Annotated in this window: 52 protein-coding genes; 14 read left to right on the top strand and 38 right to left on the bottom strand. The window is 51.2% G+C overall.

The features are described from left to right. Nucleotides 1-376: 376 nt before the first annotated feature. Nucleotides 377-1,525, bottom strand: coding sequence for a DUF3900 domain-containing protein (locus E2980_RS19875; RefSeq protein ID WP_135154020.1), 1,149 nt, complete (start codon nt 1,523-1,525; stop codon nt 377-379). A gap of 136 nt (nt 1,526-1,661) precedes the next feature. Between E2980_RS19875 and E2980_RS19880 the strand changes: the two genes are divergently transcribed. From E2980_RS19880 to E2980_RS24350, 5 genes are all read left to right on the top strand, one after another. After that, nucleotides 1,662-3,593 carry a dihydroorotate dehydrogenase gene (locus E2980_RS19880; RefSeq protein ID WP_135153975.1) on the top strand — a complete coding sequence of 644 codons (1,932 nt, stop codon included), beginning with the start codon at nt 1,662-1,664 and terminating at the stop codon, nt 3,591-3,593. Between the two features lie 31 nt (nt 3,594-3,624). Beyond that, a complete protein-coding gene (locus E2980_RS19885; RefSeq protein ID WP_135153976.1) occupies nt 3,625-4,431 on the top strand; it encodes a hypothetical protein in 807 nt (268 codons plus the stop codon). A 74-nt stretch (nt 4,432-4,505) separates the two neighbouring features. Then, the gene (locus E2980_RS19890) at nt 4,506-4,649 is read left to right on the top strand and encodes a DUF4023 family protein (protein ID WP_135153977.1); all 144 of its coding nucleotides are present in this window, start codon (nt 4,506-4,508) and stop codon (nt 4,647-4,649) included. A gap of 157 nt (nt 4,650-4,806) precedes the next feature. Beyond that, nucleotides 4,807-4,983, top strand: coding sequence for a hypothetical protein (locus tag E2980_RS24345; RefSeq protein WP_167747194.1), 177 nt, complete (start codon nt 4,807-4,809; stop codon nt 4,981-4,983). Nucleotides 4,984-5,023: 40 nt separating this feature from the next. Further along, entirely contained in the window at nt 5,024-5,179 is a 156-nt protein-coding gene (locus E2980_RS24350; RefSeq protein WP_167747195.1) for a hypothetical protein, read from the top strand. A 101-nt stretch (nt 5,180-5,280) separates the two neighbouring features. Here the strand turns inward: E2980_RS24350 and E2980_RS19895 are convergent, their stop codons facing one another. Continuing rightward, nucleotides 5,281-5,631 carry a DUF3243 domain-containing protein gene (locus E2980_RS19895; RefSeq protein ID WP_135153978.1) on the bottom strand — a complete coding sequence of 117 codons (351 nt, stop codon included), beginning with the start codon at nt 5,629-5,631 and terminating at the stop codon, nt 5,281-5,283. Between the two features lie 103 nt (nt 5,632-5,734). Continuing rightward, entirely contained in the window at nt 5,735-6,253 is a 519-nt protein-coding gene (def, locus tag E2980_RS19900; RefSeq protein ID WP_135153979.1) for a peptide deformylase, read from the bottom strand. Nucleotides 6,254-6,432: 179 nt separating this feature from the next. On the opposite strand from def, the gene E2980_RS19905 reads away from it, so the two are divergent. Next, nucleotides 6,433-6,639 carry a hypothetical protein gene (locus E2980_RS19905; protein ID WP_135153980.1) on the top strand — a complete coding sequence of 69 codons (207 nt, stop codon included), beginning with the start codon at nt 6,433-6,435 and terminating at the stop codon, nt 6,637-6,639. A 336-nt stretch (nt 6,640-6,975) separates the two neighbouring features. On the opposite strand, the gene E2980_RS19910 is transcribed toward E2980_RS19905, so the two are convergent. The 7 genes from E2980_RS19910 to E2980_RS19940 all read right to left on the bottom strand — a co-directional run bounded on the left by E2980_RS19910 (nt 6,976) and on the right by E2980_RS19940 (nt 15,641). Continuing rightward, nucleotides 6,976-9,252, bottom strand: coding sequence for an ATP-dependent DNA helicase (locus E2980_RS19910; protein ID WP_135153981.1), 2,277 nt, complete (start codon nt 9,250-9,252; stop codon nt 6,976-6,978). A 157-nt stretch (nt 9,253-9,409) separates the two neighbouring features. Then, nucleotides 9,410-10,717, bottom strand: coding sequence for a 6-phospho-beta-glucosidase (locus E2980_RS19915; RefSeq protein WP_135153982.1), 1,308 nt, complete (start codon nt 10,715-10,717; stop codon nt 9,410-9,412). Nucleotides 10,718-10,761: 44 nt separating this feature from the next. Beyond that, on the bottom strand, nt 10,762-11,736 hold the full coding sequence (locus tag E2980_RS19920) for an N-acetylglucosamine kinase (RefSeq protein ID WP_135153983.1): 975 nt from the start codon (nt 11,734-11,736) through the stop codon (nt 10,762-10,764). A 25-nt stretch (nt 11,737-11,761) separates the two neighbouring features. Continuing rightward, nucleotides 11,762-12,754, bottom strand: coding sequence for a LacI family DNA-binding transcriptional regulator (locus E2980_RS19925; protein WP_135153984.1), 993 nt, complete (start codon nt 12,752-12,754; stop codon nt 11,762-11,764). A 662-nt stretch (nt 12,755-13,416) separates the two neighbouring features. Beyond that, nucleotides 13,417-14,298 carry a protease HtpX gene (gene htpX / locus E2980_RS19930; RefSeq protein WP_135153985.1) on the bottom strand — a complete coding sequence of 294 codons (882 nt, stop codon included), beginning with the start codon at nt 14,296-14,298 and terminating at the stop codon, nt 13,417-13,419. A gap of 163 nt (nt 14,299-14,461) precedes the next feature. Beyond that, nucleotides 14,462-14,917 carry a hypothetical protein gene (locus E2980_RS19935; protein ID WP_135153986.1) on the bottom strand — a complete coding sequence of 152 codons (456 nt, stop codon included), beginning with the start codon at nt 14,915-14,917 and terminating at the stop codon, nt 14,462-14,464. A 76-nt stretch (nt 14,918-14,993) separates the two neighbouring features. Further along, complete coding sequence (locus E2980_RS19940) at nt 14,994-15,641, bottom strand: TVP38/TMEM64 family protein (RefSeq protein WP_135153987.1); 648 nt, start codon at nt 15,639-15,641, stop codon at nt 14,994-14,996. A gap of 141 nt (nt 15,642-15,782) precedes the next feature. Here E2980_RS19940 and E2980_RS19945 point away from each other — a divergent pair, with 141 nt between their 5' ends. Beyond that, a complete protein-coding gene (locus tag E2980_RS19945; RefSeq protein ID WP_135153988.1) occupies nt 15,783-16,664 on the top strand; it encodes a hypothetical protein in 882 nt (293 codons plus the stop codon). Nucleotides 16,665-16,671: 7 nt separating this feature from the next. On the opposite strand, the gene E2980_RS19950 is transcribed toward E2980_RS19945, so the two are convergent. The 5 genes from E2980_RS19950 to E2980_RS19970 are packed head-to-tail and all read right to left on the bottom strand — an operon-like array spanning nt 16,672 to nt 22,326. Next, a complete protein-coding gene (locus E2980_RS19950) occupies nt 16,672-16,914 on the bottom strand; it encodes a hypothetical protein (protein ID WP_135153989.1) in 243 nt (80 codons plus the stop codon). After that, nucleotides 16,914-18,341 (bottom strand): dihydropyrimidinase, encoded by a 1,428-nt coding sequence (hydA, locus tag E2980_RS19955; protein ID WP_135153990.1) that lies wholly within the window; start codon nt 18,339-18,341, stop codon nt 16,914-16,916. The genes E2980_RS19950 and hydA overlap by 1 nt, the downstream gene beginning before the upstream one ends. A 3-nt stretch (nt 18,342-18,344) precedes the next feature. Beyond that, on the bottom strand, nt 18,345-19,634 hold the full coding sequence (gene preA / locus E2980_RS19960) for an NAD-dependent dihydropyrimidine dehydrogenase subunit PreA (RefSeq protein WP_135153991.1): 1,290 nt from the start codon (nt 19,632-19,634) through the stop codon (nt 18,345-18,347). 24 nt (nt 19,635-19,658) lie between these two features. After that, nucleotides 19,659-21,053: an NAD(P)-dependent oxidoreductase gene (locus E2980_RS19965; protein ID WP_135153992.1), complete on the bottom strand. Its 1,395-nt coding sequence runs from the start codon at nt 21,051-21,053 to the stop codon at nt 19,659-19,661. A 28-nt stretch (nt 21,054-21,081) separates the two neighbouring features. Further along, nucleotides 21,082-22,326, bottom strand: a complete 1,245-nt coding sequence (locus E2980_RS19970) for a M20 family metallo-hydrolase (protein ID WP_135153993.1) — start codon at nt 22,324-22,326, stop codon at nt 21,082-21,084. Nucleotides 22,327-23,306: 980 nt separating this feature from the next. Between E2980_RS19970 and E2980_RS19975 the strand changes: the two genes are divergently transcribed. Then, on the top strand, nt 23,307-24,983 hold the full coding sequence (locus E2980_RS19975) for a PucR family transcriptional regulator (RefSeq protein WP_276322364.1): 1,677 nt from the start codon (nt 23,307-23,309) through the stop codon (nt 24,981-24,983). Between the two features lie 37 nt (nt 24,984-25,020). On the opposite strand, the gene E2980_RS19980 is transcribed toward E2980_RS19975, so the two are convergent. From E2980_RS19980 to E2980_RS20025, 11 genes are all read right to left on the bottom strand, one after another. Then, on the bottom strand, nt 25,021-26,400 hold the full coding sequence (locus tag E2980_RS19980; protein WP_276322363.1) for an aspartate aminotransferase family protein: 1,380 nt from the start codon (nt 26,398-26,400) through the stop codon (nt 25,021-25,023). Between the two features lie 41 nt (nt 26,401-26,441). Then, complete coding sequence (locus E2980_RS19985) at nt 26,442-27,323, bottom strand: nitrilase-related carbon-nitrogen hydrolase (protein WP_135153995.1); 882 nt, start codon at nt 27,321-27,323, stop codon at nt 26,442-26,444. Nucleotides 27,324-27,404: 81 nt separating this feature from the next. Beyond that, nucleotides 27,405-28,532 carry an ABC transporter substrate-binding protein gene (locus E2980_RS19990; protein ID WP_135153996.1) on the bottom strand — a complete coding sequence of 376 codons (1,128 nt, stop codon included), beginning with the start codon at nt 28,530-28,532 and terminating at the stop codon, nt 27,405-27,407. 147 nt (nt 28,533-28,679) lie between these two features. Next, on the bottom strand, nt 28,680-29,540 hold the full coding sequence (locus tag E2980_RS19995; protein WP_135153997.1) for an ABC transporter permease: 861 nt from the start codon (nt 29,538-29,540) through the stop codon (nt 28,680-28,682). Next, nucleotides 29,537-30,352, bottom strand: a complete 816-nt coding sequence (locus tag E2980_RS20000; protein ID WP_135153998.1) for an ABC transporter permease — start codon at nt 30,350-30,352, stop codon at nt 29,537-29,539. The genes E2980_RS19995 and E2980_RS20000 overlap by 4 nt, the downstream gene beginning before the upstream one ends. Nucleotides 30,353-30,355: 3 nt before the next feature. Next, nucleotides 30,356-31,135: an ABC transporter ATP-binding protein gene (locus tag E2980_RS20005; RefSeq protein WP_135154022.1), complete on the bottom strand. Its 780-nt coding sequence runs from the start codon at nt 31,133-31,135 to the stop codon at nt 30,356-30,358. 350 nt (nt 31,136-31,485) lie between these two features. Further along, nucleotides 31,486-31,680 (bottom strand): hypothetical protein, encoded by a 195-nt coding sequence (locus tag E2980_RS20010; RefSeq protein ID WP_135153999.1) that lies wholly within the window; start codon nt 31,678-31,680, stop codon nt 31,486-31,488. Between the two features lie 38 nt (nt 31,681-31,718). After that, on the bottom strand, nt 31,719-31,886 hold the full coding sequence (locus tag E2980_RS24355) for a hypothetical protein (protein ID WP_167747196.1): 168 nt from the start codon (nt 31,884-31,886) through the stop codon (nt 31,719-31,721). 95 nt (nt 31,887-31,981) lie between these two features. Further along, nucleotides 31,982-32,893: an arginase gene (gene rocF / locus E2980_RS20015; protein ID WP_135154000.1), complete on the bottom strand. Its 912-nt coding sequence runs from the start codon at nt 32,891-32,893 to the stop codon at nt 31,982-31,984. A 92-nt stretch (nt 32,894-32,985) separates the two neighbouring features. Next, complete coding sequence (gene pruA / locus E2980_RS20020) at nt 32,986-34,557, bottom strand: L-glutamate gamma-semialdehyde dehydrogenase (protein ID WP_135154001.1); 1,572 nt, start codon at nt 34,555-34,557, stop codon at nt 32,986-32,988. A gap of 25 nt (nt 34,558-34,582) precedes the next feature. Next, nucleotides 34,583-35,497: a proline dehydrogenase family protein gene (locus tag E2980_RS20025; protein ID WP_135154002.1), complete on the bottom strand. Its 915-nt coding sequence runs from the start codon at nt 35,495-35,497 to the stop codon at nt 34,583-34,585. Between the two features lie 196 nt (nt 35,498-35,693). On the opposite strand from E2980_RS20025, the gene E2980_RS20035 reads away from it, so the two are divergent. Beyond that, nucleotides 35,694-36,278, top strand: coding sequence for a hypothetical protein (locus E2980_RS20035; protein ID WP_135154003.1), 585 nt, complete (start codon nt 35,694-35,696; stop codon nt 36,276-36,278). Here the strand turns inward: E2980_RS20035 and E2980_RS20040 are convergent. The 3 genes from E2980_RS20040 to E2980_RS20050 form a co-directional block, all read right to left on the bottom strand. Continuing rightward, on the bottom strand, nt 36,218-37,048 hold the full coding sequence (locus tag E2980_RS20040) for a carbohydrate ABC transporter permease (RefSeq protein WP_135154004.1): 831 nt from the start codon (nt 37,046-37,048) through the stop codon (nt 36,218-36,220). The genes E2980_RS20035 and E2980_RS20040 overlap by 61 nt on opposite strands. Next, complete coding sequence (locus E2980_RS20045) at nt 37,048-37,920, bottom strand: carbohydrate ABC transporter permease (RefSeq protein ID WP_135154005.1); 873 nt, start codon at nt 37,918-37,920, stop codon at nt 37,048-37,050. Before E2980_RS20045 ends, E2980_RS20040 begins: the two co-directional genes overlap by 1 nt. Before the next feature lie 88 nt (nt 37,921-38,008). Continuing rightward, nucleotides 38,009-39,334, bottom strand: a complete 1,326-nt coding sequence (locus tag E2980_RS20050; protein WP_240703115.1) for an ABC transporter substrate-binding protein — start codon at nt 39,332-39,334, stop codon at nt 38,009-38,011. Nucleotides 39,335-39,529: 195 nt separating this feature from the next. On the opposite strand from E2980_RS20050, the gene E2980_RS20055 reads away from it, so the two are divergent. Together E2980_RS20055 and E2980_RS20060 are read left to right on the top strand one after the other, a co-directional pair. After that, entirely contained in the window at nt 39,530-41,308 is a 1,779-nt protein-coding gene (locus tag E2980_RS20055; protein ID WP_135154007.1) for a cache domain-containing sensor histidine kinase, read from the top strand. 18 nt (nt 41,309-41,326) lie between these two features. After that, nucleotides 41,327-42,835 (top strand): response regulator transcription factor, encoded by a 1,509-nt coding sequence (locus E2980_RS20060; RefSeq protein WP_135154008.1) that lies wholly within the window; start codon nt 41,327-41,329, stop codon nt 42,833-42,835. Here E2980_RS20060 and E2980_RS20065 read toward each other — a convergent pair. The 4 genes from E2980_RS20065 to E2980_RS20080 all read right to left on the bottom strand — a co-directional run bounded on the left by E2980_RS20065 (nt 42,825) and on the right by E2980_RS20080 (nt 46,926). Further along, on the bottom strand, nt 42,825-44,525 hold the full coding sequence (locus E2980_RS20065) for a sigma-54 interaction domain-containing protein (protein WP_135154009.1): 1,701 nt from the start codon (nt 44,523-44,525) through the stop codon (nt 42,825-42,827). The two genes, E2980_RS20060 and E2980_RS20065, sit on opposite strands and share 11 nt — an antisense overlap. Nucleotides 44,526-44,625: 100 nt before the next feature. Further along, nucleotides 44,626-45,831 carry an ornithine--oxo-acid transaminase gene (locus E2980_RS20070; protein WP_135154010.1) on the bottom strand — a complete coding sequence of 402 codons (1,206 nt, stop codon included), beginning with the start codon at nt 45,829-45,831 and terminating at the stop codon, nt 44,626-44,628. Between the two features lie 81 nt (nt 45,832-45,912). After that, the gene (gene tatC, locus E2980_RS20075; protein WP_135154011.1) at nt 45,913-46,671 is read right to left on the bottom strand and encodes a twin-arginine translocase subunit TatC; all 759 of its coding nucleotides are present in this window, start codon (nt 46,669-46,671) and stop codon (nt 45,913-45,915) included. Nucleotides 46,672-46,677: 6 nt separating this feature from the next. Further along, nucleotides 46,678-46,926, bottom strand: coding sequence for a MerR family transcriptional regulator (locus E2980_RS20080; protein WP_135154012.1), 249 nt, complete (start codon nt 46,924-46,926; stop codon nt 46,678-46,680). A 332-nt stretch (nt 46,927-47,258) separates the two neighbouring features. Here E2980_RS20080 and E2980_RS20085 point away from each other — a divergent pair, with 332 nt between their 5' ends. Genes E2980_RS20085 through E2980_RS20095 form a run of 3 tightly spaced genes read left to right on the top strand, consistent with a single transcriptional unit; the run spans nt 47,259 to nt 49,653 of the window. Continuing rightward, complete coding sequence (locus tag E2980_RS20085) at nt 47,259-48,863, top strand: flavin monoamine oxidase family protein (RefSeq protein ID WP_135154013.1); 1,605 nt, start codon at nt 47,259-47,261, stop codon at nt 48,861-48,863. A gap of 33 nt (nt 48,864-48,896) precedes the next feature. Then, a complete protein-coding gene (locus E2980_RS20090; protein WP_135154014.1) occupies nt 48,897-49,424 on the top strand; it encodes a RidA family protein in 528 nt (175 codons plus the stop codon). A 46-nt stretch (nt 49,425-49,470) separates the two neighbouring features. Beyond that, on the top strand, nt 49,471-49,653 hold the full coding sequence (locus tag E2980_RS20095) for a twin-arginine translocase TatA/TatE family subunit (protein ID WP_135154015.1): 183 nt from the start codon (nt 49,471-49,473) through the stop codon (nt 49,651-49,653). Between the two features lie 167 nt (nt 49,654-49,820). Here E2980_RS20095 and E2980_RS25195 read toward each other — a convergent pair whose 3' ends face one another. The 5 genes from E2980_RS25195 to E2980_RS24365 form a co-directional block, all read right to left on the bottom strand. Beyond that, nucleotides 49,821-50,255, bottom strand: a complete 435-nt coding sequence (locus tag E2980_RS25195) for a DUF2569 family protein (RefSeq protein ID WP_135154016.1) — start codon at nt 50,253-50,255, stop codon at nt 49,821-49,823. Then, on the bottom strand, nt 50,255-50,962 hold the full coding sequence (locus E2980_RS20105) for a hypothetical protein (protein ID WP_135154017.1): 708 nt from the start codon (nt 50,960-50,962) through the stop codon (nt 50,255-50,257). Before E2980_RS20105 ends, E2980_RS25195 begins: the two co-directional genes overlap by 1 nt. A 462-nt stretch (nt 50,963-51,424) precedes the next feature. Next, nucleotides 51,425-51,997: a hypothetical protein gene (locus tag E2980_RS20110; RefSeq protein ID WP_135154018.1), complete on the bottom strand. Its 573-nt coding sequence runs from the start codon at nt 51,995-51,997 to the stop codon at nt 51,425-51,427. A 110-nt stretch (nt 51,998-52,107) separates the two neighbouring features. Then, on the bottom strand, nt 52,108-52,284 hold the full coding sequence (locus E2980_RS24360; RefSeq protein ID WP_167747197.1) for a hypothetical protein: 177 nt from the start codon (nt 52,282-52,284) through the stop codon (nt 52,108-52,110). Nucleotides 52,285-52,411: 127 nt separating this feature from the next. Continuing rightward, nucleotides 52,412-52,585 (bottom strand): hypothetical protein, encoded by a 174-nt coding sequence (locus E2980_RS24365; RefSeq protein ID WP_167747198.1) that lies wholly within the window; start codon nt 52,583-52,585, stop codon nt 52,412-52,414. Between the last annotated feature and the right edge of the window lie 139 nt (nt 52,586-52,724).

Genomic DNA, 52,724 nt, shown 5'->3' on the forward strand with positions numbered 1-52,724 from the left:
CAAATCCTGCCGCTACGCGGTCCTTACCTCGCCACTTGCGCGGGCTTAACGGCAAATCCTGCCGCTACGCGGTCCTTACCTCGCCACTTGCGCGGGCTTAACGGCAAATCCTGCCGCTACGCGGTCCCTACCTCGCCACTTGCGCGGGCTTAACGGCAAATCCTGCCGCTACGCGGTCCTTACCTCGCCACTTGCGCGGGCTTAACGGCAAATCCTGCCGCTACGCGGTCCTTACCTCGCCACTTGCGCGGGCTTAACGGCAAATCCTGCCGCTACGCGGTCCTTACCTCGCCACTTGCGCGGCAAAACCAGCACCGCATAGCGCTATGCTCAACAGAGGCACTTCAGCCAGAGGCAACCCGCCTCCGGCTGTAACTCAATCCAAAGCCGGAGCTTCGCCCGGGGCTACCCGGCGAACGCCGTTGCCTACGCGCCGCAGCACCTCGTTCATCTCCTCCGGATGGAGCAGCTCGATAGGCGATACGCCTTTGTCGAACTGGAAGGAGTCCCCTTCGATCAGAACGACGTACCGTCCGTTCATCCGGGCGATATGGATGTTGTTGCCGTAGTCGTCCATGTGCCCCTTGATCAACACATCGTCCAGCCGGAACTTCAGCTCGAGATCAGGCTGCATCTCCACTATCTGTTTGGTCGCTTCGACGACATGCTCGTGGGTCCATTTCTCCTGCAGCTCGCGTTTCTCGCCCGCGGCCCATACGTCGAATTGCTGCTTTTCTTGCCGCATCGCGACCGTTTCTTCCGTCTCCGCAGCTTCTGCCGCATCCTCCGCGTGATACGGGATATCCGCGCCTTGCCACTTGGTTTCCATATACTGATGAACCAATTCCATTACCTGGTCGGCCACGATCTCGGGCTTCGACTTCTCGTAGCTGACATACTTAAGGAAATCCTCGAAATACCTGGCATGGGAAGCTTGATGAATCTTCAGCTCCCACTCCTCCAGCATCCCTTCCTCCGGCATATGCGGATATTGAATGGACTTGATATTTTTCGCGTTAATCGCCATCTCCACTTGGGAGATCAAGCTTTTCTCATCCGACACCCTCGCGATCTTCGATTCAAAATCGCATTTGAACAGGAACAGGAAAGGATCATTATACAGCTCGTTCAGCTTGGCCGTAGCCAGCACGAACGCTCCACCCCTCGCCGATTGAGTATCCATATAGATGCGAAGCAAGTCATCGCCGCAATTGTGAAACTCCGCTTTGTCCGCAGCTGTTCTTAGACGTTGAAACAAATTATAGTTAGGATTGCTCGTCAAATCATGTCCGGGCTCCACGACGAATCGTCCGATCTTCGTCGGCACCTGTTCGGATACCGCGTTAATCTCCGCTTTCCGTTTGGCGATTCGCTTGAACTCCCCGTCGAGGAACAATTTCAGTTCGCTATCCTGGTACTCTTCGTGCGTTAACGTTTGATAATGCTTGTACTTCTTAGGCCCATCCGGATCGGATCCCTCATTCTGAATGACGAAAAAAGATAAATATTGAACGGCGAATTTCATGTCTGGCTCCCCGCTTGCTCCGATGAATTTCGTAAAACCTAACCGAATCTTATCAGGTTCGCTCGTCCGCGACAACCCAATCGCCCCTCCAGGATGTGATATACTCTTTTTGAAAATATTGCTGGGAGTTGAGCTCGTGCCGGATTGGTCTTACCAAACCTTGTTTCGTCCGCTATTGTTTCGGTTGCCTTCCCGGGCCGCGCGCGGCTTAACGCTGAACGCGATGAGAAGGATAAGCCGCCTCCCTGGGGGCACCTTGCTGATTAAGACGTTAGGACACATGGAGCCTCCCCCCCTATTGCAGGGGCGAATTGCCGGAATCCCGGTTCCTACACCCGTTGGGTTATCGGGTATCGTGGACCCTCAGGGCACCGCGCACCGAGCCATCTCTCAATTCGGATTCGGTTTTATAGAGATCGGCCCCGTCACCCTTCATCCGATCGCTAGCCCCGAGCCCATCCTTAACGATTGGCGACAGGAGAGAATCGTCTATCCTTGCGAGTATGAGAATGAGGGACTTCCCCGGATGAAGCGGATGATCAAGAACCCGAGCCATCCCTTGCCGCAATTCGTTCGGATCGCGCCGATGCCGGGAAGCTCCTCCGAACAAGTCACTGCTGAGCTGAAATCCCTGCTTCACTCTTTAACTTCCGAGACAGTCGCAGGATTCTACCTAGATTTCTTGTCATGCGAAAGAGATCAAGAAGCCAATCTCAACCTACTGGAACAAGTCATCGCGATGACACGGCAACGGCACCCCTACTTAAACGGAAAGCCATTGTTCCTGCACGTTCCCTTGGACTATCCGGAATCTTGGCTGGAACAAGCCATCGCCCGAACCGATTCCACCATATGGTCTGGATACGTCATCGGCAATTCCCTTAGGGAAAGCCGCGGAGTAGAAGTAAGCCGTAGGGGTAAAGAGCTCATCCTATCCAAAATAAAACTACTAAGAGCCGCCATTTCCAAGGATAGCGTTATTAAAGCAAGCGCCGCGGTACATGAACCTCAGGACGCTCTGGATATGCTCCAAGCCGGAGCCGACAACGTGCTGCTAAACAGCGGTCTCGTATTCTCCGGCCCGGGATTCCCCAAACGGGTTAACGAAGCCATCATCTACGATAAAATAAGATCATCCCCTCTGCCGGAACAACCTTCCTTCTGGAAGCATTGGGGCTGGATGTGTCTGCTCGGCATCGGCATGATCGTCGGGGGCATGATCGCTTGGCTAATCGCGGCATCTTCAGTCGTGCTCCCTTATGATGAAGATTTCCTAGAAATGACGCGCGAGGAGCTCCAGCAGATCAATCAGCATCTGCTGCACTTCATGTCACACGATAGAATCACGTTAGCCGGCACGATGATATCCATTGGCATCCTCTACTACCAATTGGCGAAGAACGGCTTGAGATTCGGTCTGCACTGGGCGAGAACAGCTCTAATGACTTCGGGAGTCGTCGGTTTCCCTAGCTTTTTCTTGTATTTGGGATACGGTTTCTTCGATCCCTTCCATGCAGCCGCGGCAGCCGTACTCTTCCCCATGTTCCTGCTTGCCATGCGAAGAAATCCCGATCAGCCCTTCCGCAAGCCGGTGAACCTGCGCAATAGCCGACAATGGCGTCTCGCCATGTGGGGGCAGCTATGCTTCGTAGCTTTGGGCATCGCATTGAGCGTAGGAGGTGTCGTCATCGCGAGCGTCGGAGTCACCCATGTATTCGTCCCTCAGGATTTAGCATTCATGGGCGTAAGCCGAGAACAATTGGAGCTGGCTAACCCACGGTTAATTCCGCTCATCGCCCATGACCGGGCAGGTTTCGGGGGAGCCCTCTTCTCCGACGCCGTCATGCTTCTCATTCTCGCGCTGTGGGGACTGCAGCAGGGCGAGCGTTGGTTGTGGTGGACTTTGCTAGCGGGCGGAGCCCCAGCGTTCATCGCCGGTCTGAGCGTTCATTACCATATCGATTACACCGATTTCTTGCACCTTCTGCCCGCTTATGTCGCCGTGGCGCTTTACGTGGCCGGACTGATCCTGCTCTACCCTTATTTGATGCGCAAAGCCAACATATGACAACAACAACTCCCGACGACGTGACTGTAATATGACTAAAACGATGACGCCGGTAACTTATGCGGTTACGTATCGATGGAATATAATGACTCTCGTGGAACGGAAAGAGGATTTCGCAGTGCACGGCGAAGCTTCTCCAACGAACAATTTCCAAGGAGACATTATCGATATGAAAAAGACGCTTCGATTACTCACGACAACCGCGCTCGTATGCGCCCTAATGGTTCCAACTCTTGCTTACGCGGCCGAAAGCAGCCAAGAGCCAGCACCACCGGCTCCCCTTGCTCCCGTTAACGCATCGCTTCAAACAGACGGGGCATTCGCCGCCCTTCAAGTCGGCAAGCAAGTATACGTTTATAACAATGACGGCCAACTATACCAAACGAAGGGCAAGGAACGCATCGGCGATCTGAAGGATCTGTTCGTCATTCCTTACGGGCCGATGCAGGTTCAGATGATCTTGATCAAGAACGACAAAAACGGCTATATGGTATTCAGCGACCTGTGGCCGAAATTTGCCCCATGCAAAGAGAACGACTCTATCGACGCTTATTTCAGCGGCCGCGTTCATGCCGCTCCCCGCGACAAAATCGTCACCAGAACCGGCCATCACTATTCGGAGCAAATCGGCGATGAAGTCGTCACTTATACCGCGAACGATTTCGATGACATCGGCAAAGGATTCCATGAATCCATCCGCGTCAAAGGCAAATTGAGAGGCTTGATTCTGTTCGATTGCTGCGCGTACGTTGTCTTGGACGACGGCAAAGAAACGCTCTCCGTCTATCACGCCGGCGAGAGCGGTGCGGAACTGGCCAGCTCCATCGCATTCAAGTGAACGATGCATGTAGAATCCTTCATTTTGGGAATAGTATGTAGGTGATCTCAATTTTAGGAGGGACCTTCTTTCCAATGGACGATACGCATCAGTTTGTAGAGAAATTACACGATACGCAGAAGAAGGATAAACGGAACAGACGTCGCCCAAGCGCGGGAGACTCCAGCGAGAAACCCGGCCTAAAGCTTCCTGGAAAGCAGCACAGCACCAATAAATAATTTACGACGCGCATACGATGGCCCCTTCTCTCTCTTAGGAAGGGGTTTTTGATTACTATCCATAGCGGAAATTCGCTTCGGTTTAATCAAATGCCGCGACAGCATGAAGAATTCGCTCATACGATGTGGAGGAATACATGGACAAGGGGGTTCAACCGTGACCCGTACCCGAGTGAAATCCTTCCGCCGCCGCATTGGCAAGAACCATTATCTCGTCATTCAAATTTATCAGCTCGCTAACGCCCACGCCGATTCCGGCAACGCTCTAGCAAGCAATGCGCTTAACATCAAGTTCACTAAGCAACGCAAAGGCAAAGGCAAAGGTCGCCTTTAAAAGTTACTCGCCCTACTCCCATGGAAGGGGGTGGTAAACGATGCCACGCAAATCCTCGTCTAACGTCAAGAAATGGAAAAACGGCAAAACGAACGTCAATGTCGGCCAAAAAGCGAATGCTTCCATTAATCAAGGCGGAAACGCCATTTCCATTAACGCAGTCGATATCGGAGTCGTCCGCATTCGCCCTCAGTAAATTCATCGGATAGGATCCGAAAGAGATCGCCCGTCGGGCGGTCTCTTTGCTTAGTCGTTGATGCAAAAGAGGATGCCCCTAATCGGACATCCCTCTACCCGTTAATGTTGACGTTGCGAATGTGCCAGCTTCACGAGCATGTGCGCCAGCTTGTGGCGTTCTTCTTCCGTACCGACTTTCCATAGCTCCTGTAGAAGCTTCTCTTCGCTATTGCGGGCATCCTCATGGCTTGCCAAGTAATCCGCCACCTTCTGGGCGATTACGGCCATTTGCTCCTCGCCTAGGCCAATGCTTTCCGCCATCTTAATGCGTTTGCCTAGATAACCTTTAAATTCATCGAAATCCCTGAGGATTCGGTCCTTCTCGTCGGCATCGATACTGGAGATCGCGCGATCCACCTTGCTCGGATCGATGTCTCCGTCCTTGTCCACGACATGGTTGTACTCGGACATTTGGATTCCTCCTCGCACGATTTATTTATGCTTTAACATTTTAACCCTTTATCAAGGAATTGAACCTCTGCCCGAGTATAAAAAAAGACACCCGCAAGGTGTCCTACAATCCCTTATTCGTCAGCTTCACGACTTCCAGAACGCCGATCTTGCGCTGGGTCTGGTCCTCATAGATCCAAGGGTCCCGAACATGGTCGACGAATAAGATTCCGTTAAGATGGTCGATCTCATGCTGCATGCAGCGAGCCAGGAAGCCTTCGCCTTCAAGGTCGACTTTCTCTCCTTGCCGGTTAAGCGTCGTAATCTTCACGTACTGGGCTCTCTTCACGTAGCCATGGTAGCCTGGAAAGGACAAGCAAGCCTCGGCACCCTCTTGCTCCCCGCTTGCCTCTATTATCTCCGGATTGATAAGTTCGATGAGTCCCTCGCCACAGTCCATGACGATGATTCGTCTAAGGATTCCTACCTGAGGCGCCGCTAAGCCAGCCCGGCCTTCCGACGCATAGAGCGTTTCGGCCATATCGTCCAGCAGCTTGAGCATTTTCGGCGTTAGCCCCTCTACGGGCCTGGCTTTCTTGCGAAGAATCGATTCTCCGAATAGCACGATATTTAACACGGACATCTACGTTCATGCCCCTTTCATAATCTATGTTTCACCGTTCGACATTTCCGCCGCCTACTATATCATATTGCTTACCCGCTAACAACATTATCATAATTCTAATGTTTCGCTTCCCGTAGCCATGGGGTATTAATCTCTCAGTACCGCAAAAATTCGATCTGCAGAGAGGGGACTTCCACATGGAATCCAAAACAAACAATAGGAAATGGATCACAATCCTTCTAACCGCCACGATGAGCGTCGCTTTGCTGTTCGGCGCTACCGCATGCAACGATAACGGCAACAACGGCGGCACGGACGTAGTCGTCGAAGATAACACGCCGGACGCAAGCGTTCCGGCAGAGTCGGGTGCCGTAGAAAGCCCATCCGCGAGCGCCGCGGAATAAACCGTTTACGAAGAAAACCCGCGACATTCGCGCTTCGGCGCGGATTTCGCGGGTTTTACATTATCTTTTAGTAGATCCATTTGAAACGCTCTCGAACGTTGCTGTAGCCATACTTTTTATAGTTACAGCCCTTCCGATTCGCTTCCCACGTGCTCTAGCCATACTTTTTATAGTTACAGCCCTTCCGATTCACTTCCCACGTGCTCTAGCCATACTTTTTATAGTTACAGCCCTTCCGATCCACTTCCCACGTGCTCTAGCCATACTTTTTATAGTTACAGCCCTTCCGATCCACTTCCCACGTGCTCTAGCCATACTTTCTAAGGACATAATCCATCATCTCCGCCACTCCTCCGGCAGCAGACGGGAATATTGCGGCTTCAGGTACCTGTCGTCGATGAGCGCGAGCACGCCGCGGTCCCGCTCGGAACGGATGAGCCTGCCCCCCGCCTGCAGCACTTTATTGATTCCAGGGTACACGTAGGCATAATTAAATCCGTTGCGCCCTTCATCGTCGAAGTAACTCTTGATTAAATTCCGTTCCAACCCGAGCTGAGGCATGCCTACCCCGACGACTGCCACTCCCTGCAGCCGGTCGCCAACCAGATCGATGCCTTCCGAGAAAATGCCTCCCATAACCGCGAATCCCACCAAACTCTGAGCGTTCTCCGCGTCGAACGCAGCGAGAAAACTTTCCCGTTCCTCCTCCGCCATATCCGGCGTCTGCAGCAAAGTCCGCACGCGCTCATGATCGTTCTCCGCCATGAATACCTCGTAAACCCCGTTCATATACGCATAGGACGGGAAGAAGTACAAATAATTCCCGGGCCTTTTCTCCACTAGCCCGCGAAGCAAATGGACTAAAGGCGCTTTCGTCTCTTCCCGGTCCGCGTACCTCGTGGAGATCGGGGCAATGGACACTTCCCATTGTTCCTTGGCGAAAGGAGATCCGAGCGTAACCGAATAATCCTCTTCGTCCGCGCCCAGCATGTCCATGAAATAAATGAGCGGGGATAACGTCGCCGAGAAGAAGACGTGCGAGCGGAAGCCTTTGCCCATCTGCCGCAATAGCTGGGACGGATTCATGCAGAACATTTTCAGCCGGACATCGTTTCGGTTGACTTCGGAGTACGTAATGTAGCTCTCGTCGTATAGCTTGCCAATCCTAATAAAACTTAGTGCCTCAAAATAAACCTCCAGAAGTCTCGTGCTTACGGCGCCCGCCGCCAACTCCCGCTCCGCCTGCGCTACGAAAACCTCAACCAATTCCAGCAGCTCTCTCGGGGCCTCTTTGGTTATTGCAGCCTCACCGTCCGATCTCTTCCTGACCTCGATGAACCGCTTATTAATCGCCTTGGCCGCCGAATGAATATCCGCGCGAACCCCCTTGAACTCCCGCTCCAGCTCGAGGAAATCCTTCTTGTCCAATGCCGCCGAGTACATCTCCCGGGCGCGGTCGATCAGGTTATGCGCCTCATCCACCAGCAGGACGGTTTCGTGTTTTCGTTCGCCGGTCAAGCGTTTCAATGAGACGCGAGGATCGAATAAGTAGTTGTAATCGCAGATAACGGCATCCGCGCCATATGCGGCGTCGAGCGACATCTCGAAGGGACAAACCATATGCTTGCGCGCATATTTCTCGATAACATCCCGCCGAATCAACGTCTCGTTTTCCAACAGGTCAAGAATAGCTCCGTTTATGCGATCATAGTACCCCTCCGCGTAGGGGCACTTCTCCTTCCGGCAATCCACTTCCTCTTGAAAGCAGATCTTGTCCTTTGCGGTGACCGTCACCGCACGCAGAATAAGCCCCTGCGACTTCATCAGAGACAACGCATCCTCCGCTGCCGTCCTCGTAATCGTCCTGGCCGTTAAGTAGAATAGATGCTGAATTTTGCCCAACCCGATCGCCTTAATCGCCGGATACAAGGTCGATATCGTCTTCCCGATTCCCGTCGGAGCCTTGGCGAACAGCTTGCGTCCCTCGTCGATCGCCTTGTAGACGGAGCTAACGAGCTTCCTTTGCCCTTCCCGATAAGCGGCGAACGGAAAGTCCAACCCTTCGATGCTCTCATCTCTCAACCGCTCATTGCGCTGCAGCATTCGGGCATAGGGCGCATAACTTTCCACGATCTGCGCAATGTAAGGCACCAGCTCTTCCAAGGCGACTTCCCGCTCGAATCGCTTCTGCTCCTCCGTGTCGACTTGAACATAGGTCAGGCGAACGCGCATCCTCTGCACTCCGCTATTCAAGGCATACATGTACGCGTAAAAATTAGCCTGCGCCCAATGCACCGGATAAGAATCCTCTTCCGTCATCGCGCCGATATCCATCGAAGTCGACTTGATCTCGTCGATCGTGATCCCGCCGTCCTCGCCGACCAGCAGCCCATCGCATCGCCCGTCTACGACAAATAGGAGATCCCCGTAAGGGATCTCCGCGCTTAGATGCACTTCTTTTTGGTCCTGCTCGCCGTATTGCTTCTGTATTCTCTGATGGGCTTTCGTACCCTCTGCCAGCGTGGTCATCGTACGAAACCCCGAATCGATGCTCCCGCTTAAGAACACGTACTCGACAAGGCCTCTAACTGAAAGGGCTACCGTATGCGGCATGGGATGGATTCTCCTAATAAAAGAACATTTGTTCCTCTATTTTAACGGTAAACCCGAGTCCTGTTCAACTATTGGATTTTACCCCATGAACAGAAAAGCCGGAAACGCGAATTGAGCAGTACGGCCAGAATCGCCATTACCCGAAATAAATCCACCGCTATTTGGTAAACACCGGAAGATAAGGCTTGTTCTTCTCCAGCATCTCGTCCAGCATCGCTTTGGCCACGTTCACAGAAGGGACTAACGGGTGGCTCGCCATTGCTTGAAGCGCTATACCCCTGTCCCCGGTAATCGCGGCTTCGATAGTCAGCCGTTCATAATTCTTGACCGCCGCGATCAAGCCTTTCGCTTGCTCGGGTACGACCGATACCGGAAGCACGATCGGGCCTTTGCCCGTCACGACGCAATTGACCTCGATCGAAGCATCCGCAGGCAGAAATTCCAGCGTTCTGCCGTTCGCGACGTTCAAGGTTTGAATATCCCTCTTATCGTTGTAAAGCGAGTCCATCAGGTTTACCGCCGCTTCGGAATAGTAGGCGCCGCCGCGTTTCTCGAGCTGCTTCGGCTTTTCCTTCAGGTCCGGGTTCTTGTACAGCTCGAACAGCTCGTCTTCCACGCGTTTGACGACCTCTGCACGCGTACCGTTCGCTTTCAAGGATTCCAACTGCTCGTCGAGCATTACGTCCGTCATGTAGAAGTACTTTAAGTAATAGGACGGAAATCCGCCTAGCCCGCGCAAGAAATCCAAATCCCATTCCGACGCGGGAACGTTTTTCCCCGAATATTCTTCGCGTTTATCCAGTAATTCCGTTAGTTTGTCTTCGCCGTCGACTTCGATCCGAGTCACCCAGTGGAGATGATTAAGCCCGACAAACTCGGTATAGATGCGGTCCGTCGCCGTCTCGTATTTCTTGCTCAGCCATTTGTGCAATCCGATAGGAGCGTTGCAGAGCCCGATGCTCTTCACCTTCGAATAGCGAGTAATCGCCTCGGTAACCATCCCGGCCGGGTTCGTGAAATTCAGCAACCACGCATTAGGAGCCAGCTCCTCGATATCCTTGCAGATATCCAGCAATACCGGAATCGTTCGCAGCGCCTTCATCATCCCGCCCGGCCCCGTCGTTTCTTGCCCGATGACCCCGTATTTATTCGGGATATGTTCATCCCATTTGCGAGCTTCAAGCAGTCCTACCCGCATTTGCGTCGAGACGAAATCCGCTCCTTCAATTGCCTTGCGACGGTCTAGAGTCAAATGCACTTCTATAGGAAGCCCTGATCGGGCTACCATCCTTTTCGCCAGCTCGCCTACGATCTCAAGCTTATGCATGCCTGCCTCGATATCGACAAGCCATAGCTCTCTGACCGGCAACTGCTCGTATCTCTGAATAAATCCTTCCACGATCTCCGGCGTGTACGAGGAACCTCCGCCGATGACCGCGATTTTCAAACCGTTTCCTTTTGCCATCTATCGTCCATCTCCCTTGTCGGCCATCTCTATCATCATGTCGTTCAAATCAAGCTAAAGTCGGATATAGAGCGCAATCGACGATTGATCTTTTCCGGCAAGCCAATTCCGCTAGATTCGGCCGCAAGCCATACCGCTCCGACAACCGGCTCCACTTTAAGCTTTACGATAGTCGCACGCGGGGCTGCTTCCTTGACGGCATGTTCAATGTAAGCATGAACGAAGTCCCCTTCTCCGCGGGTCACGACGCTTCCTGCCAGCACAACGTCAAAGCACTCGCTTCCCATATCAAGATGCTTGATGACGGCTTTGGCTGACTTGCCCAGCTCCACGCCTTGGTTCCGCAGGATTTCCCTGGATACCGCATCCCCCTGATTCGCCGCCTGGAACAGCAGCTTCGTCAATTTGAGCGGAGGAACCTCGTTATGATCCAGATAATCGTCGAACATCTCTTGCACGCTGGCGTACCTAAGCTCGTCTAAGACGAGCTGCGTCAACAAGGTAGGGCGTTCGCGGCCATCCCATGCTCGAATGACCGCCCGGAATGCCTCGACGCACAACGAACCGCCGCCGCCGAAGTCCCCGAATTGATAGGAGAATCCGCCGCATTGGTAGAACCGTCCTTCCCGGTTCACTCCTGCGCTATTCGTTCCGGTTCCGCAGATCAGCACGACCCCATACGGGCGATTCGTACCCGCCCGAAGGGCGATCATCGTATCGCAATTGATCTCATGCCTTGGAAACCCAAGCTCTGCGATCATGGGACGCAGAATCTTGTAATCCGCCTCCCTGTCCGCGCCCGCCAAGCCAAAATAGGCGAATTCGATATTTTCCCGCTTTAGCCTTGCATGCTCCAATGCCATCTCGACGGATTTACGAATATTGCGTCTCGCTTCATCGTAACCTACCTGGTGATTCCCGTTGCCGCTGCTCCCTTTGCCTACGATCTTTCCTTGCTCATCGACAATCAGCGTATACGTTTTGCTTCCGCCGCCATCGACGCCTAAATAATATTTCAACGCGCTCACTCCTGCCTATGCCAACCTATGTTTTACGTGCCGTTGATTCCCTGATGATCAGTTCCGGTTCGATTTGAATCGTTACGTTTCGTTTTGACGGATCGTTAATGGCTCCAAGAAGCAGATCAACGCTTGCCGCGCCGATTTTGTCAGCCGGCTGCCGGATCGTGGTAAGCAACGGCCGAAGCTCGGAAGCGAATATTTGATCGTCGAAACCGATAATCGATAGATCTTGAGGGATTCGTACGCCCTCGACCATGCATGCGTTGATGACGCCGAGCGCCATATAGTCATCCGAGGCGAAAATCGCCGACGGCAGATTCCCTGAATCGATCCACCGCTTGGCGATTCCGTACCCCGAAGAGATTTCAAATGTGCCGCGTTCAATGCCGTAAGGCTTTAATCCCGCTTCTTCAAGCGCCAACAAATACCCCTGTTCCCGTTCTCTGCTGCTGAGAAAAGGGTCCGGTCCGCCGATATGGGCAATCTCGGTATGACCGAGGTCGATAAGGTGTCTCGTCGCATCGTATCCTCCCTTAAAGTTATCCACGATAACGGAAGCAACGGAGGAACTCCTGCGGGAATTATCGATCATGATAAAAGGGATTTTCTTCTTCTTAAGCTCCATGACATACTCGTCCTCATCGACCGGGGAGAGCAAAATAACCCCGTCAACGCGGTCTTCCTGAAATAAGGAACGATGAAACGCATCTTCGTAACCGGTCGAAATCGAAAGCGCCAGAAAATAGCCCTGCTCGGCAAGCCTGTCGTTAACCTCTTTGACGACGGCATCCAAGAACGAGTCATCCAACGTTGTCAAAGTCAATCCGATAATGCCCGTTTTCCCTCGAGCCAGACTGCGTGCGGAAGCATTCGGATGATAGTCGAGCTCCTTCATCGCCTGCAGCACTTTTTCTCTATTATTATGGCGTACCGAAGAGGAGTTGTTGAGCACTCTCGATACCGTAACCACGGACAAACCGGACTTCTTGGCAACATCAAAGATACTGACCTTCATCGTTATAACGCTCCTGTATGAAAAAATGAATGATTGTCATTAAAGTACCACAGTTGGAGCAAAGAGCAATTCGCGCATGCGGATGGCAGGGAGGAATGCCTTCATCCCTCCCTCATTGATCTGCGATAAAGAAGTAGAATAATCCACACCAAAAATTTAAGCGATTAAACTTTTGTCATAGGCACGCTTCAACGCAGGGTGTGATGAACTTTTCATAGTCCAGACGGTCAAAATGACCGCTTCAAGAGCGATATTGACTGAGTGTACGCTTGAGGTGGTCAAAATGACCGTTTCAGCATACAAATCAAAACATCGATGCCTAGTTGTCGTGTCAAGACGGTCAAAGTGACCGTCTCAAATGCGAAGTTAGTCCAGTGTGCGTGTGAGGTGGTCAAAATGGCCGTGTCAGTTAAGTGAGTGAAATCACTAAATCACATTTCTAATCGGATAGCCAGAAAAAAACGTCTAACTTAGCCTGTAACCAATAGATTTTGCATCGATTACAACGAGCTTTTATAAGTTAAAGCGATTAAACTTTATACGAATTATATTATGTACTTTTGTCACTGACAAGAACATTTTCGAGTATCTGCCCCAATTTAACCACAAAAAAAACGAGATACTCGATTAATTCGAGTATCTCGCTCCGAACAACAACAGGATTAGCTTGCCTGCAAACGGCGGATCCGATCTTCCAGGTCCGGATGCGTGGAGAATAAAGCGCTGCGTTTCTTGCCGCTGATCTGCAAAGTCGAGATAGCGGTCTGTTGGCTATCCCTCATGCGGTCCGTATGGCGTTGAAGTCCGCGAAGGGCATGAATCATCTTGTCTTTACCGGCCAGGTGGGCGCCGCCCGCGTCCGCGTGGAATTCGCGGTATCTGGAGAACGCGAGTACGACCATGCTGCCGAGAATGGAGAACGCGATCTGGAAGACGATGACCGCGATCAAATGAACGATCCACGCGAGTTCTTCTTTCACCAGGCGGGCTACCGCCCAAGCCGCGAGGCGGGACAGGAACACGACAAAGGTATTCACGACGCCTTGCAGCAACGTCATCGTCACCATGTCGCCGTTCACGATATGGGCGACCTCATGGGCGACGATGCCTTCAACCGCATCGGCGTCCATCTCTTGCAGCAGTCCCGTCGATACCGCGACGAGCGATCTTTTCTTGGACGGCCCCGTCGCGAAGGCGTTCACTTCATGCGATTCGTAGATACCGACCTGAGGCATATGCATTAATCCCGCGGAACGGGACAATCGATGTACCATCTCGACGAGCTGCCGCTCACCGTGCGATAAGTTGGCTTCCGGCTTCAGAACGCGAACCCTCATCATCCATTTAGCCATAATGCGGGACATCGCGAGCGAGATAAACGCTCCAGTAAACCCGACAATCGCGCTAAAGATAAGCAAAGACATCAAGTTCACGCTGCCCGATTCGTTCAGATAAGAGCCGACTCCGAATACCGACAAGATAATGCCGATGGTCAGCATGACGAGTAAGTTGGTCAAGATAAACAGCAATATACGTTTCATAATTCCTCTTTCCTCCCGAGAAAGAATAGATTGGGGATGCTTTGTCTTACTTATATATTAAATGTATACGTAAATAATCCTTCAATAGATTCAACTAGGATAAAAAAAAGGACGACCCGCTTACGGGTTGTCCCTTCAACTCGCTCATTTCGTTGTCCGGTTACGGCTAAACCCGGTTAAAGGCTTCTTCCCTCAAGTAATCCCTGGCTTCTTCGTACGTCTCGAAAGCCATCTCGAGATTCAAGCCCGAGAAGATGTACCACATGTCATCCTCGAATTTCAGCACCAGCAAGTTGCGGTCCGAGTCGAACCACTTCTCCTCTTGCCCTTCCTCCCATGACGCGTCTCCCGTCAAGGACTGGATGGACTGCTCGACGATGGAGCGAAGCTTCTCCTCGGTATAATCGCGAACGTTAACGAAGCCTTTCTCATCCGTCTCGTAACCTTCAATCTCCCCGGCGAAAATATAGCCGTTGCCATTCGGGTGGAAATGAAAACCGACGTTTTTCTTCTCGATGACGCTCTTCTCATAATGGAAATTCACGCGTCCTAGGGATACGTCCCTGCGCTCTAATTGGGGGAACGATTCGAGAATGGCGAGCTTTTGTTGAAAGCTTAACATAGGATCATCCGCCTTACGGTTTATTGTTGGTAGTGATTATAACATATATGGTACCGGTTTGAAGAACGGCTGCCCGTCAGCGGGTAGCTTCTTTGTTATCGTTGATCCCTGAGAGCGGTGTCGGGTTCTCCGCGTCGCCGGAAAACCGCGACTCGATTTTCTTGCTGATCCACAGCGATGCGCCGATGAAAAGGAAGACGTAGATCAGTTCAAGCGGACGCTCGATGAACCTTCCGAAGTCATGTCCGATGATCGATACCGACATGACCATGATCGCCTTTCCGAATACGATCGCGATTAAGAAAGAACGAAAGCGCATCTGCGCGACAGCCGCGGCGATATTGATGACAACGAAAGGACCGACGGGGAAAAGACTAAGAAGGAACACGTAACTGAACGCGTTACGGCGAACCCAGATCAAGCTCTTCTGTACCTTCGGTTTCCGAGCCCAACGTACGAAGTAAGGATGTCCGGCTATTCTGCGTACAATCAGGAAGGTGATAAGGCATCCACTTACAATACCTAACCAAGAATAGAGAAATCCCAGCCACAGCCCATAGACGGCCGCATTCACCCCGACGATGAGGATTGTAGGCAGAGGCGGGATGAACGATTTCATGAACGTCAAGGCAATGCCGGGAAAAGGGCCGAAAGCCCGATATTGTTCCAATAGATCCTTTAGGTTCTCTTCCGTCACGTTCGACAGTATATCCGATATATTCATGCTTGCTTATGCACCTATTTCCGGTTTTCAGAGATAAGGGTATTATACCAACTCCTTGCGGAAAACAAAAAGCCAGCCCCCTGGGAGGATTTCTCAAATCGATGCATAATCTTTTATAATAGCTGATTAGGGGGGTATGTTATGAAAATTGCTGTTGGATTCGTGCACGGTAATGGACAACAACATCCTGACTTCTATCAAGGAATGGTTGCTGCTTTAGAAGGACGATTAGCGGAGATTTGCCCTGAAGTCGAGCTTGTGCCTGAGGGGATTTACTGGGCCGATATAACCGATAATCTCGAAAAAAAGCTACAAGATAAGCTCGTACCTTACAATCTTAGATGGGATAAAATGATTGATGCACGGGGTTTCATGATTAATTTCGTAGGCGATGCTATCGCTTATCAGCCTCTTCCCATAAAAAATGACCAAGCTGCAAATAATTACATTTATGCCGACATTCATGAACGTTTTGCACTAAAACTTCAGTCGTTGGCCCGCAAAGCAGGCCCGGATGCCCCGCTTTGTCTGATTTGTCATAGTCTTGGAACGATCATTACAAGCAACTATTTATATGATCTGCAATGCGGCAAAATATCGCCTCGCATTCGCGAAATTATCGATATGAACAATACTCCATTAGAAAGAGGGGAAACGCTCACCCATCTTTATATGATGGGGAGCCCCATTGCGCTGTGGACTTTGCGATATCATGATTTCGGCAAACCCGTTACTGTTCCGGCACCGAACCTTCGCGGTCAAGAAATCGGGGAATGGGTTAATTTTTACGATAAAGACGATGTCATTGCTTATCCAATCAAGAACCTGAGCGAACAATATGCCGAAGTCGTCAAGGATGATATCGAGGTACGAAATCCTGGTTTGTTAAGCGGGACGCCGCTAGGATCACATGGAGGCTACTATCAATCAGATGAAGTGATTGAGCGTATCGTTCAATCGCTCGCCGAGATGAGCAACAAAATCACCGCTCAACAAGATATCGCCGCCGCTAAAGCGACATGAAGATTTTCTAAGCCTGCTTCTTCTGTTGCTCAGAGAAAATAAGATTGGATACGTATTTGCGTGCGTCGGCGGTTAACAAGAGCAGCTTGGCGTAGACCGGCTCCGGGGATTCCGTAGACCCCGCGAGCCTCTTCCTGAACCGCAGCTCCATTCCCTCGAGCTCTTCACTAGTTCCCACGATTACGAACCCATCCTGCAGCAAAGCATCGACGGCCCGCTTCTCCCTCGCAAACTCTTCATAAGCCGACATTAGTAAGCCCCTCCGATCGGAAGCTTCTTAACCGCCGGTTTGTCAGCCTCGCCGAACCGTCCGCGATGCAAGTATTGGCCGTATCCGGGTTTGCCGACGAACTCCCTGTCGCGAATAACGAACTCCCCGCGGCTCAGAACCGATATCGGCTCCCCCGTCACTTGCATCCCTTCGAATGCGTTATAATCCACCTTCATATGATGGGTTGCCGCCGATATCGTACGCTCGACCGACGGGTCGAAAATAACGATGTCCGCGTCGCTGCCGATCGCGATCGTCCCCTTTTGCGGGAACAGTCCGAACAGCTTCGCGCTGGCAGTGGAGATCACGTCTACGAACTTGTTAATGGAAAGCCGGCCTTTGTGCACGCCTTCCGAATACAGAATGCTGAAGCGATCCTCGATCATCGGTCCTCCGTTCGGGATTTTCGAGAAATCGCCTAAGCCCAATTCCTTCTGTCCTTTGAAGTTGAAGGAGCATTGATCCGAGCCGACCGTCTGAAGCTGCCCGTTGCGCAAGGAATCCCATAACACGTCCTGATTCCATTGCTCCCTTAGAGGCGGCGACCATACGTATTTCGCCCCTTCGAAATCCGGTTTCTCCAGAGAGGATTGGTCGAGCATAAGGTATTGCGGGCATGTTTCCCCGAAAACGCGAAGCCCTTTGTTGCGCGCCTCCGCGATTTTCCAAACCGCTTCCGCGCACGTAACGTGAACGACGTACAGCTGGGAGTCGGCCAATTCCGTCAAATCCGCGGCCCTTCCCGTTGCTTCGCCTTCCAATATAGCCGGTCTCGTTAACGCATGGTAGATCGGATCCGTATTGCCTTCCTCCAACGCCTTGCGCACCAAGAAGTCGATCACGTCGCCATTTTCCGCATGTACCATGACTAAAGCACCTTGCTCCTTGGCCATCAGCAACGTTTTGTACAAGGTGCCGTCATCCGCTTGCAGCACGTTCTTATACGCCATGAAAACCTTCAGGGAAGTAATGCCTTCTTCCTCGATGATTTGCGGCAACTCGTGCAGTACATCGTCCGTAACTTCGGAAACCATCAGATGAAAGCCGTAATCGATGACGGCCAAACCTTTGGATTTGTTATGCCAGGTTTCGACCGCCTTAGCGAGCGGCGCGCCTTTGGAGGTCAAGCAGAAATCGATCACCGTCGTCGTACCGCCATAGGCGGCGGCTATCGTGCCGGATTCGAAATCGTCCGCGGTGACCGTGCCTCCGAATGGCATATCCAAGTGAGTGTGCGGGTCGATTCCGCCCGGAAAGACATAACAACCCGAAGCGTCCACGATCTCGGCTTCGTCATCCTCCAAATCCACGCCGATCATCACGATAATGCCGTCATCGATGAGAATGTCGCCAAAGTAAGTGTCCGCCGCCGTTACGATCGTTCCGTTCTTAATGATTTTTCGCATCGCTTAGACCGCCTCCATCTCAGAGGATTCAGAATTCTTTCGAGCCAAAGCCTTCTGCCTGTCATTCCATGTCATCGGAGCGTGCGTGCCTTGAACCTCCACCATATCGATGACGCCGTCCACCGGACAGACGATCGCGCAAAGGTTGCAGCCGACGCAGTCCTCTTCCCGCACCTTCAAGTAAGCTTTGCCATTGGCATCCGTCAGGCGATCAATGCATTGGTGCGAGGTGTCCTCGCAGGCGATGTGGCACTTGTTGCAGTTGATGCACGTCTCCGCGTTGATTCGGGCAACGACCTGATAGTTCAAGTCCAGCTCGCCCCAAGTCGAATACTTTGGTACCGTCTGTCCGATGAGGTCGGTTACCTTCGCGATTCCTTTGTCGTCGAGGTAGTTGTTAAGCCCGTCGATCATCTCCTCGACGATGCGGAAGCCATGGTGCATCGCGGCCGTGCAAATCTGCACGTTGGTGGCTCCCATGAGCATGAACTCCACGGTATCCTGCCAGGAGGAAATTCCCCCGATACCCGAGATCGGCACGCTAACCTTCGGATCCTTCGCGCACTCCGCAACCATGCTTAAGGCGATGGGCTTCACCGCCGGTCCGCAGTAACCGCCGTGCGCCCCTTTGCCGCCCACGTGAGGGACGGTATTCCATGTGTGGATGTCCACGCCCGCGAGACTGTTGATCGTGTTGATGAGGCTGACCGCGTCAGCACCGCCCATGACGGCATGACGGGCGACGACGGTAATGTCCGTAATGTTCGGCGTGAGCTTCACGATGACCGGAGTCTGCGCCGCTTCCTTCGCCCACATCGTCTGCATCTCGACCAGGTCGGGCTGCTGGCCGGATGCCGAGCCCATTCCCCGTTCCGCCATGCCGTGCGGACATCCGAAGTTCAACTCCAACCCGTCTACCCCTACCGCCTCGACCTTTTTCACGATTTCGTGCCACTTCTCCCGCTTCGGCTCCACCATCAAGGACACGACGACCGCATGATTCGGAAACCGTTTTTTCGTCTCGTAGATTTCCTTCAGGTTCACCTCGAGAGGCCGATCCGTAATAAGCTCGATATTATTGAAGCCCGCGACCCGTTGTCCGTTAAAATGAACCGCGGCGAACCGCGACGAAGTGTTGATGATCGGATCGCCCAGCGTCTTCCACACCGCGCCGCCCCAACCCGCCTCGAACGCCCGCTGTACCTGATACCCCGTGTTCGTCGGAGGCGCGGAAGCGAGCCAGAACGGATTCGGGGACGGGATACCCGTAAGGTTGATTCGCAAATCTGCCATGTGATCAGCCTCCCTAACTTCGATTTAGATTGCTACCGAATCGTTTGAATGGAATGACGACGATGCAAAGTGCCTGCTTATCGCATACGCCGCCTGCTTGCCTTGCTCCGCGGCCGAGACTACCATCGCCTCTCCTTGACCGTTGCCGAAAACGATATCCCCCGCGGCGAATATCCGGGGATGGGACGTTCCGCGCGTCGTTTCGTCGATAAGAACGACTCCCCGGTCGTGCTCCAGCCCAAGCAGATCAATCAGACCGTGATGCCGCTTCTGTCCGATCGCCAGAATGACCGCGTCCACCGGAAGCAGGAATTCCGATCCCTCTATCGGCGTCGGAATCCTTCGGCCGTCTTTGCCCAAGGCGTTGGAAAGCTCCATTCTCACGCACTCCAGATGAGTAACCCGCCCAAAGCTATCGCCTAATATACGCTTAGGAGCGGTCAGCCAACTAAACTCAACGCCTTCTTGTTTCGCGAACTCGTATTCGAAATCATAAGCAGTCATTTCGTCCTTCGTCCGTCTGTAGACCATCTTGACGTTACTCGCTCCTAATCTCACGGAACAGGTCGCGGCGTCGATGGCCGTGTTCCCGGCTCCGATTACCGCGACGCGCGCCCCGACGATCGGGTACGGAGGGACATCGGATTTCGTGGCTTCCACGTACTCGATCGCGTCGTATACTCCTTCTAATTGCTCGCCTTCGATACCGAGGTTCGGAACGTTGCCCATTCCCGCGGCTAAGATGATGGCATCATACTCGGCGAGCAGTTCTTCGACGGTAACGTCCACGCCTACCCGGATACCCGTACGGATCTCCACGCCAAGCTTCTCGACTTGCTCGACTTCCCAGAGGGAGATCGATTGCGGCAAACGAAAAGAGACTATGCCATAAGTATCGAGTCCTCCGGCTTGCGGTTTGGCTTCGAAGACAACGACGGCAAATCCGTCTCGCGCGAGTTCCCTAGCTGCGGACAACCCCGCCGGTCCGCCGCCGATAATCGCAACCTTGCGTCCGTTAGATGGGCCTGGCTTGAATAGCGTTTGCCCGCTTTGGACCGCCCAATCCGTCGCATAACGCTGAAGCAGCCCTATTTTGATCGGCTCCGATTCGTCATTGAGCACGCAAGCACCTTCGCACAGCTCCTCGGTCGGACATACGCGGGCGCAGCTTGCACCGACGGGATTGGCATCCATAATTGCGGTGGCGGAGCCTTTCAGATTATCCGTTGCGATCCGCTTGATGAAGGATGGGATGTTAATGCTAGTCGGACAGGCTTTAATGCATGGCGCATCATAGCAATACAGGCAGCGATTCGATTCTTCCATCGCCGCCTTGCGGGTTAAACCCGGCACGGTTTCGGCAAAATTGTTCGCAAATGCTTCCGGCGTTAGCCGCGTCAGCTCCTTGTGATTGTCCATCTCTCTCATCCCTCCCGCATTTAGTAGGTTATGTTCCGCACATTTGCAATGTTGTCCTGTATAGCAGTTCCGTCCCTAAGGCGATATCCTCGAGACTAGAGAATTCTTTAGGATTATGGCTTATTCCATCCTTGCAACGGACGAAAATCATGCCGTAGTCGCAATAGTAGGACATCGCGAGCGAATCGTGGAATGGACCGCTCATCAGCTCCGGTGCCTTCAGCCCCATTTCCATCGCGGCTTCGCGTATCGTATCGACAATGCGCGGCGCGCAATAACGGGGCTCGCTGTTCGTATCTTCTCGGATTTCCACGCGGAGTCCATGTTCTTCGGCAACCTCGTTGATGAGCTCGCGCAATTGCCGTTCCAATCGGTCTCGGCGCGGTAGATCGATGTCTCGCAAATCTATCGTGAATTGGACATGCTCCGGGATGATGTTGCGGGAATCGGGAAATACCCTCATAGATCCGACTGTTCCAACTGTCGGCGCTCCGGGCTCGCTAGAAGCCAGAGCCTGAAGGCCTACGACGATCTTGGAGGCGCCCACCAAGGCGTCTTTGCGCAGCCCCATCGGAACCGAACCGGCATGCCCCGCAAAACCGTACAAATCTACCGTCCACCATAAGGGTCCCGATATGCCGGTTACGATTCCAAGCGGGCGACCGAGCGTTTCCAGAACCGGTCCCTGCTCGATGTGAAGCTCCAAGAATACGCTGACCTGCCCAAGCTCGTAACGGGATTCTTCGAAGCGTTCAGGATCTCCCCCGAATGCCAGCAAAGCCTCCCTGCGGGTCACTCCGTTCTTGTCGGCTCTCTCCAGCTCCCCGTCTTCGAGCCGACCGAGTATTCCCCTAACGCCGAACAGCCCTTTGTTAAACCGGCAGCCTTCCTCATCGCAGAAGGACGCGACTTCAATGGGCACCTCCGGAACGACTCCTAAATCAGCGAGAGTCTGAACGACCTCGATCGCTCCGATGACGCCGATAATTCCATCGAATCTCCCGGCATAAGGCTGCGTATCGATATGAGAGCCAAGCATCACGGCGGGTTTGTTCGGATCCTTGCCGGGCAATCTGCCGATCAGGTTCCCGAAGCCATCCAGCCGAACCGTCATCCCCGCCTCCTCCATCCAGCCTCGCACCACCTCGACCGCTTCCCGGTCTTCGGGCGAAAGAGCCAGCCGGCACACGCCCGTATCGCTGATCTTCCCGATCTGGGCAAGCCTCTCGATTCGTTGTCCCACTCTGTCCGCGTCAATCGTCAACCCGCTCATCCTAACCCCTCCCTTCAGCTAACTTCATGTAACTCAATGTAACTCAATGTTACTAAACGCCCCATAATAAGCGGAATATTCTGAAAAATGTTTGTGCATCTTGCTAAAAACGAGTCCCTAATCTTGTATATATTCAATTGCGGCTCATAATGAAAGTTATGCGGCTGTGTGAAAATGCGATTGCCGCTGGTAGTTATAGCTAACCCATTCGCTCAGCTGGTACCACGCGGAAGCTGAGTTAGCTAACTTTCTTTGCTAATTTGGCTCTGGATGCACACGGTTGGCGGAGTTAACTAACTTTCTCTGCTAATTCGGCGCTGGATGACACAGTTGGCGGAGTTAGCTAACTTTCTTTGCTAATTCGGCGCTGGATGCACGCAGAGGGCTGAGTTAGCTAACTTTCTTTGCTAATTCTGTGCTGGATGCACACGGTTGGCGGAGTTGGCTAACTTTCTTTGCTAATTCGGCGTTGGATGCACACGGTTGGCGGAGTTAGCTAACATTTGTTACTATCTCGATGCCATTCGAACGCGGAGGGCGGAGTTAGTACGCTTTTGTTACTATCTCGATGCCATTCGACCGCGTAGGGCGGAGTTAGTAAACATTTGCTACTATCTCGATGCCATTCGACCGCGGAGGGCGGAGTTAGTACGCTTTTGTTACTATCTCGATGCCATTCGACCGCGGAGGGCGGAGTTAGTACGCTTTTGTTACTATCTCGATGCCATTCGGCCGCGAAGGGCGGAGTTAGTACGCTTTTGTTACCATCTCGATGCCATTCGACCGCGGAGGGCGGAGTTAGTAAACATTTGTTACTATCTCGATGCCATTCGGCCGCGAAGGGCGGAGTTAGTACGCTTTTGTTACTATCTCGCAGACCTCATCAGAGGCGGAGAAAATAGCGCCCGTAAGTAACGGAGTCCACCGCAAACTCACTCAACCTATAAAAGCTGGGGGCGATCACCATCGATACGGAACTTATCCTAACGGTTCGCGAAGCGCTTAGCCGCCCTTTGTTTGGGAACGCCCAGCTTGTGGCTGGAGAGAAGGGACTCGGCAAGCAAATCCGCTGGGTGCACATTCTTGAAATCACCCATTTCGAGGAGCTCATCCACGGTCAGGAGATGATTCTCACGACGGGGCTTGGCTTTAATCTCGACGCCGACTCCTCGGTTACGTTCATGGAAAAGCTGATCTCGCAGAACGCCTCCTGTTTGTGCATAGAACTCGGTCCTTACTTCGAGCAAGTGTCGCCGGAGTTGATCGAGCTCGCCGACAACGCCGCTTTTCCGCTTATCTTATTCCCAAGCACCGTTCGCTACGTCGACATCACGCAGGACCTGCACTCGCTGATCATCAACCGTCACCATAAAATGCTCCAAGAGCTCGAAAGCATCTCCCGGGAATTTTACCGACTAACCCTTCATTCCCAAGGAACCGCCAACGTGTTGAAGTTGCTGCACCGAAGCACTCAGAACCAGATCATCTACCGCCCGTTGCAAGGCCAACCGCACTTTTTTCCGGTTATGCCGGCCTTGCAACAAGAAGCGATACTTCGTTTCCTTGATGAGCGTCCGAGCCCGAGCTCAATCGAAGAGAAACCGCCACAACTCAAGCCAACCTCGGCTCCTGAGCTGCGGGGATACCATGACCGCACGCTAGTCTTAAAACCGGTTGGAGCGTTAGAGCAAATATGGGCTTACTTGATCATGTCGTGTCCGCGCAAACCGCAGGAGTACGAGTATTTGCTGCTGGAATCCGCCTCCCTATCCATCGCCCAGGAGCTGCTTCGTACCCGATATATCGAAGAACGAAAGCTGTTTTCCGAGAATATGTGGGTGGATGAGCTCATTAGCGGAAGACTTACGGAAGATCGGCAGATTAAGGATTTGCTCGGCCCCGATCTCAAAGGTATGAACGAGTCCAGCCTTCGCGTCTGCCTCATCGAAATCGAAAACCTGTACGGGAATAGCGAATTCCCCTCCGAGAACGAACGGGAATCGACCAGACTTCGCTTGTCGCTGATCGTGCGCTCGACTTTCGAGAAGCACGGATTTCGCCCTCTTATTACTCTGAAAAACAATCGTCTGGCCATCATCGCTCTCGACCTCAAGTCTAAGATTCCGGCCAAGGTCCGGCTCGCGCAAGCGCTGGAGTCGCTTCAGGACATGAACGGCGGCGCCGACGATAGATTCAAGGATTTGAGACTGCTAACCGGCGTCGGCAGATCCCATGTGCAATTGAAAAACGCATACTCAAGTTATCAAGAAGCTCTTCAAGCGCTGTCGCTATCCTCGACGTACGGGAAGTCCGTCCTTTTCTACGATGAGCTCGGGGTGTTCCAACTGCTTCTCAGCTTGAATGACGGCAAGACGCTGCAGACCTTCATCCGTCACTACCTAGGTCCCTTGATCGACCATGACAAGTCCAAAGGAAGCGAGCTTCTGCTCACGCTTAAGGTCTTTCTGGATCACGACGGCTCCAAGCAAATCGCGGCGCAGAAGCTGTTTATCGTAAGGCAGTCCCTCTATTACCGGTTGGAAAAAATGGCGGAGCTGCTAGGGGAAGACTTCATGTCCGTGGAAAACCGGATTTCCATTCAAGTCGCCCTGCGCGCTTACCAGTTGCTCCATCCCGATTATTTCGGTTCCGCGTGAGCGTACCCCTGATTGATCTCTCTCAGAACTCTGATGATCATAAGGGAATTCCTTCTCTCCGCAAATTCATGACTTCCGCGAACGTAGACAGGATAAAGGCCAAGTCCTCGTCGGTCGAAGACAATGGAGGCGAGAACGTCAGCACGTTGTTAAACCCGGCGACCGTATCCCCGTTCTTCCCGATAATTAAGCCGCGAGCCTTGCATTGCCCGATGATCGATTTAACCGTATCTAGGGAAGCAGGCTCTTTCGTCTCTTTATCCGCTACAAGCTCCACGCCGAGTAGGAAACCGAAGCTGCGGATATCTCCGACTAGCGGATGCTCCAGCAACGGTTTCATCCCCGCCTCCAGCCGTTGTCCAAGCACTCGCGCCCTTTCGACGAGAGCGTCCCGCTCAAGAATCTCCAGGTTTTTCAGCGCAAGCGCGCATGCCGCAGGATTGCCCCCGAAAGTGTTAATGTGCCTGAAATGGCCATATTCGTCTCCAGCCTTGAATCGCTCGTAGATATCCTTGCGGACCGCCGTTGCCGACAGAGGCAAATAACCGCTCGTTAAGCCCTTCGCCATCGTGACGATGTCCGGTTTCATGCCGAAGTTCTGATGGCCGAACTTGCGACCGGAGCGGCCGAATCCGCAGATGACCTCGTCGATGATCAGGAGCACGCCGTGTTTGTTGCATATTTCCTGTACCCTATCGAGATAGATTTGATCCGGAACGATGACTCCGCCGCCCGTAATGACCGGTTCCATAATGACCCCGGCAACGGATTCCACCCCTTCCCATAGGATCGTATCCTCGATCGCTTGGGCGCATTGAAGGTTGAATTGCTCCACGGTTTGACCCGCTGGCCGCCGATAACTATCGGGCGGGGCAACGTGAAGGAATCCCGCGCTTAGAGGCTCATACTTGTACTTTCTTTGCGCTTGGCCCGTCGCGGACAACGACCCCATAGAGCTGCCGTGATAAGCGCGATACCTCGAGATAAACTTATACCGGCTGCTTTGCCCGATTTGCTGTTGATATTGCCTGGCGATCTTGAATGCCGCCTCGTTTGCCTCCGAACCGCTATTGGAGAAGTAGATGACATATTCCCCTTCCAACCATTCGTTAAGCTTCTCCGCCAAGCGGATCGCCGGCAGATGGCTTTGCGTCAAAGGGTAATACGCCAATGTTAGCATTTGCTCGTAGGCTGCTTCGGCCAATTCTTTTCTCCCGTAGCCGACGTTGACGCACCACAAGCCGGACATGGCGTCCAAATACCGCTTCCCCTCGGAATCCACGATCCAAGAGCCTTCCCCTCCGGTTACGATCATGGGTTGATTAGCCGCATTGTAGGACGTCATGTTGTGCCATACGAACTTTAGATCTTTCTCCACCAGGTCCGCCGTAGCCGGAACCGGAACATCCTTGTGCACGACAACCACTCCTTCCTCATCCGCCGCGATATGAATGCCGGTTATAGCCGAGTTAATTCCTTGTACGTCTCAGGCCTGCGATCGCGGTAGAATTGCCAGCTTTCGCGCACCTCTCGGATCAGCGACTTGTTCATTTGCCCGATGATGACTTCATCCTGGTCCCTGCTCCCCATTGCGACGAAGCTTCCACGAGGATCGACCAAATACGATTGCCCATAGAATTCGCCCATGTTCCAAGGAGCCTCGAATCCGACGCGGTTGATCGCAGCCACGTAGTACCCGTTAGCCACCGCATGGGCGGGCTGCTCGAGCTTCCACAAGTATTCGGACGTTCCCGATACGGTCGCCGAAGGATTAAATACGATTTCCGCGCCGTTTAACCCTAATGCCCTTGCCCCTTCCGGAAAATGGCGATCATAACAAATGTACACGCCGACCTTGGCATAAGCGGTGTCGAATACCGGATATCCCAAGTTGCCCGGTTTAAAATAATACTTCTCCCAGAATCCGCAGCCTCCTTCGCCCGCCCCGACATGAGGGATATGATGCTTGCGGTATTTGCCCAAGTAGGATCCGTCCGCATCGATAACCGCAGCGGTGTTGTAGTAAGTGGCAATCCCCTCGCGTTCGTATACCGGCAAAACAATGACGATGCCAAGCTCCTTGGCTAACTCTTGAAATAAATTCGTCGCGGGACCGCCCGGCACCTCCTCCGCGGCATCGTACCACTTCGTCGTTTGCTCCGCGCAGAAGTAAGGCCCATAAAAGATTTCCTGAAGAGACACGATCTGCGCGCCCTTGCCGCTCGCTTCGCGCACAAGCTTCACATGCTTCTCGATAGCTTGCTTCTTGTGAACCTCTACCGACTCGTCTCCGTGTACGCCGTGTATCGTTTGAATAAGGCCGATCGTTACGGTATCCATGCGATTGATTCCCTCCCGGTTGAAGGAAAGGATGGCCTCCGCTTGCCCGAAGCCATCCTCCCCTACTCTTACTCCCTCTTACTATTTCATGGCCATTTCCACGATTTCATTCGTATAAGCTTGCGTAAGATCGGATTCTTTTTTGATGACGCCGAATTTGAAGGCGATATCCGCGGTTTGCTTGAACATGGCGTCGTCGATGTAACCCATCTTCGCAGCGTCGAAGCCTTCCGGCAGGATGAGCTTGGAGACCTCTTCCATCATTTTCAGCTGATGCTCCTTGGACGTGCTGCCTTCTTCGGTCTGCTTCATGACGCTGTCCACAGCCATAGCAGGGTCGGCGATCGCGTCCTTCCACCCCTTCAAGGAAGCGCGGACGAACTTAGCAGCAGTCTCCTTGTTGTCCGCTAGCCATTCTTTGTTGGCGAAAAGGTTGTCTTCGAGCATCGCGACGCCTTCGGCGTTCATATCGATGACGTTAAGGTCTGCAGCCGGGATTCCTTGCTCCAGCACGACCTGGTATTCGTTATAGGTCATGGCGGAAGCGGCGTCGATTTCCCCGGTCAGGAACTGGTCCATCGTGAAGCCTTGCTTCGTGAAATTCAGATCTTTATTCGGATCGAGTTTATATTTATCGAATAGAGCCAGAATTTCGAATTCGTTGCCGCCCATCCAGTTGCCGATTTTCTTGCCTTTCATGTCGGCTGGCGCGGCGATTCCGGCCGTCTTCTTGGAGACGAGCACGAGTCCGCTTCGCTGAAAGATTTGCGAGATTTCGACGAGCGGCAACCCTTGCTCCTGATGCGCAAGCAAGCTCGCTACCCAATCGACGCCTATATCCGCGGCTCCGTTGGCGACCTGCTGCTCCGGCACGATATCGGGTCCTCCGGGCAGAATCTCGACGTCCAGTCCTTCGGCTGCGTAATATCCTTTGTCCATCGCCACGAAGTAACCCGCGAACTGGGCTTGCGGCACCCACTTCAGTTGCAGCTTGACCTTGACCGGTTCGGCGGATGCGGATTCCGATGAAGATGCCGACGGGGATTCGCTTGCCGCAGCGCTTGAAGCCGGAACGGATGACGACTCGCTCGGCGAAGCCGACGCCGGCTCGTTATTGTTGTTGCCTCCGCATGCCGCGAGTACCATCGTGAACAATAAGACCGCCATTAACCCTAACGCCCCACGGTAGATCTTGCTTTGTACCTTCATTGATCTTCTCTCCCTTTGTTTTGTGGTAAAGAGGCATTTCACAGTATGGCTGCGATCAACGCGGGTTATATGCAATCGGCTTGTCGGTTCTCTACCCATCTGTCCGCTTAAGCCGGATGTTACCGATGTTAAGGCACCTTATCGATGTTATGTCCGGTTGGCAGGATGCCACTTCATGAAAAGCTTCTCCAGAACTTCGACAATGAGGTAAAAGAGAACTCCCGCAACCGCCGCCACCACGATACAAGACCAACCCAGCGGCATTTTGGCAACCTTAATCGAATTGGAAAGCAAGTAGCCCAAGCCTCGGGAGGAGAAGAAGAATTCCCCGACGATCGCCCCGATCATGCTTGCCGTCGTATTGATCTTGAGCGCGGCAAAAACGTATGGCAGGCTGTTAGGAATTCTTAAGTAGAGGAACACCTCGCGTTTCTTGGCGGCGTAAGAGTGCATGAGATCTAGCGACAGAGGGTTAACCATCTTCATCCCTTTGTGGGCATTGATCGCCATTGCAGCCGTCGTTGTCGCCATGACGATTGCCGCCCTAGAGAGCATTCCGTCGCCGAACCACAGATTCATCGTGGGAGCCAATGCCACGATCGGCACCGCGTTCAGGGATGCGACAAGCAGTAAGCTTCCCGCTCCCCATCTCGGCCAAGCCGTTGCCATGAGCGCAATGGCAAAGCCCGCAATGGAACCGGCTAGCATTCCCAATACCGCCTCAGTAAGCGTATAGCGTGTATAGGATAATAAAAGTTCTTGATTATCCTTTATCGCTTCTACGATAGCCGAGGGAAGCGGCAGCTGGTAAATTTTAAGATCCAGCAATCGATGGAAAAGCTGCTTCTCCCATGCTAAGAGAAATAAGACTCCGGCAAGGAAAGGCAGTCCGATGCGGATGAGCGACCCCCGCCATCTGCTCCGGTTCCTTCTTCCTGGCGAACGGGAAGCTCGAGCCGGCACCGCCGGTACCGCAAGCTGGCTTTGACCCGCGTCGTTCAGACTCATGACCGGTCACCTCCCTTAGCGCGGAATTCCGGCTGCCAAGGCGCCACTAGCCTCTCGATCGCGCTCATGAGCAGATAACTGAGTACGCCAAGAAGCGCCCCCACGATTACCGTAGACCAGAACATATACGTGTGGGAAGGACCGTAATACAGGTTGCGAAGCATGATGACGCCGACTCCGTGCCGCGCTCCCATCAGCTCCACGAGGATTGCGCCTGTAACCGCAAGAGGCGCGGCTATTTTGAGTCCGCTGAACAGCCCCGGAAGCGAAGCCGGCAGCTTTAATTTGAAGTAGATGCTCCAAGACTTGGCGGCGTAGGAGTACATAAGTTCTAGCGCGGATGGCTCCACGCTCCTTAGCCCTCTTAGCGTATTGATCGATACAGGGAAAAAGGTAATGTAGCCCGCAATGAGGATACGAGCGACTTGCTCGTCGTGAACGATCCCGTACAGGATGGGCGCAAGCCCAAGAATCGGAATCATCTGCGAAGCTACCGCGTAGGGAAACGCGAGATGCTCCACCCATTTGGATAAACTCATTAGGATGGCCAACAGCGCTCCGGCAGCCGAGCCAAGAAGAAACCCTAGTCCGGCGTTACCGAAGGTGACTGCCCCCTCTTTGGCAAGCGTACCGCCATAATTCGCGAAGGCGCGCAGCACTTCATGGATATAAGGAAGCTTGGACTGGGCCAGCGGCACTTGTCGCACCTGCAGCAGATACCAGGACGCCGCTTCCCATAGGACCAGCAATCCCAATCCCCATACCATCGTCGGCATTAGTCGTCCTTGACGCAGAATCTTGAGCCCCTTCATCCGTTACACCCCTTCGAAGCTGCCGCGGATTTGCGCGATGAGACCGAAGAATTCCGGACTGTTCCTCATCTCCCGGGTACGCGGCCTCGGGAGCGGAATATCCGCGACGGAGGAGAGCCTGCCCGGATGCGGAGAAAGCACGAACACCCTGTCGGACAGAAAAATAGATTCGGAAATGCTGTGAGTAACGAAAACGACCGTATTCTTCACTTGGCTCCAGATGGACAGAAGCTCCTCGTTAAGCCGTTCTCTCGTAAATTCGTCCAACGCCGAGAAGGGCTCATCCATCAGAAGGATTTCGGGTTCCATCGACAATGCCCTGGCAATCGCAACGCGTTGCTGCATCCCTCCGCTTAACTGCCAAGGATACTTATCGCCGAAGCCTTGAAGACCTACTAAATCCAGGAGTTCCGCCGCTTTTCTCTTCCGTTCCGCCTTCTTAACCCCCATCAGCTCGAGCGGAAGCGTAATATTCTCTTCTACCCTCCTCCAATCGTATAAGACCGGATTCTGGAAGACGATCCCGTATTTCCGGGCTAATCTCGCTTCCTTCGCCGACTTGCCCGCAACCTTGATCGAACCGCTCGTCGGTTGGATCAAGTCTGCCATCAATCGCAGCAGCGTCGTTTTGCCGCATCCGGATGGACCTAGAAGAGAAACGAATTCCCCCTTGGCGATATTCAAGCTAACATTCTGTAAGGCAATCACCTCGGTAGCATCGGACGGATAATGCATGCCTATGTCCGCGAGTTCAATTTCGGGAAAACCAGTCGCCGTCACCATTTCATCGCTCCTTTTCTCGGAGTTTTGCGTTAGATTATATGACATAAATAAGCTAGACATTTGGCATTTAGCAACTTAATGTTATTATTTATTTCATGTTACTCCTTGAAGATAACGGAATCATTAGACAAAGAGTAAAACAGAAGCCGTATATTTTTATCAAAGTGTCCAGAACGTCAAAAACATGATGTAATGTTTCATGACAAAAAGAAGCCGCTTCCAAAGTGATATGCTCCCCATAAAATGAAAAAAATGCAGCCTTTATCCTTTAGGATATTGGCTGCATTTTGCTTGTTAGCTTTGTCATTGATTGGCGTTCACAAATGTCAAGAGACACGAAATCGGTTGCCTTAACGGTTATCTCCATCATTTTGCCGTCTTTTCATTACATTATTCACCAAGTTTTGAGTCGCATCTCGGGTTGATTCAGCCGTATTTTCAATCGCATTTTGAACATAATTTGTCGCTGATTGAAATCCGTTTTTAAAGACTTCCGTTTTGTTTTCTTCAACGTTGTTCAGGTCTTCATTATTTTCAACCAACATTTAACCCTCCACACGCGCGGATTCACTGAAAGCTAAGTTTACTTGCCTTCCTTCTCCTCCGGCACATCGTACTTATTGATGTGGGTAACCATCGCCTCAACCGCTTCGCCGCCTAGTGTGCTTGATGGAACCTCTTTCACTTCATCCTCGGTTTCATCCAGAAAATTACTTTGGTCGGCACTAATGGCATCCAGACTGTTGCTCATAAAGTCCCCTCCTAATTTCGTTATCATTACCACATAGCTGCACCCTAGGGTTGCCGAGGTAATCGAAAATTATTCGGTTTAAAACATTTGTCCGGTCAAAGAATGCTCTCCCCGAATAAGGAACCGACGAGACTAACCGCGGTTTTGGCCGTACGGTTGCAGTGATCAAGAATCGGGTTGACCTCGACCAGCTCCGCGGACACAAGCAGCCGACTCTCTCCGATCATTTCCATCGCCAGATGGCTTTCCCGGTAAGAGAGACCGCCAAGCACGGGCGTTCCTACTCCGGGTGCTTCGCTTGGATCCATCCCGTCCATATCCAGGCTGAGATGAATGCCATCCGTACCGTCGGATGCGATGCCGATCGCTTGCTCGACTACCCTCTTCATGCCCATGCTGTCGATATCTTTCATCGTAAACACATGCACGCCTTGTTCTTTCAGAAATTTCTTTTCTCCGGGATCAATCGTCCGCACCCCGATAATCGCCACGTTGCCGGGACGGATTGCCGCATGCTCTCCGCCTATTGAAACCAGGTCCGGGTGACCGAACCCGAGCGACACGGCCAGCGACATCCCGTGGATATTGCCCGAAGGAGAAGTTTCGGCCGTATTGGCGTCTGCATGCGCGTCAAACCAAATGACGCCGAGACGTTCGACTTGCTTCAGAACGCCTTTAATCGTACCGATCGCAATACTATGGTCGCCTCCGATAACGAGAGGGAAGCGGCCCTGTTTCATTTCGCTCTCTACTTTGCCGCACAGTTCCGCGTTCGCCCGGATGATTTCATTCAAGTATTTGAGATTTCCTTCGCTTCCGAAGGGATTCTTCGGACGTTCTATCCGGAGATCTCCCTGATCGTGAACGACGAATCCCAAGCCCTCAAGCTTTTCTTGCAGGCAAGCGCAGCGCAGCGCGCTCGGTCCCATATCGACCCCCCGGCGGTCCGCGCCCAAATCCATCGGCACTCCGATTATCGAAACGTTTTTGTTTTTTTGCGGATCCATGATGACGCTCCTTTCTTCCCACAAATGATTTTTATGGCAATTTTGGAGAAAAGACAGGCCATAATTCGCCTGTCTTTCGGGAGTCGATGAAATTACGCTTCGTTTTTTCTGGATGTCAGTTTGGCCTGGGTGAATTGAAGCAAATAGTCATACCCGCCCGCCTTGGAATCCGTTCCGGACATGTTAAACCCGCCGAACGGATGAACGCCTACCAAAGCGCCCGTGCATTTGCGATTGATATATAAATTCCCGCAGTGCATTTCTTCAAGCGCATAGGAAATCCGATCCTCCACGCGGGAGAAGAAAGCGCCCGTCAAACCGAATTCCGTATCGTTATACATGTCGATCGCTTCTTTCCAATCTTCCGCCGCGGCAATCGCCAGAACGGGACCGAATATTTCCTCCTGCATGATTCGCGCATCGGATTTGACGTCCGCGAAAACGGTCGGTTGAATGTAAAATCCGTTCCCTTCCGCCTTTTCTCCGCCGACGACCAAGCGCCCTTCCCGTTTGCCGATTTCAATATATTCCAAAATCTTATCATAGGAATTGCGGTCGATTACCGGCCCTGCTTGATAATTGTCTTCAGGAAGCCCGATTTGCAGCTTTCTAGTCAAATCAGCTACTTTATTCAAAACCTCTTCATAGACCGATTTGACGACAACGGCGCGCGAACCTGCAGAGCATTTCTGCCCCTGGAAGCCGAAAGCAGAGGCGACGATGGCCGAAGCCGCTTGATCCAGATCCGCCGTTTCGTCCACGACGATGCCGTCTTTCCCTCCCAATTCGGCTACGACGCGCTTGATCCATATTTGACCTTTTGCCGTCTCGGAAGCAATTCTATTAATTCGCAAGCCGACTTCTTTGGAACCCGTAAAATTAATGAACCGCGTTTTCGGATGGGAAGTCATATAATCGCCCACTTCCGCCCCGCTGCCCGGCACGAAATTGATGACGCCTGCCGGTACCCCGACTTCTTCCATTAAAGCAACGAACTTGTGCGCGATAACGGCTGTCGGGCTTGCCGGCTTCAGCAGAACGGTGTTGCCGCAGACGATCGCCGCCGATGTCATGCCGGCAAGGATAGCCAACGGAAAATTCCATGGGGGGATAATGGCACCGACACCTAGAGGAATATAGGTTATTTCGTTCGTTTCACCGGCGAGCTTCGTTAAGGGCCGAATGGTATTGGTTTCGCTTAATCTGATCATTTCTCTAGCGTAAAAATCAAGAAAATCTATGGCCTCTGCCGTATCGGCATCGGCTTCCGCATAGTTCTTACCGGCTTCCAGCACCATTAATGCCGAAAATTCGTGTTTTCTCAGGCGCATCAAATCCGCTGCGTCAAAAAGGTATTGCGCACGTTCGATGGCAGGCGTCTTTTTCCAGCTTTCGAACGCCGTAAGAGCAGAATTCATAGCACGCTCGACCAATTCCACCGAAGCTTTGCTTACGTAACCGATGATTTCATCCTTATTGCCCGGATTTATCGACACGGTTCTTTCTGCCGTCATCACCTTTTCGCCGCCGATGAAAAGCGGATAATCGCCGCCCAGCTCTCCCCTGACTTTGATGAGGGCAGCCTTCATTGCACGTTGATTTTCCTCTAATGTGAAATCGGTAAACGCTTCGTTGGCGAAAGAAGCCATCCTGCTGTTTGTCATGTTCTCCACGCTCCTGTTTTATAGATTACTTAAACAAATTTTTTAGGACAAACCAGACGTTAGCCGGCCGTTCGGCCAGTCGCCGCATGAAATAACCGAACCAATCCATGCCGTAAGGGACATAGATTCGGACGCGATACCCTTCTTGAACCAGCTGCTTCTGCAAATCTTCCGAAATCCCGTAAAGCATTTGAAACTCATATCGGTCGCCCGTAATCCCTTTTCCCTTGATAAAAGACTTCATATCCGCAATGACAGTGGGATCATGGCTGGCGATCGCGGAATAATGGCCGTTCATCAGATGCTGCTTAATGATGTTTCGGAAATTATCGTCCACCTGCTTCTTCTCGGGAAACGCCACTTTCGGAGACTCCTTGTAAGCCCCTTTAACCAATCGAAGGTTGGCCCCGATTTCGCTCAAATTCCGAATATCCTCTTCGCTGCGGTACAGATAAGCCTGAATGACGAGACCGACGTTGTCGTAGTCCTTGCGAAGCTCATGGAAAATATCCAATGAAATTTGGCAATGCGAGAAATCCTCCATGTCGATGCGAACGAAATTGCCGTGCGTTCGGGCACAATCCAATATACTCCGCATATTCCGCATACAAAGGTCCTTGCTGATATCCAGCCCGAGCGACGTCATTTTCAAAGACAAATTGGAATCCACGCCCGATTTAGCGATTGCCTGCAAAGTCTGGATACACATCTGGGCTGAAAGAATCGCTTCCTCCTCGCTTCCGACAAATTCTCCCAAATGATCCAAAGTCGCAAGCTTACCCTCTTTATTCAACTTATGCACGGCACCGATCGCTTTATCAAGCGATTCTCCCGCGACAAAGCGGCTCGCGCCGAATTTCAAACCGTATTTCCGGGCCCACCCGTTAACCACGCGGTTCTTTCCGAGAAATTGAAACGCATTTCTCATTAACGTTTCCAACCGCACTCACCTCACTTTTAACAACTTGTACAATATTGAACACTTATGTATCTCAATTGTACACTAACGTTCAATCGTTGTATATGTATTTGATGATAAAATTCAACAAGCTCTCTGGCGCGCTGGGCTACCGGGACTTCTACTTCTTCAGCCGGCAGTTCAAGCAGTATACGAGGAAAAGCCTATCGGAAATTCGTTGAGCGGCGGCTGGGAGCGGTTTAAACCGCCAAAAGAAACAGTCGGATGCACTATTGGCGAAATAAGCGTTCCTGGCGCGGGTATTTGGTTGGTCGGATGCACTTGCGGCGAAATAAGCGTTCCTGGCGCGGGTATTTGGTTGGTCGGGGGCACATTCGGCGAAATAAGCGTTTCTGGCGCGGGTATTTGGTTGGTCGGGGGCACATTCGGCGAAATAAGCGTTCCTGGCGCGGGTATTTGGTTGGTCGGGGACACTTTTGGCGAAATAAGCGTTCCTGGCGCGGGTATTTGGTTGGTCAGAGGTACTTTTGGCATAATAAGCGTTCCTGGCGTGGTTATTTGGTTGTTCGGAGGCACTTTTGGCGAAATAAGCGTTCCTGGCGCGGGTATTCGGTTAGTCGGGGGCACTAGCCAAAGTAAAACCTCCATACCCACTTTGATAGTGGATTTGGAGGTTTTATTGTTCATATTTCGGGATTGTCTTTCGGTTCTATCCTTTTGGGACAGCCCCGTGGACAGCGGTCAGCCTTTGACTGCGCCGGCCGTAAGCCCGCTGACGATATATTTCTGGGCGAATAAATAAAGAATAAGCACTGGCAGAGAGGTGAGAACAAGATCGGCGAAAATCAAGTTCCAGTCCCGGCTGTATTTCCCGTAGAAATTGTAAACCGAAAGCGGCATCGTCCAGGTCGAGCTGTCGGTCAGAAAGTAAAGCGGAATCGTAATATCGTTCCAGACGGACATAAATACCATGATGGCCACCGTGGCGTTAACGGGAACGATCAGCGGAGTTATGATCCGGAAAAACACATCGAACATATTGGCCCCTTCCAGAAAGGCAACCTCATCCAAAGCTCTCGGAATCGCTTTAATAAAACCGCTGTACAAGAAAACGCTGAAAGCGGTATTTAATGCGGCATAAATGAAAATAACGCTTGTAACGCTGCCGTAGAAGCCCATCCATTGAACGACCCGAATCGTCGTAATCGTTGACATGGGAGCGATAAGCCCCATAAAGAAAAAGAGATACAGCACGCTAGACAATTTCGTCTCTCTTCGCACCAGGATAAAAGAAGCCGCCGAAGAGGTGATGATATTAACGATGGAAGAAACGCCGGTAATCAATAGGCCGTTCAGAAATGCCCTTCCGAGACCCCCCTCCTTGAACACTTGGGTGTAGTTCGAAAACAGCCATTTCTCGGGAAGCCTTAGGGAGAAGCGAAGCACCTCGGAACTCGTCATGAAGGAACCGAAAATCATCATTAATAAGGGAAGAATTATCGTGAGCGAGGCAAGGATCAACAAGCCCTCGACCAAGTAGTTGCGCAACGCGAGTTTACGCGAGAAGCCCATTATTCCGTGACCTCCTTACGCCGCATGAAAATAAGCAGCGGAATTGAAATAATGGTAACAACGACAAAAAGCAGCGTATTGATGGCTGTGCCCAATCCCCAGCTTCCTTCTCCGAATGCCCGAAGAATGATGGTCCCAACGACTTGGGAAGCATTGCCCGGCCCTCCGCCCGTCAGAACGAATACTTCCGAGAACACCTTTAATCCGCCGATGAGCGTCAGCATCAGATTGATGTTTATGGCAGGCAGCAGGAGCGGCAGCGTGATCTTAAGGAAGCTCTTCCACGCTCCCGCCCCGTCGATGGTAGCCGCCTCGTAATATTCCTTGGAGATGGACTGAAGACCGGCCAAATAAATCGCCATTTGAAACCCGGTGTGCTGCCAGATGGAAACGGCGGCCACCGTCCAAATCACGATCGAGGGATCGGTCAGCCAAGCCTGACTTAACGAACCCAGTCCTACCGCTTCGAACAGTTTATTAATGGTGCCTTCCGAACGCAGCATCGGGGTAAACACAATGCTGATGACCAAGACGCTTAATATGGAGGGCGAGTAAAAAATAACCCTCAGCAGATTTCTGGTCTTCAGCCGCATATTTAAGCCGACGGCCAGCGCTATACCCAGCACGTTCTTGCCGATTACCGTGATAATCGCGAAAATAAACGTATTCTTAATCGCCAGAATAAGCGTTTTATCCGTAAATATCCGATTAAAGTTGTCCCAACCGATGAATTGAATGACTTCCCGGTCGAGCCGCCAGTCCGTAAAGGAATAAAATAAGCCAACGATTGCCGGAAGAACAAAAAACGCGGAATAGATGATCAGCGCCGGCCAGATCAAATAGTACGAGTACAAGCTTTTTGAAATCTTCATCTTTTCACGCTCCATTACAGCTTTGGGCAGAATAAAGCCCGAAGGGCTTTATTCTGCCTGGGCTTTATTCTGCCTGATGTTCAGTCGATTAGAAACCGGAAACGCCCTTATCCTTCATCAGTTGGCTGAACTTGTCGTTCCAATCCGCCAACACTTCCTCAGGCGTTTTGCCGCCTGCAAACTGATCCTGCAAGCTTCTATACAGCTCGCTTCGGTCAACTAACATGTAAGCATCCGTTGTCAGCACCGTTTTCTTCGGAGTGATGTATTGGTCGACGATATCCTGCTTATACTCCGGAAGCTCCGGTGTCGTAACATCGCTGAAGATGGATACGTATTTTCTTTGGTCAACGATCTTCTGCGCCACTTCCTTCGTGGCTATATAATCCAGGAACTTCTTGGCTTCGGCCATATGCTTAGCCTTCTTGGGTATAAACAGCTGACCTCCTAGCGGGCTCGCGCCAAGGCTGGCTCCTTCAGACGAAGGGATTGCGAATAGCCCCAAGTGAATGTTCGGATCTTTCTCGGCCACATTCTCGATGAGCCAATCGCCCATGAACATCATGGCGACTTCCTTGTTCAGGAATTTGCCTACGGCCATATCGTAGCTGTCGCTAAGAATATCCGTGTTCGTGTAGCCCTTCTTGTACACATCGTACTGCTGTTGAAGGAACGTTTCGAATTCCGGAATATCGGTCCATTTTTTACGATTCGCGTTCAGGTCATCAAACAGCGCAGGTTCGTTCTTCGCCGCATAATCGGCGAATGCGGCTGCCGGCCAGATGTTAGCAGCCCAGTTATCCTTGAACGGCATAAAGACCGGCGTGATTCCACTTGCCTTGATCTTCTCGCATACAGCCAGGAACTCTTCGAAATTTTGCGGAATCGACAGGCCCAGTTCCTTGAACATATCCTTGTTGTAGACAACGCCCTGCATCCCTGTATCCTGGCTCACATGGAAGCTGTACACATGTCCATAAGCGGAAAGGACATCCTTGTTCAGGAGACGACTTACCCACGGCTCGTTGTCGAGAATTTCAAAGTTCCGTTCCAGATTAAGGTCGGTTGTAGCGCTGGCCAGATTGTACTGGATAATATCGGGCGTCTCGTCCACCGCCAGCTTCGTTTGAAGAACGGTCGACGTTTGTTCGGCGGGAAGCAGTTGAAGATTGACATGGATATTTGTTTTTTCTTCGAATTCATCCAGAAGATCCTGTGCGACGAAAGCCGAATCCTGCGAGCTTTTGGAGATGGCCAATTCAATCGTGACTTTCTCGCCTTTGTTGCCGTTATTGCTGCCGCCGTTGCTTGCGGAACTTTCGGAATTGGAGTTTCCAGAGCCGCAAGCGGCCAGCGAAACCGACATCAACCCGGCAATCATGCCAATTGCAATCCTTTTCATTGCGTAATTCAAATCTAATCCCCCCGTGTATAAATTTATGTTCATCAGCTTGAATGCGGTTACAGGTTCGATTATAGACGCTCTCCCCCGCCGGGTACATGTTTGCCATTTACTATTCTTGTGTAATATTCTGAACCCAATTAAGCTTGTCCATAAAGAGATCCGAGTGGTACAGTAGGAGCATTAAAGAGTACAAGGAGGATACAGTTGGCTACCTCGAACGGAAAACTCAACAACGGCAACTATCAAGCCAGCCTTCAAACGAAGTTTTTTCTGACGTTCGTTATCCTGCTCTTGATCGTGCTCGGCTGTTTTTTGATTTACGTCAACTGGCTGGTTATCAAACCCCTTAAAGAGAGGACCGAGAACGAGAAGCTGATGACGGCCGCCAAAGTGAGCGACCAGGTAGACATCTATATCAACAACCAGAATCAGCTTTCGCAACGTATTCTATCCAACAAGGAGATTTTCACTTCTTTATCGGATGAATTCCGCTCGACTCCTACCATTGAGGGACTGACCCGAAGCCGAAAGCTCAAGACGATCATGTTTCAGGCTCTCGGTCCGAGCATGAACATCCGGGATATGATTATTTACGACCTTCAAGGTAAGGCAATCGCCTCGTTTATCGGTTACGATACCAATCCGCCTTCTCTCAAGCCCTTTCTGGAAGATAGCTCGACTGCGGGACAGTGGAGCAAGAGCAGTTATATTTTAACTCGCCAGCAGACGGGTATCGTGTCGTTTATTCGCGCGATCATGAACCAGAACGGGGAGGTATTCGGCTATTTATCGATACAATTGGATCAAGCTTATCTGCAAATACCGGCGAACGGCGTAGCGGTCGGAGACGTCATCATACTCGATCAAGAGGGCCAGGTGATCTCGAGCTCGCGAAATGCGGCAGTGGAAGAAACGGTTCCCAACCTCGTAAAACCTACCGTGAGCAGCGGGATATACATGGATAGCTCTCAAAATTATATCGCCTATTATCAGTCAGCCAACACGGGATGGACAACCTACCTTGTGACGCCTAAGAAGTCCGTGCTCGGGCCCGTCAATTCGGTCAAATATATATCCATTTTGCTTATTACGTCATTGATGCTATTCTCGTTCTTTTACATTTATTTTTCCGCCAAAAATTTGCTCCTGCCGATTCGCAAGCTCCGCAGTCAAATTTTGCGCGTCAATTATAGCAACATGAATGTTAAGGTAGACAGCCGCCGCTCGCACAATAACGAACTGATTATGCTTAACGTAGCTTTCCAGGAGCTTCTCGAACGGCTGCAGCAGTCCATCGAGAGAGAAAAATTGGCGCTGCACGAAGAAGTGATGGCCAGAAACTCGGCACTGCAGGCGCAGATTGCTCCCCATTTTATTCATAATGTGCTTTATCTTATCAGCATTGCCGCACAGGAAGGCAAGAACGATGTGGTGTCGGACATGTGCAAGCATTTGTCGGACAGTCTGCGCTATATCGTGTCATCTCCTTACCAGCACGTTACGATGGCCGATGAATTGGAGCACGCGAGACATTATTTATCGTTGGTTCAACAAAAATACGAGGACGATTTGGAGTGGGAGATCGAGGCGGACGAAAACGTCGGACTTATTCATTTGCCTCGACTGGTCATTCAGCCGTTCGTGGAAAACTGCATCGAGCATGCTTTTAAGAATACCGCCCCTCCTTGGCGCATTCAGATTCGGGTTAAGCTATTCAACGGAGTATGGGCCATTGAAATCAGCGATAACGGAAACGGGTTCGAAACGGATAAAATCAAGGAGATATTGGCCAATATTGATGAATCCGAATCAGGAGCGCAAGAGCTTCATACGTACACTTCAGGCATTGGCAACATGGGCATAGTCAACACCGTAAACCGGCTCAAGCTGATGTACAAAAACCGTCTGTTCTTTAATGTATACAACGAAGGCGAAGGCGCCACGGTACAGATTATCGCATCGTTGACGAAGGACTTCTACTGATCGAGGGAGGGGAAAGCCATGTTTACCGCATTGATCGCCGAAGACAGCAAGCCGATCCTGCGCAACATTAAAGCGCTCCTTCAATCGACGGATTTGCCGATCCGCGTCGCGGCTACGGCATCCAACGGCGAAGAAGCGCTCGAATATATCCGGCAGCAGCCGGTGGATATCTTGCTGACCGACATTCGGATGCCGAAGATGGATGGCCTTGCTCTCATCGAGCAGGCCAAACGCATATATCCGCAATTAAAGGTCGTTCTCATCAGCGGTTATAACGATTTCGAGTATACGCGCAAAGCTCTGAATTTGCAGGTTTTCGATTACTTGCTCAAGCCTGTCGAGCGTCATCAGCTTCTCGAGGTAATGGAACGAATCATTGTCCAATTAAACGAGCGGCAGGTCAGCGATACCGAAATGTTCCAGGACATTCTCGATGCCTATTTCCGCACGGAGATGAGGCTGGGGCCCGACTTTCACGATCAGGCCAAGATTCCGCTCGTACTCCGCAAGCAGCCGTTCACTCCGGGATCGGACTCATGGAGGCAGGAATTTCTGCAAGAATGCTTAACCAAAGCTTACGCGCCGCATGCCTGTTGGGTTTTCCCGACGCATACGCCGCAGCAGTTTCTCGTCCTGGTTAACATTTCAATTAAGGAAAAGTATCCTTCAGCCTTTGATTGCATGGATTCAACCCGACGGCATTTGCTTGCTCACGGCGTTCACGCATCTATTGGCGGTCAGCTTCAGCCTGTAGAGCCGGGCAAGCTGACGGAGTATTACCGGAAAGTGTCCCGGCTGCTGAACGAGCAGCTATCCATCGCAAGCCCGCTGCTTCTGGACGCCGGCGATCAAATTTCTCTAGGTATGCCGGGAAATGGCGACATGGAAAAGCTTGCGGGGAGCTTCGCGGAGATGATTCGCCAGCGTCAGAAGGAACGCTTCGCGTTGAAGCTTTCCGAGCAGTTGATGAAGTGGCAAAGCGGGAACATCCGAATTGCCGAGCTGGTAAGGTTCATATCGGTAATGACCGATACGTTCAGCACCTTATTGTCGGAGCAGGATCCTTGGAACAAGCTGAAGCTGGCGGAGAAATCAAAGCTGTTGATCGAGAATGACAGCTATGCCGACTTCTGCAAAGGGCTGCTGGACTGGGCCGAACAATGCTTCGAGATGCTGCAAGCCCAGAATAGAAAGAGCGGATACGAATTGTTCCAACAAATCGACGGATTCGTACAGATGAATATGTATTCGCACGTGTCCATAACCGATTTGGCGCTCAAGTTCCACGTGAGCCCTTCTTATATCAGCCGAATCATTAAAAGATATTCGCAAAGTACATTCGTGCACTACTATATGCAATTGAAAATCAAAGAGGCTTGCAGGCTCATGGAAGCCAAGCCGGATATGAAGATTAAAGAGGTGTCGGACGCGTTATCGTTCAGCGACCAGCACTATTTCTCCAAAGTATTCAAGGAGTACGCAGGCTGCAGCCCAACGGAGTATAAGGAGCATACCTTTAAAGCTTGATTCCGTTTTCTTTTATTTTATTATAAAGCGTTCCTCTGGAGATACCGAGAAGTTTGGCGGCGGCGCTTTTATTTCCGTAAACTTTGCGCAACGCTTCGTAAATAATTGCATTCTCTTCCTGATCGGTCAGTCGCGCTTTCAAGATCATATCTTCCTCTTCCATCTTGCCGCCAACTTGCTGAAGCTCCGAAATCAAACCTTGGGGAAGATGTTCTACGGATATGGCGCCGCCATCGCCGAGCACGACGATTCGTTCGACGACATTACGCAGTTCCCCTATATTTCCGGGCCAATCATAATTCATCAGCGCGGTCATGACATCCCTATCGAGCTTAGGAACATGTTTATTGTACTGCCATGAAAATTCTCGTATGAACGCCTGCACAAGCTCGGGAATATCTTCCGTTCGCTCGCGGAGGGGCGGCATTTCAATCCTCATCACTTCTAATTTATAGTACAACTCTTCCAAGAAGTGACCGTCCTCCATCTGGGATTGCAGCGAGGCGGATGTCGCAGCGATGATTCGCGTATCCGCTCGAACGGATTCCCCTCCGCCGATACGTTTGAAAGAGCCGCTTTTAATAAATTGCAACAGCTTCAACTGAATATGGGGCGGCATCTTGTCGATATCTTTCAGCAGTAGAGTACCTCCCGCCGCCAGCTCGAGCTTTCCCGAGTTTCCTTGGTCCTCTTGACTGGTAAACGCCCCTCCCTGGTATCCGAACAACTCGGTTTCCAGAAGTCCTCCCGGAAGCGCTCCGCAATGAATCGTGTAAAATGAAGCGTCTTTTCGTCCTGCTCCGTGATGAATCGCTTGCGCCAGCGTTTCTTTGCCCGATCCCGCCTCGCCTGTCAGAAGGACTGGCGCATGGATACGGGTAAATTTTTGCGCAAGCTCCAAAACGCGCTTAAAGACAGGGCCTGAACCGATAATGGCGGCAAAAGACCTGTCTTGTTCTATCTTTGAGGGTACGGCGGAGTAAAGCTCTTCGTTTAAACGGACAATTCGAGTGATGTCCTGTTCCGTGGCGATCCCGCCAATGATTGTACCGTTATCCATAATAGGAGATGCGCTGATCAGCACATGGGTATCGGGAGTCGGTTGATGATAAATTTGCCGGACGGGGCGCCCCTCATCCAATATCCGTTGCAGCATAATCGACTCTTGGTCGAAATGCTCGGCGACTTTCCTGCCGATGATCGTTTCCTTGCGGATCCCATAAACCTGTTCGGCAGCCTCATTCCAATAAATAACCCGTCCTTCTTGGTCGACTGCCGTGACGGCGTCATTGACCGTCTCGACCAATGCGGTAAAGTAAGAGGTTAAACGTCTTTTTTCATGAATCAAGCATTCTATGATCGCACGAGACGTTGCCACGCCCCGAATATCCGACGGATCTTCTCCTATCAGTACAGGCCTGTCAGAAGTTAGTTCCAGTTCCATAAGCCGAGATAACGGACAGACGGGCGAATCAGGAAATTTCGCGCTTTTAATCCATTCCCGCAGCGACATCTTTGGATCCGACAGTTCCAATAACATGGATTCGCTGTCGGCAACGGCATACGCAAGCTTATCTATAAAAATAACAAAACGGTTTTGTTGCAACAACGCCCGCGCTTGTGCCAGGGAGACATCTTTCTCGACCAAAACAAAAGACGAGTCGATACTCAGCTGTTCAAAATTGAACATGTTCGGTAATATCCTTTCCGAAGTGACTCTTCTTATTAACTTATCACAGAAGAGAAACAATTCCAATCCGATACGAATCGGAGGGAAAGGACGAGAAGGATTAAGGTTTAAGCATAGATGCGAAAACATGCTGGATGCGTTCCGCCGCCCAGTGCAAATCGGCCTCCGAGATGACAAGCGGCGGCGCGAGACGGATGACCTTCTCGTGCGTCTCCTTGCATAGCAGCCCGGCTTGCTTCAGCATCTCGCAATAGGGACGTGCAGGCCCCGTTGTCTCGATCGCGATAAACAAGCCCTTGCCTCGGACCTCGACGATGCCCGGGTGGCGAATCCGTCTCAGCTTCGCAAGTAGATCCGCTCCGAGCGACAAGGATCTCTCCGCGAGACGCTCCTCCTCCGTCACCCGCAACGCCGCGACCGCGACCGCGCTGGCAAGCGGATTGCCGCCGAAGGTCGAGCCGTGCGAACCCGGCTCGAATACTCCGAGAATGCCGCTGTCCGCCGCGACGGCCGATACCGGGAGCACGCCTCCTCCGAGCGCTTTGCCCATGATATATACGTCGGGAACGACATCCTCCCAATCGCACGCGAACCGCTTGCCGGTGCGGCCGAAACCTGTCTGGATCTCGTCCGCCATGAGCAATACTTCCCGCTCCCGGCATAACGCCGCCGCTCCTCGTAAATAACCGTCCGGCGGAATAACGATTCCAGCTTCCCCTTGAATGGGCTCGACCAGAAACGCGGCCGTGTTCGGCGAGATCGCCCTCTCAAGCGCTTCCACATCCCCGTACGGAATGATCTTGAAGCCGGGCAGGAACGGACCGAAATGCTCGCGGTATGCGGGCTCCGAGGAGAACGAAGTGGCGGCGAGCGTCCGTCCGTGAAAATTGCCCTCGCACACGATAATTTCCACCTGGTTATCGGGAATCCCTTTCACCCGGTATCCCCAACGGCGAGCCGCCTTAACGGCCGTCTCGACCGCCTCCACTCCCGTGTTCATCGGCAGCATCGTGTTTTTGCCGGTCAATTCCGTTACCAGCTCCATCAGTTCTGCCAACGGTTCATTATAAAAGGCTCGAGAAGTTAACGTAACGAGATCGGCCTGACGCTTTAAAGCTTCAATAATTCGCGGATGCCTGTGTCCCTGATTGAGCGCGGAGTAGCCGCTCAGCATATCCATATACCGTTGACCTTGTTGATCCTCGACCCACACGCCTTCCGCCTTGGCAATGACGATCGGCAGCGGATGATAATTGTGAGCTCCGAGACGTTCCGTAATGGTGATCGTGTCCCTGGATTGATTCATTGTATCCCTCCATACGTCTCAGATAAACGGGAGAAGTTATATCTCCATCAGTGTAAGTCAGGAACGGAAATTCATCAACCGCTAACTCGCTTTCGCCTGTATATTCGAGAGCGACATGCGCTCTTCTCGCCTGCGAAACACAATGCGGGAAAGCCATACGCTGCCCTCGTACAGGATGACCAGAGGAATCAGCACGATGAATGCCGATAGGAAGTCGGGCGGCGTAATCGCGGTGGATATGATCACCAGCACCAAGTAGGCGACGCGGCGCATCTTGTTGAGTTTCTGCGGCGTCAATAAGCCGATGCTGGTCAGGAACATGACGACGATAGGGAGCTCGAACGCGATGGCGACCGGGATCACGATATTGAACATGGATCTAAAGTAATGGCTCACGCCGTAAGTTTCGACGAGATTCATCCGTTCGGCGACGGAAGAGACGAAGGAGAAGCTCATCGGGAACACGACATAATAGCCGAACGCAAGGCCGACGATCATGCAGCCGAGGCTAAAGGGAATATAGCGGAGGGTGGCGGCTTGCTCTTGTACGCTCAGCCCTATTTTCACGAAGGACCACAGCTGTTGCATGGCGAAAGGGAGCGTCACGACCATGGCGAGCGCGGCGGAAACGGTCATGTACATCTGAATGCCGTCCCAGGGAGAGAACACGTTCCACGTCATGCCGGAGGCGGGAGGGACGCTTTTCATATAGTTCAAGAGACGCGGCGCAAAGAACATGCCTCCGATCATGCTGATAGCGAAGACGATCGCCACCGCGATCAGACGCTTGCGCAGCTCGCTTACGTGACTCAAGACGGGCATCTTGAAAGGTTGGCCCATTCTCCGTCAGCTCCTTCCGGAATCAAACTTAAGCAAGCTTGCGGCCGATCTGCGTAGATCATAAGTACGAAATCCGTCTTTCATTTTCAAATGGATCACTTTCAATTTTTCGACATCCTCGAACGAAAACTTTCGTGCGCCTCCCCTAGATCGACGGGGGAAAATCAATTGCTTCTCCTCGTAATAACGAATTTGCCGCTCGGTGAGTCCGGTCAATTCGCGCACGGTGCCGATGCTAATGACCTTATCGTTCATCATGACGCCTCCCTTACCTCGTGGAATTGGCTTGCAAACCATTGCGACATTCATGTCACATAAAGTAACACGAATAGGCTTTGGACGAGATTCTATCAATTGCGGATGCAAATGACAATGGTCGTCTAGCACCATATAAATAACAAGGATGTAAAGTAATTCCACGGAATTCCCGGGTCTAGGGACGCACATTCTCTATTTTTATCGCTATGTACTATTATGATAAAAAACGGTGATGTAAGGGTTTCTCACTCAAAAATAGATACGTCGGTAAAACCCATGCTACATTGTCGGTGCGAAGACTACCTTCATGGCAGATGGGAGTGACGGGGATGGAAACGAAAGAAGCTCCAAACGAAATCACGAGAAGGCAATTCCTGACGACGGTGGGCAAAATCGGCGGAGGCGCCGCGGTCTTCAGCGTAATGGGAACGCTGGGGCTGCTTTCGCCGGAGACGCTGAAGGCGGCGGAATACGAGCCGCCAGGCATGAACGACCTGAAGCATTCGAACCGCAACGGCAAGAAGGTCGTCATTCTGGGAGCGGGCGTCGCCGGGATGACAGCCGCCTACGAGCTAGGCCTCGCCGGGTACGATTGCACGATCCTGGAAGCGAGAACGCGCTCGGGAGGCCGTGTTTGGTCGGTGCGCAAAGGAACGGCGAATACGGAGGTCGGCGGGACGAAACAGATCGCGCGATTCGACAACGGCATGTATTTCAACGCTGGCCCCATGCGAATTCCGCAGTTCCACGTCACCATGGAATACATCAGGAAATTCGGCGTCCCGATCGAGCCGTTCAACAACGTAAACGATCACGCCTATTACTACAACGAGAACGTCGGAGAGCTGTCTAGCCAGAAGATACGCAAGCGCGCGGCCAAAGCCGACGTTCGCGGCTACGTCAGCGAGATGATGGCGAAGGCCGTCAATCTTCAGGCGCTGGATTTGCCGCTCACGCCGGAGGAGAAGGAGAAGCTTGTTGAATATCTGCGCGCGGAAGGGGGTCTCGATAAGGATCTGTTCTACAAGGGGACTTCCAGGGGCGGTTACAAAGACGAGCCGGGTTCCGGTCTCGATGCCGGGGTCCTTCGCGATCCGTTCAGCATGAAGGCGATCATCAATTCCGGCTTCGGGAACTTCTTGAGCAGCGAGTACAGCTACGATCAGCAGATGATGATGTTCCATCCGATCGGCGGCATGGATGCCGTCTCGAACGCGTTCGAGAGCCGGCTGAAGGGCAAGATCCAGTTTAATGCCGAGGTAACGGAGATCAAACAATCGAACAATAGCGTCACCGTCGAGTACAAGGACCTCGTGACGGGCAAGATGAAGCAGGCGATGGGCGACTTCTGCATCTGCACGATTCCGCTGACCGTGCTGAAGTCGATCAAAGCCGACTTTTCCCCGGAGATGAAGAGCGCCATCGACAGCGTCGGCTACGCCTCGGCGGGCAAGATCGGCCTGCAGTTCAAGCGCCGGTTCTGGGAGGAGGACGAACAGATCTACGGCGGGAACTCGCTTACGAACATGGACATCTCGTCGATCTATTATCCTCCGACCCGGTATAACGACAAGAAAGGGCTTCTGCTCGGTTACTACAACTTCGGCGCAAATGCGGATAAGCTGGGGGCCATGACTTACCAGCAGCGGGAAGCTCATGCGCTGACGCAAGGCGCCAAGATCCATCCGCAATATTATAAGGAATTCGAAGCGTCGTTCTCCGTCGATTGGAAGAAGATCAAGTACAATCTCGGAGGCTGGGTATCTTATACCGGCGACCAACGGCAGACGATTTACCCGACGCTCTGCAAACCGGACCGCAACGTGTACCTCGCCGGAGAGCATATGAGCTACATTACGGCTTGGCAGGCAGGCGCGATCGAATCGGCGCGCGAGGTCGTGACGGCGATCCACCAGCGGGTCATGCAATCCTAACATTATCAACTTATCGGTCGAGGGGGATTCCGTATGAAGATAGGCAATAAGGCAAAAGTGATAATCGGCGCGTCGTTGCTGTCGTGCTTCGTGGGAGCAAGCGTGTATGCCGCCACTTATAAACCCGTTCACAAGGTGACTTACTTCGGGACGGAGACGTCTTCGATCTCCAGCGCAGTCGCTATCCCGAAGGACGTGGCGTCGTTCTGGACGAGCGGAACCGTGCCGCCGGTCCTCAACAGGGACGGCAAGACGATCTATGAAAAATACGGCAATACACAGACGCAAGGGGAAGGTATTTTGAAAGGTATAGAGGCGCAGTTGAAGGAACAAGGACTGTCGCTAAAAGACGTCACTTACCTGCGCGTATACGTCGCGCCGGATGCGGCGCTCGGCGGGAAGCCGGACTACCAAGGCTGGTTCGGCGCTTATGCGAAGTACTTCAACACGAAGGACAACCCGACGAAGCCGGCCCGTTCTACCGTCGGCGTCTCGAGCCTCGTCAACTCCGATTGGCTGATCGAGATCGAAGCGTTCGCTGCTTATCCGAAGAGTAAATAGCATTAGGAAAGAGCAAAAACCATCCTATACAAACGGAGCTGATCTTATGCTGCAAAGCATCGGTTTTCCCGGACTTCTCATGATTCTCGTCGTTGTGCTCATTCTCTTCGGACCATCCAAGCTGCCGGAGCTGGGCAGGGCCGTCGGGCGCACCCTGCATGAATTCAAATCGTCGGCCAAGGATCTCGTCGCCGACACGAAGGAAGAAGTCGTAGAACCGAAGCCTTAACGGAGGGAAATTCATAGACCCATAAACGTGCTTCCATAGGCGCTTATGGGTCTATTTGGCATATCTACGTTTTCATTGTTGTTAAAACACTTTTTGCTTCCAAGATACTTATTTGACTTCAAGTAAGATGTTTCGCATCGCTAATCGCTATTGACCGTTTAGTGCAATTAACCTCCTTCTTTGGGCTCTGCTCCCTTGAATGTATTCCAAATTCTTTTGGATTTAATAAAATAAACGATCCATATCATTCCTAAAACGAACCCAACGATTAACTCGATCCAATCCACTAAGCCTTTTCGCGAATCTACAAAATAAAGGGTTGATGCCCCTAAGTAAAATGACTCCGCAATGACTATAAACATTGGCGTGTATGATTTTTTTAAGCAGATGAAAATGATAGAAAGAGTAGTCAGTACCAACACCAATAGGTAATCGACAATCTCGTAAACTAATTTATAATGAACGATGTTAAATTCGTTTAATATATAGTAGCTAGTGTACAAGCCCCACAGATTTAAGAATATACTAATGATGGAGATGACAAGATACACTAATAGCCAACCCTTGATTCCGATTAGATGATCGCTGTTTTTAACCGACATTACATTCCACTTTCCTTAATGTTCATATTTAAAATGAATCCAAGTTTAATTAGATATCTAGAAAAATTATCCAAGAAATCCTGATTGCTATCATGATTAGAATCAATAAAGTTCAAAACATAACAACATCCTTCAGAACTGTACGTTGCTATCTTCATCGAATCCAATAGAACAGCCAAATTCTTACCCGCGGTTCCGTATAAGGCTATTTCAAATTCATGCTCGCTGTTGTCCTGACACTCCGAGGCTTTAATTATGGTTTTGATATCATCTTTTAGAGCAATAACATCGTCCGCCGAACCCAGTTTTACATAAGTTGTATAATCTTTTCGCACATAATTTCCATAGAAGCTTTTATTTATAAAAGCCCCGCTTTTTTCAAGAATTCCAATGATGTATAGTATGCATTCCCCGACTTTTTGAATGTAAAGATCAAATTCCAAGTCCGTTATATTCTCCCGAATTGCAGCCATAAAAGCATCTGATTGAATAGACAAATTATAATTATCATACGTCCTAATGGAAATAATTGTGGCTAATACTAGGCTATTAATATTAAATTCAATATGTAGGTCTTTCAAATTCGAGCGAATCCATTTTTCATCCACAATAGAATGTCCTTTATGCAATAAATAACCTGAGAGTTCATCGCGAAAATGGATACTATCAAGATATCCGCGACGAAATTTGATACTATCCGAATTCAATGACTTCCCTCCTTTATGATTGTGGGCGCTTGTACGTACATTTTGCTGGACTTGCATTCCCAACGGATGAAGCTTTACTGAAAATGCATGCTCTATCTGGCCATGATGGAAGTCTCCCCTTCAGAAGTATCCTCAGAGCATAGCGGACTCATTATTAATTGTAAAACTAAATCTACATACTCGTATTCAGATCAAACTTACCAATCGTCTAAATCTTCAATACCGTCTATACTAATACGGCTCATTTCTGGGATATCAATAGCATTGCACTGTCCTTTAGACTAATTTGACTTTCATCAAACCTGATCTCTCCCGAGTCAATGCAGATTCTTTTAGTTTCTTTCTATTCGTTATTATTTTTAAATCAAACAGTACACTATGTTTTGATAACTGGACTAACAGATACTCTCTACAACTTTATTTTGCACACTTAACAAAAGTCGACGTTTTCCAAACTCTTCTTTAATCTTCTACGGGCCATGCATGATACCAGTGATATGATATCGTCTTTAACTTAAAGGTATGTGGAGAATTTGCAAATTTAGGTTTTTTCCCATCTGTTGTATAGACCAATGAATATCGGCCATTTTCTATTTCAAAAGCTACCTCATTTTTTCTAACTCTAATTAAGGATAAATATGCCATATCGCCATGACGAAAAGCTTTTTCCACAATTTTCAAAAGAGATTCTTGCTCTTTTTGGCTCATCGTTACTTCAACGAACTTTTCAGTGTTGACATTTTCATATCTTAAATTGACTGTTTCATCAGGATTCTCATTTACAATTATATAAGAGTTTACAATTATATAAGAGTCCTTCATTTGACCTTTGCTATACTCACGATAAGCCAAGTTCGCTATAGTCTGGAAATCGCTTTTATAGGTATCAAAATCTCTTACTTTGTACTCCCAAACAGGCACCAGAAAAGTCCCTAGTAAAAAAATACCAACCCCTAATAACACACTAAATGAAATGATGGCTATCAATAACAATTTAATTAACGATTTAATTTTTTTTGTTTTTATTAATTTCATTCAATCAATCCTTTCTTAATTGTTTCTGAGAATATTACTTTTACAACTTTTCATCAAACTCAATAATGGTTTGAAAAGGCTTGTGTCTTCTTTTAATGCTGTATAATGTTCTAAAATATATACCATGACCTTAAACCTACCCATTCTCTTTGATCAGTTACGTCCTCTTCATCCAATGTCACTTTCGTTAGTTGTCCGAGCGCATTCCATTCGAATTTGCTGCGGCTGTCGGTAAGCAGACTACCTTGGTCGTCATACGTATAGTCGTATTCCTCGTAACGGGTCAAGTTCTCCCGATGAACGAGTTAATTGCGGGTATTATACGTATAATTCGTCCCGATGACGGTATATCCTTTGCCGACTTCGCGGATGCGTTAACTATAACCCGTCATCAGATCCCGTTGTTCTGACGTTCTAAAAGTTCGGTGTGAACGGATAGAACAATCGAATTTTCTTGTTATGCTTCTCGATTCCATTAGAAAGTTCATCGGATTCGGCATGTGCTGCATAAGTCTGAAAAAGGAACAAGCTGCCGTCGGTTGAATACTGGACGACAGCCTGATTCATAGGCTCAATAAGTAAATTCATTATATTTATATTCTATATAGACGGCAATAAAGAAGCCGTTATATCTATATCTTAATGCAAAGTCGATCAATAATTTTCATCGGACTTTTGCTTATTTCGTCAGTAAAGCCTTTTACTGCAGTTCTTATCTCGTCTACGG

The sequence above is a fragment of the Cohnella luojiensis genome, assembly GCF_004564235.1.
Classification (GTDB): Bacteria; Bacillota; Bacilli; order Paenibacillales; family Paenibacillaceae; genus Cohnella; species Cohnella luojiensis.

Coding starts and splice junctions, on each gene's coding strand:
- E2980_RS19970 (WP_135153993.1), bottom strand. CDS start 22,326: ATGAGCGGGTTGACGATTGACGCGGACAGAGTGGGACAACGAATCGAG.
- E2980_RS19925 (WP_135153984.1), bottom strand. CDS start 12,754: ATGAAGGTCAGTATCTTTGATGTTGCCAAGAAGTCCGGTTTGTCCGTG.
- def (WP_135153979.1), bottom strand. CDS start 6,253: ATGTCCGTGTTAAATATCGTGCTATTCGGAGAATCGATTCTTCGCAAG.
- E2980_RS19985 (WP_135153995.1), bottom strand. CDS start 27,323: ATGGATACCGTAACGATCGGCCTTATTCAAACGATACACGGCGTACAC.
- E2980_RS24355 (WP_167747196.1), bottom strand. CDS start 31,886: ATGAGCAACAGTCTGGATGCCATTAGTGCCGACCAAAGTAATTTTCTG.
- E2980_RS20060 (WP_135154008.1), top strand. CDS start 41,327: ATGTTTACCGCATTGATCGCCGAAGACAGCAAGCCGATCCTGCGCAAC.
- E2980_RS19945 (WP_135153988.1), top strand. CDS start 15,783: ATGAAAATTGCTGTTGGATTCGTGCACGGTAATGGACAACAACATCCT.
- rocF (WP_135154000.1), bottom strand. CDS start 32,893: ATGGATCCGCAAAAAAACAAAAACGTTTCGATAATCGGAGTGCCGATG.
- E2980_RS20080 (WP_135154012.1), bottom strand. CDS start 46,926: ATGAACGATAAGGTCATTAGCATCGGCACCGTGCGCGAATTGACCGGA.
- E2980_RS19915 (WP_135153982.1), bottom strand. CDS start 10,717: ATGGCAAAAGGAAACGGTTTGAAAATCGCGGTCATCGGCGGAGGTTCC.
- E2980_RS19875 (WP_135154020.1), bottom strand. CDS start 1,525: ATGAAATTCGCCGTTCAATATTTATCTTTTTTCGTCATTCAGAATGAG.
- E2980_RS20070 (WP_135154010.1), bottom strand. CDS start 45,831: ATGAATCAATCCAGGGACACGATCACCATTACGGAACGTCTCGGAGCT.
- E2980_RS20110 (WP_135154018.1), bottom strand. CDS start 51,997: ATGAAATTAATAAAAACAAAAAAAATTAAATCGTTAATTAAATTGTTA.
- E2980_RS19885 (WP_135153976.1), top strand. CDS start 3,625: ATGACTAAAACGATGACGCCGGTAACTTATGCGGTTACGTATCGATGG.
- E2980_RS20090 (WP_135154014.1), top strand. CDS start 48,897: ATGAAGATAGGCAATAAGGCAAAAGTGATAATCGGCGCGTCGTTGCTG.
- E2980_RS19965 (WP_135153992.1), bottom strand. CDS start 21,053: ATGGACAATCACAAGGAGCTGACGCGGCTAACGCCGGAAGCATTTGCG.
- E2980_RS24365 (WP_167747198.1), bottom strand. CDS start 52,585: ATGAATTTACTTATTGAGCCTATGAATCAGGCTGTCGTCCAGTATTCA.
- E2980_RS19910 (WP_135153981.1), bottom strand. CDS start 9,252: ATGCCGCATACGGTAGCCCTTTCAGTTAGAGGCCTTGTCGAGTACGTG.
- hydA (WP_135153990.1), bottom strand. CDS start 18,341: ATGCGAAAAATCATTAAGAACGGAACGATCGTAACGGCGGCGGACACT.
- E2980_RS19950 (WP_135153989.1), bottom strand. CDS start 16,914: ATGTCGGCTTATGAAGAGTTTGCGAGGGAGAAGCGGGCCGTCGATGCT.
- E2980_RS19895 (WP_135153978.1), bottom strand. CDS start 5,631: ATGTCCGAGTACAACCATGTCGTGGACAAGGACGGAGACATCGATCCG.
- E2980_RS20040 (WP_135154004.1), bottom strand. CDS start 37,048: ATGGGCTTCTCGCGTAAACTCGCGTTGCGCAACTACTTGGTCGAGGGC.
- E2980_RS20045 (WP_135154005.1), bottom strand. CDS start 37,920: ATGAAGATTTCAAAAAGCTTGTACTCGTACTATTTGATCTGGCCGGCG.
- E2980_RS20085 (WP_135154013.1), top strand. CDS start 47,259: ATGGAAACGAAAGAAGCTCCAAACGAAATCACGAGAAGGCAATTCCTG.
- E2980_RS19890 (WP_135153977.1), top strand. CDS start 4,506: ATGGACGATACGCATCAGTTTGTAGAGAAATTACACGATACGCAGAAG.
- E2980_RS20095 (WP_135154015.1), top strand. CDS start 49,471: ATGCTGCAAAGCATCGGTTTTCCCGGACTTCTCATGATTCTCGTCGTT.
- E2980_RS20000 (WP_135153998.1), bottom strand. CDS start 30,352: ATGAAGGGGCTCAAGATTCTGCGTCAAGGACGACTAATGCCGACGATG.
- E2980_RS19935 (WP_135153986.1), bottom strand. CDS start 14,917: ATGTTAAGCTTTCAACAAAAGCTCGCCATTCTCGAATCGTTCCCCCAA.
- pruA (WP_135154001.1), bottom strand. CDS start 34,557: ATGACAAACAGCAGGATGGCTTCTTTCGCCAACGAAGCGTTTACCGAT.
- E2980_RS19990 (WP_135153996.1), bottom strand. CDS start 28,532: ATGAAGGTACAAAGCAAGATCTACCGTGGGGCGTTAGGGTTAATGGCG.
- E2980_RS20065 (WP_135154009.1), bottom strand. CDS start 44,525: ATGTTCAATTTTGAACAGCTGAGTATCGACTCGTCTTTTGTTTTGGTC.
- E2980_RS25195 (WP_135154016.1), bottom strand. CDS start 50,255: ATGTCGGTTAAAAACAGCGATCATCTAATCGGAATCAAGGGTTGGCTA.
- E2980_RS19905 (WP_135153980.1), top strand. CDS start 6,433: ATGGAATCCAAAACAAACAATAGGAAATGGATCACAATCCTTCTAACC.
- E2980_RS19940 (WP_135153987.1), bottom strand. CDS start 15,641: ATGAATATATCGGATATACTGTCGAACGTGACGGAAGAGAACCTAAAG.
- E2980_RS20005 (WP_135154022.1), bottom strand. CDS start 31,135: ATGGTGACGGCGACTGGTTTTCCCGAAATTGAACTCGCGGACATAGGC.
- E2980_RS24350 (WP_167747195.1), top strand. CDS start 5,024: ATGCCACGCAAATCCTCGTCTAACGTCAAGAAATGGAAAAACGGCAAA.
- E2980_RS19995 (WP_135153997.1), bottom strand. CDS start 29,540: ATGAGTCTGAACGACGCGGGTCAAAGCCAGCTTGCGGTACCGGCGGTG.
- E2980_RS20010 (WP_135153999.1), bottom strand. CDS start 31,680: ATGTTGGTTGAAAATAATGAAGACCTGAACAACGTTGAAGAAAACAAA.
- tatC (WP_135154011.1), bottom strand. CDS start 46,671: ATGGGCCAACCTTTCAAGATGCCCGTCTTGAGTCACGTAAGCGAGCTG.
- preA (WP_135153991.1), bottom strand. CDS start 19,634: ATGGCAGATTTGCGAATCAACCTTACGGGTATCCCGTCCCCGAATCCG.